Consider the following 57,671-nt stretch of genomic DNA (forward strand, 5'->3'; position numbering starts at 1 on the left):
AGTGCATTGGCACCACATAATCAGGGTTTATCCTTTTCATTTCTTTTATTGTTGGTTCAACTATTGGCTCAAATATAGGTCCTGTGAGGTGAAAACCCCCTAGTACTGCATGAACTTTGTCGTTTTTGGTAATTTTCCGTGCATAATCTACTGTGTTAATTATTCCTGCATGGGCACAACCACTGATAACCACCAATCCTTTATCTTTCAGGTTGACAACTAAGCCTTGATCATCATTAAATGGATCAACCACCCATTTGTCATTAATTTTCACCTCTGCCCATGGAAACCCATTTTCAAATGTTGTAGTTCTTTCCACTTCACCTGTCATTAACATAAGTTCTGAGGCCAATGTAGAAGGCTCTCTACATTTAATGATTTCAGCTCCTGCTTGTTTCAAATCTTCTTCATTTAATCCGGGTATAGGAACAGGGGCACTTGCAGCAGGGTTGTTAATACGTCGCTCAAGAAATGCTTCAGGATGAAGAGCTAAAGGAATTTCTCCAGAAACACGGTTCATGAAATTCAACAGTCCACCGATGTGATCAAAATGGCCGTGGCTCAAGACTACTGTTTCTACCCTATTTAAATCAATATTTAATGCATTTGCATTTTGAAATAGACATTCTGTAGATATTCCCGTGTCCATGAGTATCACATGTTCTTCTGAACCTGCAAAAATTTTTATAAAACATGATAACCCATGTTCAGCAAGAACAGGTTTTTCAGGGGCAAATGGTGGTCGCACATCAATTTTTGAGCTCTGTTCCATGAACATATCGGTGAAATTATCAACCAGAACCGTTACTTCCAATCTATCTGCTTCTCTTAAGTTTAATTCATTCATAACTGATAACAGTTCAGGATAGTTTATATATTCTTGGTGTTGGATCTCAACAAGGGACCTTTTTTAAAAGCGTTAATAACTGAGTTAATAAATAAAACAAATTTAGAACTGATAAAAGAAAATTATATACTCCTTCAAAACAGATCTATACTAGAACACAAACTAAAGGTTTGTCTATTTTTTACATTTAATCCTTTAACACCATAAATTGCATTGTATGGGACTATAAACTCGTTAATACCCGTGCACAAAAGAAACTTAATGGAGATGTTATAATTGTTAAAGAATGAGTTAAAACAATTAAATAAAAATCTAATTTTAAAGGTTCGAGAGGGTAAATGTGGAAATATCACAATTTATGAAATGTTAAAGGCTGTTACAGTGCTCGATAATAATAAAGGAGGACAGGACTATTTACTTGATCATTGTACAGATGAAAAGATGGATGAGCTTCTGAAAATGATTAATGACATCGTGAATGATATGAGAGCGGGGCAAATGAATATTCCAGATCTTACGGCTAAATACCTCGATAGGATACCGCAGAGTTAGTGAGTTATACCCATAGTCAAGTCCATTTATGTAATTTAATTTTTTTAAACCGTAGAAACTTTTTATTAATCAATTCCCTTTAAATTGCTTTTGCGAACTGGTATCGATCGATCAATTTGTTTATCAAACTCTGGTGATACATAAAAATTTTTTGGGATAAATTTTCCATCCACTTCTTCAGCATAACCCAAATTCAATAAAACTTCTTTTAATTGGCTATTTGGAGATAATTCAATACCAAATTTTCCGTCAGCTTTTTTTGCATAATTTTCAGCCCAAAATTTAAGGGCTTTGCTACCATTACCTTTTCTTCTTTCTTCTTCGAGAATATAAATCTGGAATAATAAATCACTATTCATGTAGTCATTTCCATATTCTCCATCATAGGTTGTCCAGTCTAAAAATCCGATGTATTTTTCATTTTTATTATCAAATAACAAAAGAATATCCATTTCGTCTTTTTCATCCGCATCAATAATGTCAAGGGGGTTTCCTATGCTTTTATCATTAGCTGCGATGTAATTTAAAGCCATAAAAGTTTCCCAATCTTGACTACTGGATCCTAACGCAGAGTATAAGGTTCCATTTATCTTATTTGCTCTTTTTAGAAGTGTTGGATTCCATTCCAAGTTTAATAATTCCTCAGCATCATATGTGCGTCCTTCAAATTCAATAGCAAGTTTATTCTTACAAATAGGACAGAAATAGCCTGATCCAAACCAATCCTTAGTCTCATCATTTAATTTTACATCCTTTCCACAAGTATTACACGTTGAAACTAGATTATTCCCCTCTTTTCTTATATATCCTCCAAGTTTCATTATTTTTGCCTCCGGTTTACTTGTTTTTTTACCTATTTCAAAATAGATATGCAAGAAGTATTAAAAATAAAAAAATCGGATTTAGATGCAGAATTTCTGTTATCAAATCTCAGGGAGTATTCCCCATAAACCCATATAAACATGACTTTTGCCCCCAATTTGAACTCTGCAGTCGTCACATATTTATTTTAGACAAATTATAATGGTTTCTTTCAGAAGGCTGCCTCCTATTTCATTAAAAAACCTTCTAGTTTCCATCAAGATAACGACCGACACCAACTTGGATATGTATATTAATTTATGATTCACATTATTAATAATATTATAGGACAAGTAAATCACAAAACTTATATTGAGATTCAAATTTGGGATTAAGTGATTAAACAATCATTAATAACACTTTTATTAAAAAACTTATTAATCTCTGATCTCAAAAACAGACAATGACATTTAAAATTGAAAAGTCCACTTTAAAGTGGTATCGGTGAAAAATAACATGCTAAGGATCCGTTAATTACCCACTAAAAGTGGTAATGATTAATAAAAATAATAACTAATAAAAAAATATTAATATATGGACCATTATACCATATTATACTCAAATCGTTGAACATTCATCTTGCATAAACTCAATAATTTTATTCATATTTTCAATAAAAAAATAAAAAAATGAACAAGCCCATTTATTGGGTTTAATCTTGAAGTTTAGGTTTAAATTAGTTATATCTCTTTTAAAACAAAAAAGAGAAGATAAAAAAAACATACTTCGAATTCAAAAAAGGTGATGAAATGTTAAAGTATGAGGGTACAAAAAAAGAACCATATGGTAAAGAAATGCCCGCTGCGACTACTTTTCAAATAGAATTTGATGATGATAACCCATTAACAGAAAGAGAATTTTTAAAACTAAAAGGATTTATGAACAATTATCGTAGTTCATCACGCCCTGAAACACCAATTACATGGAATTTAAAGTATAATCATGATTCAAGTGTAAAAATCCAATTAAAACTCCATTATCTGGACATTGAATGGCCAAATGATAAATGTGCACAGGAAAAAATTATGATGACGTTGACAGAAGAATTTGAAGAAGCTTATAAAAAAGAATTTTTCGAATCTTAATCCTGTTTAATGTAAAAAAAATGTGGAGCGATGCAATTTAGACTTAATAGACATGATTTTAAAAAGATTTCATGCTTTTTTTATTAATCTGATCCATATCTTCTTTTTATCATCCATCCAATTTTTTTTACAACTCTTCTTGCATATATTTTGGAAAATTCCAAAAAACCCGTGACTAAATTTTTTGTAAAATCTATCAAAACATTTCTGACCCTTTTAAATGTTTACTATCTAAAGGGGTTAATTCCTAGTTTGAATAAGTAGATAATTGAAAAAAATAATACTAATTTTCAGTTAACAATATTCAGTTAACAATTTCTTATGCAAGCTCATTTAATTTATTCTGACATCGATAACACAGTAGGTAATCAACAATTATACACCACAAACTATATATGGTATAAAAATCTATATATAATAGTGTGTAGAAACCTTATATTTGTTTTATTTTTTGCATTAACTAATTAACCATTATATTATTAAGGATTATTTCATCCAGGATACCTGAATAAATGATAATTCAGGAAAAAATGATTTAGTGTTATTTGAATGAGTTAAAACATCAAAACTAGATCATAATACTGTATGTTCATTTGATTTAACCCCAAACTTCAATAAATGTCAAAGGAGGAATTTGGAATGCCCAATACCAATAGTTCGACTATTCCGGATTTAGATACACCACATGATAAAGGAGGGGTAGAAATGCTTAGTGATCCTGTAGTTCAAGAAATTTTAATGGATATTACCAATGATGAAAAAACTCTTTCAATCATTGAATGTATTTTGAATGGTAAAACACGTGAGGAAGAAATTGCAGAAGAACTTGGAATAAAGTTAAACCTCGTAAGAAAGGTGCTATACAAATTATATGATGCGGGAGTAGCAACTTACAGAAGAAGCAAGGACCCTGAAACACAATGGTTCACTTATAGTTGGAAATTTGATGAAGAAAAGGTACACCAGATAATAACCAAAAAATATGAAAAGTTCTCAAGGGAAATTGAAGAATCCCTGGAGTACGAAGAAGGGAACATGTTCTTTTTGTGCCGTGCCAACGGCCATAGATACAACTTTGAAGAAGCATCAAAAAACAACTTCAAATGTCCAAAATGTGGAGGTACACTTGAGTATCAGGACAACTCCACCATAATACTGGAACTGAAACAGATGATGGAAAAAAATCAGGTAGCTTAATTTTTTTTAAGCTGAGTTGATTTTAGAATATAAAATTAGTTGATTAAAATAAACATCAACCCATAACGCGTCGCGCAAGAAGTTACGAAAATTTTCATATAAAATGAAATCCATACCCAGATCCATATCTCCAATTCAAGGGTATTGACTTTCCTGAACCATAATATCACTTGATATTACAATCATTATCTTCTGCAATATTGTCCGCAATAGTTTAGTTAACCTTTCCTTAAACCATATATAAAGTCTTAAATAAACGTTTTACTCTAAATTTCTCTTGTTTTCCAGGATCCATGAGTTATAATTAACCATGAGTTCTGTTAACATAACTTTTAACCACCCTGGGCTTTTTTTTAAGCAGTTCTCTTAAAACAACTGCGTTATTGTGTTCTTCGTCCTTGGCGGAGTATATCAAAGTCAAAGTCCCATTAAACTTTTCCATAATCTTTAACCGGCCAATAAGTTCCTTTTTATCCTCAAGCTCGCCCAGATATTTATTTCTGAACTCATCCCATCTTTCAGGGTCATGAGCAAACCACTTCCTCAGTTCGCTGCTGGGTGCTATCTCTTTCATCAATGAATCCAGTTTTAAATCTTTTTTAGACACTCCACGAGGCCAAATTCTATCCACCAGGATTCTAAGGCCGTCACCTTCTTCAGGGGGCAGATACGATCTTTTGATATTGATCATATTATTTATTATTTTGAGAATGTTATTTCAATTTTTAGATCATATTATCAATTCTCTATAAAGTTATGAGATGTGATGAGATGTGCACTTGAAAGTAAAAAAATAGTCATGATATAAAAAAATCAGGTAAAATAAATAAAAATCTAAAATAAAATAGTAATTCATCCAATTGACAGAGATATTTTTAATTTAATTGATTTATATTAGATGATTTTGTAATTAAGATAAAAACAGATTAAATTTTCATGTGGGAATAATCAAAATGATAAAATCAAAATATGTTCATAATATTCCTTTTTTAAGAGTTGCTAACCATATAAGTACTTCGTCCGCGATAGATTCAGAAATATCTTCAATCCAATCTTTTTCACTCCATTTACATATTTCTCCTTCATCAATATCACCAACCACGTCTTCTATACGGTCTTGATCAGTATAGCCCCCCATCTCAGATTCACAGAAACTAAAATTTTTATCATGATTCTCAAACAGAACATCCCATGATTGCGAATCTCTAAGCTCCCAGTACCAATAATAATTTTTAATGTTTTCTTCTTCAACTTCGGGTTTATCATAGACCTCTTCTTCTTTATAACCAACGATCAGCACATTATCCTTATTTAAATAAATATATTTTTCCCAGATATCCTTAATTCCTTGTACCTTCTCTAATTCTGTTTTTTCTATACTATCTACAAGTTCTTTTTTGCTAATCATTTCTAATTACCCCCATCTCGCCAGAACACACTTCTTGATACTATAATTTAGTTATTATCATTAATTAAGATTCTCATCATAACTGAACTAACATGAGCATCAGATTTAAGATTTAAACTAAAGATTTTATTCATCATTCCCATCTGAATCTTACCCATACAGGACTTCTTGGCGAACCTTTGATTATTTCCTGTATTTTAATCTCTGCCAATAAAGGTTTGCTTGTAAGCAATACCTCTGATTCAATTTCAGGTGGTAACATTATACCCCGCGGACCCCTATTTTTTTCAAGAATTTTTAATATATCTTTTCTTTGCTGGTCTGTGAAACCTGTGCCTACTTTTCCGAAGTATCTTCCATCTTTTTTAAGAATCAATGCTCCAAATGGTATGCTACCCGTGCTTTTTGTGGCCCCTACCACATACACGTCCACTGTATCCTCTCTTTTGATTTTTATCCATTGGCCTGATCTTTTTCCGGGCTCATATTTAGAAAAAGCATTTTTAATAACAGCTCCCTCAAATCCATCTTTTAGATACTCTAAGAAATGTTTTCTCACAGTTTGATTATCAACCTTTAAAAATGGGACTATGCGCATACGATCATCCATATAAACCGCATCAATCAATACTTTTTTGCGCTCTATCAAAGGCTTTGATATAAGATCTTCCCCTTTCCATTGGATGATGTCAAATATATTGTAGGTGGCTGGGATCTTTTTGGATAAGATATGTATTTTAAATTTGTTCTCTACGTTACGTTTCAAAAGGTCGCGAAATCCTCCATGAACTGTTATTTCACCATCAACGATCCAGTTATCATCGTTCATATTCTTTGTTAAAGCTTGTGTGATCTCAGGGAATTTTTTTGAAACCTGGATATGTCTTCTGGTCCATAAACTTATTTTATCTCCTTTACGCGACGCTATTATTCTTTCCCCATCATATTTAGGCTCGCTTATCCATGTACCTGTTAACTGAACTTCCGGACCTGTGAGCTTACAAAGCATGGGTTCGATCATATTTTTTCCTGTCCAAATCCTTGGATTAATAGAAAAGTGAAGAATGATGCACAAATAAGGGACTAATTAATGTTCCAGCATCTTTGCCAGTTCTTTTTCGATGGATCTTGTTTCAGGGAGTTTGATTTCGGATATTTTTATTTCCTCTCCCAGTGCCTTCTTCTCTAAAAGTTCCCGTACCTGTTTTGTGTAGGTTTCAGAATATTTGCTCCATTCAAAATCAAATGTCATCTTTTCTATGACCTTTACTCCTTTTTCAACCAGATCATCGTCAACTTTGGCCTTAATAACCTCGATTTCATCTGCTGATCTTATCTGGTCTATGTACATGACGAGCTTAAGAAGGAAGCCCTTTTGGTATGGTTCTAACATCCCTATATATTCATTACTTCGCAACAACCATTTTACAATGGCTACTTTATTGCTCTTCTCCATCGCCTCTTTCAGGAGGAGGAAGCTCTGTCCTACTCCACCTTTTTTTGGTGATTCTGTTCCTACGTAATAGGGCTTGCTCAATGCCACAAGGGGTATTTCATCGAAGTTGCAGAACCCTAGAATCTCCATAGTTTTGCTGGAAAAGGGTTTAAGGGCTTTAATTTCTTCATCTGTAAATGTTATGCATTGTCCTGCAATTTCAACTGCTTTTATTATTTCGTCAGCTGTGAGTTCTTTACCATCTTTTTCACATACTTTCTTGTAATGAACCCTACCGCAATCAGTTTTATGTACCTGATGAAAATGTATATGAAGGTCTTCACTCGCGGCATAAGACCTAATCGGGATTAATATAGTCCCAAAAGCTATGTAACCAGACCATATCGAACGCATAAACACATCTCCAATTTTGGTTACTTAAAACCTATGATCTACTAGAAAAGTATAGTATATAATTTGATCAAAAAATATTAAATATTTTGTTTTTTTTGTTCAATTAAAAATGAGGAATTATTATATTTATTATGGAAATGCGAATGGTTTTTAGATAAATGTATAATATTAAAAAAGGGTATGGGGTCCTTTCTATAAATGTTTTTGAAAGGACGTATTTTTATTTTAGTTATTTAGATATTTGGATGTTTTATGCTTTGGTTAGTTGCCAACGTGGGCTGTATTCTTTTTCATAGCCTGATACGCCGTCGTAATCGACACCAGTTACTGAGGATGTTAATTCTCCTCCGTCAGCACCTTTTGGGTTGTATTCAAGTACTCCCCACTGACCGGATGATGGGTCGTAGTTTAACCATGTTACATAATACCATTTGTACGCATATCCCGAGTCAAAAGCGCCTGTAGGCTCAAACCATCCACTGATTGTTTGTTTTGATGTTGTTGATGTTACTTTTGCTTTTGCTGCTGTTATTGTGCTTGCTGTTGTTTTTGTGTTTGCACTGGTTGAAACTGTTGCTGTTGTGTTTTTAGTGGTTGTAGTTGCTTTAGCCGTTGTAGTTGTTGTCTGGTTTGCTGCACTTTTTGTTGTTGTTTTTGTGTTGTTGTTGTTTGTGATGGGGTTTGTTCCGGTTAGTGTTTTCATTGCGTTTTCTGTTTGTGTTGATACCCATCCGTCGATTGTTATGTTAGCATCTGTTTGGAAGAGTTTTACTGCTTGTTGTGTGTATTGGCCGAAGGATCCGTCGATTGCTCCGGTGTAGTATCCTTGGTTTTTGAGCCATTTTTGTAGTTCGATTACTTGGTTTCCAGTTGCACCTATTTTTAGGCCGTTGTCGGTAACCGCGTTTGTTCCGACATTGCTTTGGTTTAAACATGTGTTTACATTATTATTTTGAATATTTTGAGTGTCAGCCGCCCCCGCAAATGGTAAGGCACTGAACAGTACACACAACACTAATGCGGTTGTGTATGTAATTTTTCGATTAATTGTACCGCCTCCACGTCCGAACATTTTTATAAGTTATGTAAGGACTTTCTTTTGGCACTCCCTTTGATAACTTCAACCTCACATATAAAGGCTTTGATCAAATCCTAAAAAAAAGGCACGCAGAGAACTCTTTTTACAATTTAAGACCATATAAACAAGTATTGAAATAGGCTGTTAACAGATTAGTCATCACAGTTTCTATTTTCAATAAAATGACACAGTCCAAACCCCATTCCCCAAAAAAACCACCAAACAAACACTTCTACAATACCCTATAATACCCGAGAACATTCCTCAAGCCCAACCACCAACATCATACCAACCATTAACCCTTGATAATACATTAAATTCAAAACAAACACCAAAAAAATTAATACAAATAAATCAAAACCCACTAAACCCTTTACCCAATTTTCACCTTTTTAGAGAAAAACAAGCCCAACAAACCCCAAATAACATCACACCATAATTAATTTAAATATTATCAGAAGAAAATGTTACTTAAAATATTTGAAGAGACCACTTTAAATAGTATAATACTCCCAAATTTTTATAAAAATGGTTATAAAATGCTTTTTATTAAACCTTTAATAATTTAAGGAGAAATCCTAAGGTACAATAACATAATAAATAAAAATTTTAAAAAAAAGAAGATTTAAAGGATTATTTAAAAACGACAACAATTAATGTATTATATAAAATTTTAAAAAAATTACAATATCTAAGTATGCGTTTAAACACATTTCAGATGCGAAATACTCTTTTCATTTAATTCATTTAAACAGATTTTAGATACACAATACTCTTTTCCCCAATCATGAAGGGCATGTAAAATCGGTAGGACAGATTCACCTTTTTTAGTAAGTGAGTACTCCACCTTAGGCGGTACTTCTGCATAAACTGCATAAACCTTTCTATTAATTAAATTGTCTTTTTCTAATTCACGAAGCTGTTTTGTGAGCATTCGTTGAGTTACTGTAACTAAAATTCTATTAATCTCACTGAACCGTAATTTTCCATCTTTTAATGTCCATAAAATAAGCGGTTTCCATTTTCCACCTATTTCATCCATAGCTGCCCCAACAGGACAGCAGTATTCTTTCTTTGCAGTCATAAAATCACACCCATACTATATTTCCAAGATTTAATTAAATTTAACCCATTAGTCTACAGTGATTTATCGATGTTAGTTACTATACGGCATGTTAGTATATAACAACATCAACTGTACTTGATTTTTATATAATTAATTCCATTTGTATATTAATACAGCATGATGTGGAAAAAAATGTTGAATTTGATATCCAGTACTTCTGTTGCGGTCCAAAAGGCTGTCAAATAAATTGAATACGAAGAAATGAGGGACGTAGAAGATTAAACAAATTTCATTAATTTTATTTTTAAATTTTATATAAATGGCTAAATTGTCATTAGGTGAGGATTATGATCATTACAGGTAAAAGATTATGAAATGTTCACTGATTGCACGGTTTTTGAGCTTGAACATACAATCCCGTAAGGCGATAACTAAAATATAAAATGCTTTTCATGCCACATCTAAAAATGGATAAAAATTAGTAAGTTAACACTTAATAAATTAAACAGGACAATTGGATACACATTAATATTATAATTAACGAAATTAGAGGGAAAAAATGGCGAAACATCATAAAAAAGCTAAGATTAAAATTTCAGGGATGAGCTGTGTTTCATGTGCTAAAACCATTGAAAACTCATTAGAAAATCTTGATGGTGTAACCAAAGCCCAGGTAAATCTTGGATCAGAAGAAGCAGAAGTAGAATATGATTCTACAAAGGTTAATTTTCCCAACCTGGAAAATGCCGTCGAAGATGCAGGTTATAATGTTATAAATGAAAAGGTTATCCTTAAAATTGGCGGAATGACCTGTGCCATGTGTGTAAAAGCAATTGAAGATTCCATAAAAAAACTCGATGGAATAAGCAATATTAACGTTAATTTAAGCTCTGAAAAAGCTTATATAACCTACAATCCAAAAATGGTTACTGTATTTGATATGAAAAAATCTATTGAAGATGCAGGTTACCAATATTTAGGAACAGAAGGTGAAAAAACAGGTGATATTGAAGAAAAGGTTAGAATGAAAGATTTGAAGGATAAAAAGAACAGAACAATCGTAGGATTTGGTGTAGGAATACCTTTAATGGTTTTAATGTATGTAAATATATCTCTACCCATATCCATGCCTTTACTTTCACTTATAGTTTCCTTTATACCATTTATCTACGTAAGTTACCCCATATTCACCGCAGCATATCGTTCCCTCAAGAACAGAAATCTTAACATGGATGTGATGTATTCCATGGGTATAGGTGTTGCTTACGTTGCAAGTATTCTTGGAACCTTCAATATTGTATTAACACCGGAATTCATGTTTTATGAGACGGCCCTTATACTTGCAGCATTCTTAATGTTAGGCAGATACATGGAATCCCGAGCTATTGGAAGAACATCAACTGCAATAAAGAAATTAGTGGGTTTACAACCAAAAACTGCCATTGTTATTCGTGATGATTCGCAAACCGAAATTCCAATTGAGGATGTTCAATTAAATGACATTGTAATGGTCAAACCTGGTGAAAGGATCCCCGTGGATGGTAAAGTGGTCGATGGTGAAAGTTATGTCGATGAATCTGTAATTACCGGCGAACCTATTCCTGCTTTCAAAGATAAAGGTAAAAATGTTGTTGGCGGAACATTTAACAAAAACAGTGTCTTAAAATTTGAAGCCACAAAAATTGGGAAGGACACCATGTTATCCCAAATTATAAGGCTCGTAGAGGATGCTCAGGGCTCAAGACCTCCAGTTCAAAAAATTGCAGATAAAGCTGTAACATTTTTCATACCTACTATACTTACAATAGCCATAGTGGCGTTTATTGTTTGGTATCTAATTTTTGGAAGCACCCTCCTCTTTGCTCTGACTGTGTTGATCTCAATTCTTGTAGTTGCATGCCCATGCGCTCTGGGACTTGCAACACCCACAGCAATCACAGTTGGAATTGGACGTGGAGCAGAGCTGGGTATTCTTGTTAAAAATAGTGATGCCCTTGAAATATCTGAAAAATTAAATACCATCCTATTTGATAAAACAGGGACTCTTACAAAAGGTAAACCCGAAGTAACCGACATTGTCACTGTAAGTATGGAAAAAGCTGAGCTTTTGATGTTTGCCGCCAGTGTGGAAAAAAATTCACAGCATCCCCTTGGGGAAGCCATGGTTAAAAAAGCTAAAAAGGATGGCATCGATCTAAAAGACGTCAAAGAATTTGATACATTTGGAGGAAAAGGTATAACAGCAACTGTAGAAGATAAAAAAATTTTTATTGGAAACAGAGCTTTATTCAATGATAACAACATCGAAATAACCGATGAAATTGATGAAAAAAGGGCTAATCTGGAAAAACAAGGAAAAACAGCCATGTTAATAGCCATTAACCACCAAACATCTGGAATAATTGCTGTAGCAGATACATTAAAGGAAACTACAAAAGATGCGATTGCAGAGCTCAAAAAAATGGGTTTAAAAGTTGTTATGATAACAGGGGATAACGAAAGAACCGCAAATGCAATTGCAAAACAAATTGGAATAGAAAATGTGCTTTCGGAAGTTTTACCAGAAGATAAAGCCATTGAAGTAAAAAGACTTCAGGATAATGGCGAAATTGTGGCATTTGTAGGGGATGGAATCAACGATGCTCCGGCTTTAGCCCAATCAGACGTTGGAATAGCCATAGGAAGCGGTACAGACGTGGCAATAGAAAGTGGAAAAATAGTTCTTATAAAGGACAATCTAATGGATGCTGCTGCAGGAGTACAGTTAAGTAAAAAAGTAATGTCAAGGATAAAGCAGAACCTATTTTGGGCCTTTGCCTACAACGTCGTGCTTATTCCTGTTGCTGCAGGTGTTTTATATCCTGCTTTCGGTATTGTATTCAGGCCGGAATTTGCAGGGCTTGCAATGGCTTTAAGCTCTGTAACTGTGGTTAGTTTATCTTTAATGTTAAAAGGATATGTACCTCCAGCTAAAAAAGAGAATACACATCTAAATAAGATATAAAATAATTAAATTGAAAATATGCATTTAAATGAAGTTAAATTTCAACAATTTAACTTTTTTAAAAAAATAATATAATCGTAGTAGATGAGTGTATATTTTTTTTATAAATATTTATTTAAAAAAAGGATTTAAGATAAATTAGGGGATTTAAGATAAATTAGGGGATTTAAGATAAATTAGGGGATTTAAGATAAATTAGGGGATTTAAGATAAATTAGGGGATTTAAGATAAATTAGGGGATTTAAGATAAATTAGGGGATTTAAGATAAATTAGGGGATTTAAGATAAATTAGGGGATTTAAGATAAATTAGGGGATTTAAGATAAATTAGGGGATTTAAGATAAATTAGGGGATTTAAGATAAATTAGGGGATTTAAGATAAATTAGGGGATTTAAGATAAATTAGGGGATTTAAGATAAATTAGGGGATTTAAGATAAATTAGGGGATTTAAGATAAATTAGGGGATTTAAGATAAATTAGGGGATTTAAGATAAATTAGGGGATTTAAGATAAATTAGGGGATTTAAGATAAATTAGGGGATTTAAGATAAATTAGGGGATTTAAGATAAATTAGGGGATTTAAGATAAATTAGGGGATTTAAGATAAATTAGGGGATTTAAGATAAATTAGGGGATTTAAGATAAATTAGGGGATTTAAGATAAATTAGGGGATTTAAGATAAATTAGGGGATTTAAGATAAATTAGGGGATTTAAGATAAATTAGGGGATTTAAGATAAATTAGGGGATTTAAGATAAATTAGGGGATTTAAGATAAATTAGGGGATTTAAAATAGATTAGGGGATTTAAGAATAATGTATTTAAGATAAAAAACCCCTAAATCATCCACAATTTTTTTTATTGAATCCACAATTTAAATCCTTTTAAGGGTTTCAACTTTACCATCTTTTCCAACAAGAACTTCATCTGCGAGTCCTGTAAACAGACCGTTTTCAACAACACCAGGAATCGAGTTTAGCTCAACTTCAAGGTCCCATGGATTTCCTATCTCTTCAAATGCCACATCCAGTACAAAGTTGCCGTTGTCTGTTATCACAGGGCCGTCCTTACGTTCAGCCATTCTCAGGGCAGGTGCACCGCCAATTATTTCTATATTACGCTGAACAACTCTCATAGCATCCGGAATGACCTCTACAGGTACTGGCATGCTGCCAAGTTGATCTACAATCTTTGAAGAGTCCACGATCACCACAAAACGAACTGCTGAACCATCAACTATTTTTTCCATTGTATGGGCTGCACCACCACCTTTTATAAGGTTAAGGTCAGGATCCACCTCATCAGCACCGTCCACCGCTATATCAATGTCGTGTTCGTTGAGGGTTGTTACAGGGATTCCTGATTCTTTAGCAAGGAAGAAGGACTGGTAAGAAGTTGGTATTCCCATAACTTCTATTTCATCTTTTTTTACCCGTTCTCCAAGTTTCTTTATGAAGTAGTGAGTTGTTGAACCTGTTCCAAGTCCAACTATGTCACCATCTTTCACAAGCTTCGCTGCTTCGTATCCAACTATTCTTTTAAGTTCCATAATTATTCCTCTCAGGGTTAGTAAATCAGAAATTCAGTACCTCAGGAGTACTGTGGTTAAGTCCAAACCCTTTGCACATTCATTATTTACTTTTCCAATTTTTTTAACTATTTTGCATTTATCTTCCAGGTATAAACCTTCTGGAAAACACAGTTCTCGCATTGAACATTCTTCATCACATTCAGGAGGGTTGAACACAATTTTAGATCCTTCAAAAGCTTTTTTAGAGTCTATAACTGTTTTGATATTTGCTTTATCAACTTCAACCACCTTTACCTTTCCCCCTTCATGAAGAAGGCATGGGTGTTCTGTATTTTTTACATCTTTTATCACGTACATTCTCCCAGTTTCAAGGGGATCTATACAAGTATTTTTAAATCTGCACTTTTCACATTCAGAAGAAGCACCGTAGTGCATGAATACAAGTCCTTTCTCTGCAAGATTTTTTCCAATAAGCGTTATCATGTTATCACCGAATAATCAGGTTTTATTCCCATTTAATGTAATAATTTGTTAATATTAAAATAATATTAAGGAATCTATCAAGTATTGAGAATTACTATATATGTCAGATTATATAAACATGATTTAATTTCCACTTTTTTTGGTTTGTAGATACTTGTATTCATTTTCTTTTAGTGTTTTTGTGGATTATATTAATTTATATTCATGTATTCCCCCATTGGGTTCCAATCAGTTTATCATACTATTATGATCAAATTTTCTTAAAAGTTTATTCCTAAAAGTTTAAATAATACTTTAATTTTAATGTTCATAGTGTTTTCAGGTTTAAATATACAATTCAAAACTTCTCAGTACTTCGTTATAGATTTATGTAAGAATACGAGGATATAAAACTAAAAAACAAAAGATTAGAAAATTTTAAATAATAAAAAAAATAAATTAAATATGAGTTATTATTAACTCATACATTGAGAATACTTTGGTAGATAAGCAATCTAGGTAAAAAGGGGGAGGTAGACACCCTAACTCCTTTTTACCATTCATAACTTTCATTCAGCTTTGATTTTTTATTTTTGAGAAAATATCGATATAACTTCTTTAAAGCTTTTTAAGTGCCCCAAAATGTAAATTTGAAGAAATACTAAATTATTAACAATTAGATTCATAATTAGGTTAAGAATGGGGAGTGAAAAAATTGGATCACCACGATTCTAATCATCAGATGAAACATACGGATGAATCTCATGAAAAAAATGGTGAATGTGTTGTATGTGGAGGAAAACTAACTGAAGAACATAGAATGAAAGGAGAACACGTTCATTCTGGCATGATTGATGATTTAAAAAAAAGATTCTTGATATCATTACTCATAACCATACCTATTCTTATTTTATCACCTACAATTCAAGGATTAGTTGGTTTAGGTAACTCATTCAGATTTACAGGAGATTTATACCTTCTTTTTGCATTATCGTCCATAGTCTATTTTTATGGTGGTTATCCATTTTTTAAAGGATTTTTCAACGAAATCAAATTGAGAACACCTGGAATGGATATGTTAATTTCTGTTGCTATTACCAGTGCTTACCTCTACAGCAGTGCAGTTGTTTTTGGTCTCATGGGCGAAGTTTTTTTCTGGGAACTTGCTACACTAATTGATATTATGCTTATTGGGCACTGGTTGGAGATGAAATCCGTGATGGGTGCTTCCAGAGCACTTGAAGAACTTGTAAAACTCATGCCATCAAATGCACATAAAATAATGTTTGATAAGAGCATAATAGACGTTCCTTTAGATGAACTGAGTGTAGAAGACCATGTAGTCATTAAACCGGGAGAAAAGGTTCCAGTTGATGGAGAAATTATCAGAGGGAATACTTCTATCGATGAATCAATGATTACGGGTGAATCAGAACCTGTATTTAAGGAAATTGGTGCCGAAGTCATTGGTGGATCTATTAATGGGGATGGATCCATTACTGTGGAAATTAAAAAAACTGGGAAGGATTCATTCCTTTCAAAAGTTATAACTCTTGTTGAGGAAGCACAGGCAAATAAATCAAAGACACAAAATCTGGCTGACAGTTTTGCAACATGGCTTACGATAATAGCTCTATCTGGTGGATTTATAACCCTCTTAGTATGGTTAGCCGTTACAAATTTGGGATTTGAATTTGCTCTTGAGAGGGCTGTAACTGTAATGGTTATTGCATGTCCACATGCACTTGGACTTGCAGTACCATTGGTTGTTGCAGTTTCAACTTCCCTATCAGCACGAAATGGGCTTTTAATTAGAAATCGTGCTTCTTTTGAAAGATCACGAGACGTTAATGCCATAATATTTGACAAAACAGGCACACTTACACAAGGAAAGTTTGGTGTTACTGATATTATTCCTTTAAGCAGTGAATATAATGAAAATGATGTTTTAAAATATGCAGCTTCACTTGAATCATATTCTGAGCATCCTATTGCTAAAGGAGTTGTAAATTCAGTTAAAGAGACTTTTGACGTTAAAGATTTTAAATCAATCCCTGGAAAGGGTATTCAAGGTAAAATTAATACAAAAAACGTTGAGGTAGTAAGTCCAAGATATTTAAAAGAGCTTAACCTTGATATTTCTAATGAAAAGGTAGATAAACTCTTGTCTGAAGGAAAAACAATTGTTTTTGTAATTATTGAAGCAGAACTTAAAGGTGTAATTGCACTTGCAGATATTATAAGGGAAGAGTCCAGAGAAGCTATTAAAGAATTCAGAGATATGGGAATCCAGTGCATGATGATTACGGGGGATAGAAAAGAGGTTGCAGAATGGGTATCCAAGGAAATTGGACTTGATAAATATTATGCAGGAGTTTTACCACAAGAAAAAGCAGGAAAAGTTCGAGAAATTCAATCTGAAGGTTTAATTGTTGCTATGACTGGTGATGGTATTAATGATGCCCCTGCCCTTGCACAGGCGGATATAGGTATTGCAATCGGTGCAGGTACAGATGTAGCTATTGAAGCTGGTGATGTTGTTTTGGTAAGAAGCAATCCTCTTGATGCTGTTTATATAATAAAGCTTTCTAAATCAACCTACAAAAAAATGGTCCAAAATTTAGCTTGGGGAGCTGGATACAACATTTTTGCCATTCCAATTGCAGCAGGCGTTCTTTATAGTTTTGGAATTCTTTTAACCCCCGCTGCAGGAGTTATATTAATGTCACTTAGCACCATTATTGTGGCTTTTAATTCAAGAACCCTTAAAATTGAGAAGATTGCTAAAACATAATATTTTATGGAAAAATATAGAAATTGCAAGGTGATTAAATGTCAACAGGATTAGCCCATTATCCAATCTTTGGTATAGATTTAGTTGTTTATATAGGTACAACTGCCTTAATCCTCTTAATATTTGTGGCTTCAATTAAAAGCTTAAATAGACTCGTTTTGAAAAAAAGAGGTAAGACTATTTCCCCCAATTGGCATCATTGGCTCGCAATTATTGTAATAATTTTAGTAGTAATACATGTTGCAATACAATATATTTAATATTAAATTAAAGAGGTGATTTAATGGATAGAAACACAATGATAGTGTTAATAGTGTTGATCATTGCAGTAGTCATAGTAGTTATCTTTAGTTGGTTATGGATGTACACTCCTTATATGGGCGGATATCATGGTAACTACGGTAATCATATGGGATCCGGGATGATGCAAGGATATTAAGAAATTAGATTGTGGAATTATCCAGGTTACAAGATTAAAAGCAAATACAATGGTAGAGAGAGTTGACTTGGATCCCCATGAAAATGGGGAATATTAAGAAGCCCATCAATGATCATTGATGGGGAGATAAAATCTAGTGGAAATGTCTTATCAGTTGAAGAATTAAAAAAACTGTTAAAAAGAGAATATGTAAATAAAATTTACCTGAAATTTTTTTATGATATTATTGTGGCTTTTAAAATTCAAGAACCCTTAAAAATTGAGAAGATTGCTAAAACATAATATTTTACGGAAAAATAGGAGAGAGTTAGGAATATTGAAAAGACTAATCTTCTCCCCTATTTAATGGAAGTATATCTATATAACCCCTGTTGTGACTGCCAGTGCTTCTGCTGATTCCTCTGTGAGTCCCCTATCCCCGAGAATTGTGTATCTTTCTTTACGGATCGTATGGGCTTTTGTAAGGGCTTCTATAATGTATTCTGGCTTAATTCCCATTTCATGAGCTGTTGTAGGGGCTTTAATGGTTTTTAATGTGTCCCTAATAAATTTCCAATCCCCTCCATGGAGATACATCATCATTATAGTGCCTAAACCACACTGTTCTCCGTGAAGAGCTGGTTTTGGTGCTACAATATCCAGGGCGTGGCTGAATTTATGTTCAGAACCGCTTGCAGGTCTGCTTGTGCCCGCAATACTTATGGCAATTCCACTGCTTATCAAAGCCTTAACAACAAGGCCCGCACTCTCCGCAAGTCCTTCTTTTATGGCATCGGCAGATTTCATTGTCATTTTTGCTGTCATAAGAGACAAAGCTGATGCAGAATCGCTGTAATACTCGTTCAATAACCTGTGAGACAGTTGCCAGTCCAGTATCGCTGTGTAGTTTGATATTATATCACCACACCCTGCTGCAAGTAACCTGAAAGGTGCTTTGCTTATGATTGATGTATCCGCAATAATTCCAAGGGGAGGTTTTGCCTTAAGCGAAACACTTCCTCCTTCATTTTTTATTGAAGCTCGCGGTGATGCTATTCCATCGTGGGATGCTGCAGTTGGCACGCTTATAAAGTGAATTCCAGATCTGGTGGATGCAAGCTTTGCAACATCTATAACCTTTCCCCCTCCAACACCTAAAACAATGGAAGCACTTCCAATCCCATCTTGAACTTCTATAACCGCATCTTTTGATGCTTTTTCGATTGTGATATTTTCAACTTCAAATCCTTCATCCTGAAGGCTTTTGATTGCTTTTTCTCCTGCAACTTTAAGGGTGTGATGTCCTGTTACAACCAGAACTTTACCACTGATCCTCAAATCCTTACAGATAGCACCGGTTTCCTCAATCACTCCTTCACCAGTGTGTATTTCCCGAGGGAGCTGAATCTTTTGAAAATCCATTTTATCGTACCTTTTGTATCAGTAATATAACACCATTTAATAAAATAATTTTTGATTTCTCTTAAAATTTCTCTTTAAATCTATTAAGATCTCTCTTTTAATTTACCGGATCAAATTGTAAAAATCAAATTGTAAAAAATTTTATTCAACTTGATCTAAATGAGAATAATGGAATTTTTACTCTTTTGATACTTTTAACTTATAGTTTAATCTATAATCAATATGTATGGAATTCCCCTATTCAAATAGTTATTATTTAAAAATTTAAAAGCTCCAATGATTATATAAAACAATAGAATAGATAAAATTATAAAATAAAACTAGAACTTTTGAAGCAATATAGTTCAAAATAAGAATATTTCAAATAATCCTTAAAAAATTAAAAAAGATTAAAATTAATAAAAATCCAGATCCAACAGATTTAATAAAAGATTTGTTGATAAGGATTTGATAAAAATAAAGATTGTTGATAAAAGATTTGATGAAAATAGTTAGTAAATTAAATTTGATAAAAAGATTGATAAATTTAAATTTTATCCGTAATTAAATCAAATAATTTTAATAAAAATATTGATAATGGTGAATAAATGACTGATTTCAGCGAATGGTTCCACAATATCCTAGAAGAAGCAGAAATAATCGATACACGTTACCCTATAAAAGGAATGCACGTCTGGCTCCCTCAGGGCTTCAAAATAAGAAAGTACACACTGAAAATTTTAAAGGAAATCCTCGACGAAGACCATGAAGAAGTACTGTTCCCCCTATTGATACCAGAAAATGAACTTGCAAAGGAAGCAATACACGTCAAAGGATTTGAAACTGAAGTTTACTGGGTAACACACGGCGGTCTCACAGAACTCAATGAAAAACTTGCTTTGAGACCTACAAGTGAAACAGCCATGTATCCTATGTTCTCGCTATGGGTCCGCTCCCACACAGACCTCCCCATGAAATTTTATCAGGTGGTTAATACTTTCAGATACGAAACCAGACACACAAGGCCCCTTATAAGGGTTCGGGAGATTACAACCTTTGAAGAGGCACACACAGCGCACGCCTCAAGGGAAGACGCAGCAAAACAGGTTGAAAATGCTGTTGAAATTTATAAGACTTTCTTCAACATATTGGGAATACCCTACGTCGTAACAAAAAGGCCTGAGTGGGACAAGTTCCCAGGGGCTGATTACACAATGGCCTTTGATACATTACTACCCGATGGTAAAACCCTCCAGATCGCAACTGTGCACAACTTGGGGCAGACATTTGCAAAAACTTTTGATATAACCTATGAAACAGCTGAAGGCGCACACGAATATGTTTACCAAACATGTTACGGCCTATCTGACCGAGTTATAGCTTCTGTCATTGGTATACATGGTGATGAAGCAGGACTGTTCTTACCTCCAGAGATTGCCCCTTATCAGGTTGTTATAGTTCCTATAATTTTCAAAAAGGGAAGCGAAGAGGTTATGGAATTCTGCAGAAACCTTGAAAAAACTTTAAAATCTAAAGGTATAAGGGTTCATTTTGATGATAGGGACATAAGGGCAGGCAAAAAATATTATGAATGGGAGATGAGGGGAGTACCACTTCGAATTGATGTAGGACCAAGAGATATTGCAAACAAAAAGGTTGTAACCGTTAGAAGGGACGAAAAAGAAAAAGAAATTGTGGACTTCAAACCAGAAAACATTGCAGAAGATGTTAAAAGCATACTGGATGATGTAACAAGGAACATGGGAGATAAATCCTGGAAATCATTTAATAATGAAGTCAGAAGTGTCGAAACTCTTGAGGAAGCCTCAGAAAAAATATCAAAATATAATGGTATAATCTCCTTTGGCTGGTGTGGAGATGAGGCCTGTGGAAAAGAACTTGAAGAAAAAATAAACGTTGATATCCTTGGAATTCAGGGGGAAATTGAGGATGGTAACGTATGTATAAATTGCGGTAAACCTGCAAAACATGTTGCACTCATAGCAAAAACATATTAAAAAAGATCTGAGGGGATGGAATGAATCTAAGAGTAATTCTTCTTGTATTTGTAATTTTCATCTTTGCGGTTGGGTTTGGAGTTATGAGCTACTCTGAATCATTGGGAATACCATTGAAACAAGCGTATGACAATGGAAAAGTAACTGTTGTGCAGAACACAACAGCTGGGACTATCCCGCATGTGATTACAATAAAGAATAACGATACAAAACCTGTGAAAGTTCAAAAAGGAGATATACTCAAAAGTAATTCTTCTCAGGACCTCGTAATTGCAGAAAACAGTAACATACCAAAAAATTCAACAGAAAACATTAATGCCTACTGTTTTGAACCAACACAACAAGCAGTAGCCGGGGCAAAACTTCAACCATCGACCAACACAGCATCATCCCAAATAAAACAGATTATAACTGATTCAAATCCCTCAGATATTCAAAATGCCACTTCAGCCCAGCTTCAAATATGGACAGTTGTATCTGGAGGAAATTTAACTATTTACAGCGGAGAACCAGCTGCACTGGTGGATAAACGGGGAATAACATTTTCTAAACTTCGTCAGGAATTAACAGATGCTAAATCTTCTGTGATGAGCATGTTCAACGTCACATCTGACGGATTGAATAATCTAGCACAGAACAACACTACAACATCCTCAGGAGACATTCAAAGTTTATTCAATGGCTTTATAGATTGGGTAAAAGGTTCTTTAGGAATATAAACTGAGGATATAAATTAAAACATGAATCAGTTTAATCAATGAATAGTAAATTTTGGATACAATATCCGGAATTAGGAAATAGTCTGTAATTAGACCAATGTAAGATGAAACAGTGAATAGTGAATAATCAATAAGGGTTAATAAGTTACTGAGTAGGAAATTATACAAAATCTATTAAATGGAAAGGGTTCATTGATGAGTAAAACATTTGCAGTAATCCCAGTATCAAGATTTACAGACGCAAAAACAAGATTGTCACCAACTTTAACGGCTTTAGAACGGGAAAATCTTTTAAAATCCATGTTAAAAGATGTCATCAACGTTTTAGATAATGTTGTTAATAAAGTGGTTGTTATAAGCTCTGATAAGGATGTTTTAACGTTCGTAAAAGAGATAGGTGCTTTACCCATTGAAGAGGAAGGTACAACAGATTTGAATGGCGCTCTGATGCAGGCCATCAAGTGGTGCTCCCAATCATGTGACAAGGTACTTGTAGTACCTTCAGATGTGCCTCTTATCCGGAAAAGTCACGTCGAAGAAATATTAAAGATGGGTGAAAACTTTGGAATGGTAATAGCCCCTGCAAAGGGAGGAGGAACCAACGCACTACTTTGCCCAACCTCAAAAATAGAGATGAAATTTGGGGAATGCAGTTTCTTCGAGCACATAAAGGAAGCAGAATCAAACAACATATCCTATGGAATCTATGATTCATTTTACATGTCCCTGGATGTAAATACTGCAGAGGATCTAGGAGAAATAATGATACACGGCTCCGGGACTGAAACAAAGAGTTTTCTAAAAAGATCCGGACTCAACGTGAGATCAAATCATGGCTCTGAGAGGCTGCACGTGAATAGAGGGAAAAAAACATGACCTGCACAGAATCAATCGCCATGACAATAGCTGGTTTTGACCCATCAGGCGGTGCAGGAATTTTAAACGATGTTAAAACTTTTGAAGCTCTTGGAGTTTATGGAACAGCAGTCATAACAACATTAACAGCACAAAACGTTCAGAGAGTTGAAGGTTTGATGCCTGTTGATACTGAATTCATTGAAAAACAGATCGATACGGTTCTTGAAGGGGAAAAAATAGAGTACGCAAAAACGGGAATGCTTTTTTCGGATGAAATAATAAAAACTGTGGCTTCTAAGGTCAAAGAACACAATTTAAAAGCTGTGGTCGATCCTGTAATGGTTGCTGGGTCTGGCGGTTTTCTATCGGAGGAAGGTTTTGCAGATTCATTAAAAAAACATCTTCTACCCATTGCACTACTTACAACTCCAAACATCTTTGAAGCACAGGCTATTTCAGGAATTGAGATCAAAAATGAGGACGATGCCATAAAAGCGGCAATTGAGATTGGAAAATTTTGCAACGTTGTTGTGACGGGCGGACATCTTAACGGCTCAGATATATTTTACAACGGTTCAATTAAGGTTTTTGAAGGCGAACTTGTGGAAAGCACAAACCTCCATGGAACTGGTTGTACCTATTCAGCTGCAATCACAGCATTGCTCTCAAAGGGGTGCGATGTTGAAACTTCGCTACAAAAGGCAGGTAAATTTGTGAGTGAAAGTATCAAATGGGGTAGGAGAGGTACCTTAAATCAGTTCGGGAAATTCAATGATTCCAGAATATAAAAGTTAGAGTTGATTATTTAATAAGGGATGTGGTTGATGTGGTTTCAAATAAAGAGATAAAACAAATGCTTGAGGCAAAAAGAAGGGGGATAGATCTTAAAAGGGAAAACTTAAACTCGGAAAATTTTAAGATCTGCCCATCTTGCAAAGCCAAAAACCATGAAAGAGCTTTATTCTGTGTTAAATGCGGACATAAACTAGATAAAATTACTAAAAACAATAAGATATGTCCATCCTGCAACGCTGAAAACTTAGCTAAAGCTAAATTCTGCACCAACTGTGGGAACAAGCTACAAAGTATGGAAGAAGAATTTGATAAAATTTCAGATGTATCTTCAAAAGAAACTCAAACCCTTCACAAAGAACCAAAAATAGATAAAAAAGAATTTAAAGACATTGAAGAACCTGAAATCATTAAAACATCAGTTCCAAATAAAGAATTAGTAAATAAAAAAATATGTCCAGCCTGTAAATCTAAAAACCTCAAAAATGCGAAATTCTGTGTTGTCTGCGGAAAGAATTTTGAGGGAAATGATCTTAAAGATGAAGATTTAAACAAAGAGAGAACAGAACTGGCTTTCATAGAAACGAAAAATGAACCATCACTTCTTGATAAGGTTGGTAAATATTCGCAAGAAGAAAAGATATTTGATCTTAAGATTCAGACAGAAATCAATGTCCCTGAAGATATTAATAAGATCAACGACGGATCAAAACTTGAAACAGAAACAAAACCATTAATATCCAAAGATTTGAAAGAAAATGGGAAAGTTGAAGGATTTGGGGATATGGAATCTGAGGATGTAAAATCTGAGGATATAAAGTCTGAAGATATAAAGTCTGGAAATGTAAAATCTGAGGATACAAAATCTGAATCAGAGACTCCTAAAAAAGAAGGAAATGTAGATCCAATTGAAAAAATAAAAAAGGCAAAGGAACTCCTTGATATTGGTGCAATAACCTCCGAAGAGTTCAATGCAATCAAAAATAAATACCTTGAGAAAATTTAGATTTCTCTTAGATTCTCTTATTCTCTATCTAATAAAATAAAAAAGAAGTAAAAAAAGTGAAGATGTCAAATTTAAAGGCTGTAAACTTCTTCAGGTGAGAGCATAGGCACTCCACCTTCTTCAAGGGCTTTTATACCTGCATCAATATCTTCCGTACGCAGTACGACTATTGCTTTCTCACATTTTTTCTCTGCAAATGCATATAAATACTCCACATTAATATCTGCACCGTTCAGAATCGTAAGGATATCATCAAGCCCACCGGGTTCATCTGAAACACCAACAGCTATGACATCGTTCACTTTAACCACAAAATCACTCTCTTCAAGTATTTTTTTGGCTTCAGCGGGTTCTGGAACTATCATTCTTAAAATACCAAATTCAGATGTGTCTGCAATTGAAAGGGCTCTGATGTTGATCTTGGCATTTGAAAGTATGTTAACTGCTTTCCATAACCTGCCTTTCCTATTTTCCAGAAATATGGATATTTGTTTTAACTTCATTTTATCCCTTCTTTACTTTTATATACCTTCAATTCACATATTTCTTTTATCAATCACTCTTACAGCTTTTCCTTCACTTCTTGGAAGACTTTTTGGTTCAACAAGGTTTACATTAACACGCAACCCAATTTCACTATGTATACGACTTTCAATATCCCTTTTAACGTCTTCTATATGTCGGACTTCATCTGAAAAGAGTGCAGGTGAAGTTTCAACCTGAACCTCTAGTTCATCAAGCTGCTGTGGCCTTGTGACTATGATCTGATAATTGGGCTCAAGTCCCTCTATTTTCATGAGTGCCTTCTCAATCTGGGATGGGAACACGATTACTCCTCTAATTTTGAGCATATCATCTGAACGTCCGGTGATCCTGTCCATTTTAACCTGAGTTCTTCCACAGGAACATTTTCCTCTCCTGAGGGCTGTTATGTCCTTTGTACGGAACCTTATAACTGGCATTCCTTCACGTGTAAGGGTTGTAAGTACGAGCTCTCCTTTTTCTCCCTCTGGAACTGTTTTAAGTGAATCAGGGTTTATGATCTCTGGGTAGAAATGGTCTTCAAAGATGTGAAGTCCATTTTTAGCCTCACATTCCATTGCGACACCAGGACCTATGATTTCAGTTAAACCGTAGATATTATGTGCTGATATGTGCAACCTTTTTTCGAGTTGGTCTCTCATTTCTTCTGTCCACATCTCAGCTCCAAAGCATCCGGCCCGGAGTTTGAGTTTTTCTGTATCTATACCATCATTTGCAGCCACTTCTGCAAGGTAAAGTCCATAGGACGGTGTGCAGCTGATTATATCTGTTTCAAAGTCCTGCATGATTTCAATCTGTCTTTTGGTGTTACCTGCAGATATTGGGATCAGGGTTGCACCAATTTTCTGAGCACCATAATGAATACCCATACCACCAGTAAAAAGACCGTAACCGTAACTGTTCTGGATTTTATCTTTTTTACGGGCACCCGTCATTGTAAGGGCTCTTGCTATAACCTCACCCCATAGATCAAGGTCTCCTCTGGTATATCCTGAAACCGTTGGTTTTCCTGTGGTTCCTGATGTTGTGTGAACCTCAACAATATCTTCAATCGGAACTGCAAACATTCCAAATGGATAAGCAGCCCTGAGATCTGTTTTTGTGGTGAAAGGAAGTTTTTCAATATCTTCCAGGGTTTCAATATCTTCGGGTTTTATATTAAGTTCGTCGAATCGTTTTTTATAGTAGGGCACATTTTCATAGGCCCGCTTTACAACTGCCTGTAATCTCTGAAGCTGCAGTTCTTTTATTTCTTCTGCAGACATACACTCTGCTTCTTTATTCCAGATCATGAATATCTCCTGTCTATAAAATCATTAATTTTAAATTTGATGTATCATTGTTCGTTGATAGTATAAGATAACTTTTTCTCTCAACAGAGATATGTTGGAATTCCTTATTAATTAAATTTTCAAAAAAAGTCGGATTATTAATTGATCTTGAGATCGAAGCTCACTGAATTTTGGTATATGCAGTATATACAGCTTCCAAGATACCATTGGTTTTTACTTATTTATTATTTAATTTATTAATATGGGTTATTTTTCAAATTTCGGTCCTATTCAAAATTTTGATTCTAAATGAATGACTAAATGAATAATTTTAGTGAATAAAATAACAACTCTTAAATAATCGCTTGAAAATATAGTTCAAAGCATGTAAAATATGTAGGAGTTTATCAAATGCATAAAAAATTGATTGGCGGAGTAGTTGTTTTGATAGTTTTATTGTTAGTTATTGTCGCAGCCAATTCAGGTTCTTCATCTACAGAACCCGTACTTAATGTTTCAAACATTAAAGCAAGCAATGTAGGTTACGGGATGTATGAGATAAGAACTAATGTAACACCTTTAAAAGATTTTGATTATCTTGAAATGGCAACAACCTACTATGACAAAAATGGTTCAGTTATTGACAAAAACTCATCAGCATGGAACATTAACCATACTAAGGCAAATCATGTTTTGAAAGTTTCCAATATGAAATCATTTTATAAAAAAGGAAAACCCGCCAAAGTTGAAGTTCAGTTCTTTGATTCACCACACCATGGTGGAGGTAAATCTTCAGCAATTTATTGCAGGAATGTGACTCTTTAACCGTTTAGTTAATTTCTTCTTTTTTCTTTTTTTTGTTTGAGGATCTCAAGCGTAGTCTTTAAAACCTTTGCTAAGTAAATTATCATGATGTTTGGATACTACTCATTTTCAAAGTTTCAATAATTTCATCGAAACCCTCTTAGAATTATATTAAAGATTCTAAAAATTAAAAATTAAATTTTGATGAATCTTTCGCTTTTTTATAAAAATTTAGCCCGGGTTTCTCAGCATCTTATCTTATTTCAATTTCTTTAGAAACAGTAAACCTCAAAAAAACATTAAAATGCATATTTATACTATTTTTAAATATTTAAAGCATTACTATCCTCGACACAAACAATTTAACCTTTAAATTCTCCAATTTCATGTAAAAGAGCATATTTGTATTACTAAAACTATATAACTTTATATAGTTGTCTCGATAATAGTTAAGCATTGAATATTAGATTATTTACCAATATTTAGGAGGAAAAGAGATGGAAAATAAACAAATAGATTTTTTATTGTATATTTTGGGTTTTGTAGGACTTATAGTCCTTCTTGGTGGAGTATTTAATTTATATGAGTTTAAGTATGGTCTTTTTGGTGCTATTATAATATGGTTTATAGCTGGAGCATCTAGAAAATATTATGGCATACCTAAATAACAACAATAAACACAGTTTAAGTTTGTTTATGCATATATAATCTTTGTTTTGTTATAATTTTAATCTTCAGGTATTCCTTTTTTTGATCATATAATTTTTACAATTTTTTGATCATACAAAATTTGAAAAAGTGTATTATATTATATTCACTATTTTTAATTAGATTTGATTTACTGACATACCCCTTGAATTTGAGAGCTGATCTAAAATTCAAGTTGTTTTTGTTAGTTTCAATTAATTTGGCGAACTTCTTTTAAAATTTTCTTCCATTATTATTTTAGGGCTTTTTAGGCAAACACTAAAGCATTAAAGCAGTTTAGAACTTATTATATATACATATGAATAATTAATGCAGTTTAAATCTAATTTTAACTATAAATCTACGTCTAATTTAATAAAATTAATTAGAAATATATTAATATGTAATAATTACAATATATCTTTGTTACAAAATATTGAAGAATTTATATAACTATTTAATAATTTTATCAAATTACTCCAATAATGATCATAAAATTGTTCATTAAAATAAAACTTTTAAAAGTGGGGGTAAATCATATGGATATATATAAATGCAGTATATGTGGCTATACTTACGATCCCGAGGTTGGTGACTCCCGGAGGGGAATAAATCCGGGCACTCCCTTTGAAGAACTGCCAGATAACTGGTCCTGTCCTCATTGTGGTGCTGGTAAAATTAGATTCAGAAAACCAAGCATATATGGGTAAAAACTGGCTAAAATGATAACATTGTATTAAACATTATCAAAAAATTATTGAAAATTAATTGAGTTAATTTTCTCATTGAGTTTAGTCACTTATTTTAAGGAAAATTTAATAGAAAAAAAATAAAAAATAAAGGTTTAAAGTGACGAATCAAGCCAAGCCTCTACTCTTTTGTTCACTTCATCCCAGTTCACAATGTTCCAAAATGCATCCACAAATTCAGGACGTCTGTTTTGATAGTCGAGATAGTAGGCATGCTCCCAGACATCAAGGACCATCATTATCCTGAAGCCTGGAATCAGGTTCACGTTGTGTTTTTCAATTTGCATAATGAATATTCTATCTGTTCTTTTGCAGAGAGTCAGTGCAGCCCATCCAGAGCCTTCAGCCCCTACCGCAGTCTGTGTGAACTCTTTTTTAAACCTTTCAAAACTTCCATAGTCTTTTTTTATGTATTCTGCTATCTTTCCTGTGGGTTCGCCTCCACATTTTTCTGCAGGTCCCATATTTCTCCAGAAGAGTTTGTGGAGCACGAAACCTCCAACATGGAATGACAATTCCTTTGCAACTGCTTTAACGTCAAATTCTTCCGAATCTCTGGAGTCGAATTTTTTAAGCAGGGCATTTGCACCGTCTACGTATGCTTGATGGTGTTTGTCATGGTGTATTTTAAGCTGTTCCTCTGAAATATAGGGTTCCAGATCCTTATAGCCATAAGGGAGTGCTGGCAGTTCATAAAACTTTTTTTCCATATTTTATTCCTCCTTTTACACCTTTTCATTTCCTTAATCTTATTGAACGATTTCAGAAACCTATTTAAATGATTTCAGAAACCTCTAAAGTTTAATCACCAGTTTAATATCCCAATTATCGTAACATCACCATTTATAAAAACTTCTGTAGCAAAGCCACCAATCAAAGTTTTCATATTCTGAGGGGTTCTTTTTAACAGCTTCAACATCAGCTGCAGGTGGAATAATCAAACCTTTTCCAATAAGTTCATTTTCAGGCCAGTTTGCAGGAATTGCAACTCCTTTTTCCTCAACTTGCTGGAATCCCTCAATCATACGGATTATTTCATCTATGTTTCTTCCAAGTTCCTGGGGATAATACAGTATTGCCCTTATTACTCCTTCTGGATCAACTATAAATACAGCTCGAACAGTATTTGTGGCTTTTGCAGGGTGTATAAGTCCTAATTGTTCTGCTACTTTACCTGTGTCCGCAATTACTGGAAATTCTATTTCAAGGTCCAGATTATCCTTTATCCATTCTATCCATTTGAGGTGTGAGAAAACCTGGTCAACACTCAACCCTATTAACTCGCAGTTAAGTTCTTTGAACTTATCATACCTTTTCTGGAATGCATAGAATTCCGTTGTGCATACCGGTGTGAAATCAGCAGGATGGCTAAAAAATACAAACCATTTACCATTAAATACCTTTGGAAGCTTCATCATACCTTGCGTTGTTTGAACCTTCATTTTAGGGAATTTATCCCCTATAAGGGGCATTCCTCTACCTTCTTTCTTCATGCATTTTACTTCGTATACTTTTTCTCCCATAACAGATCCTCCGTAGATAATCCGGTTACTCTTGTGTTTAATATAATAATGTTCATCTGTATTATTTATTTCGATTTTAACCCCATCAAACTCCCCTTGTTATTAATACTTAATAAAAATTGGAGAAATACGATGTAAGATCATTAAATTTCCATTAATTTATCAAAAACATTATAAACAATATTATAAACAATTTTGAAAATTTATTAGAAAACATCTAAAAATTAAAAGAAATAAAAGAAATATTCAATTTAAAAAAGAATTGAAGATATAACAAATAAATAAAAATAGAAAATAAATCAAATCATTTTGTCTGTGTTGGTGGAGTAAAAACCCTTTTTGCAAGTTCACTGTCGAGCATGAACATTCCACCGGGAGCATCACCCATTAATTTAATTTTTTGAAGCACTCCGCTTGATGACTCCTCTTCTTCCACCTGTTCTGCAACGTACCATTGCAAGAAATTGTTGGTGGCATGGTCTGAGAGGGCCACGGCAAGGTTAACGAGCTGGTTTATGAGGTCTGTTACCATTTTTTCGTGTTCGTATACGTGTTCAAAGACTGCCAGTATAGAATCCCAATCATGTGGTGGCGCATTTATCTGAGTTAAGGTAACCTTTCCACCCCTTTGTGCTATGTAATCGTAGAATTTCGTTGCATGGGCAAGCTCTTCTTGAACCTGGACTCTCATCCAGTTAGCAAAGCCCTTTAGATCCTTTGAATCAAAGTATGCTTCCATAGAAAGGTAGAGATATGCGGAATAAAGTTCAGCATTGAGTTGGCTATTTAAAGCATCCTGCATTTTTTCATCCATTAATTATACCTCCTTTAAAGACATTTAAAGAATTTAATCTTCTTAAAACCTTAAAATCTTAAAAAAATATTAATTTTAAAAAATCAATCATATTTTAGGTATTAATCTAACTCTTCAAATTTATCTTTTCCTACTCCACATAAAGGACAGCACCAATCATCCGGCAGTTTCTCAAAGGGTGTACCAGCTTCAATTCCAGAATTTGGGTCGCCCTCGTCAGGGTCATAGACGTATCCGCATACTGTGCATATAAACTTTTTCATATTAGTCCTCCTGGTTTAGTTTACAGAAATGAACCTATTTATACCAGCACCACACTGGGGACAATGCCAATCCTCAGGCAGTTCTTCAAAAGAAGTACCTGGTTTTGTTTCTCTTCTGGGTTCGCCCACTTCAGGGTCATAGATGTATCCGCAGACCTTGCACTTATACCTTTTCATCTTCATTCAGTTAGCCCCGCTTAATTTGTAGAACAATTTTTAAATAATTTTTTTTGAAACAAATTCCTATTTTTAGAATTACAGGTCTTGTCCTATAATAACTTAGTACGTTTAATTTAATATTTTTTTGTTTTTAAAAGGATGAAATCACTTTTTTTTTGTTTTATTCAAAAAAACGATCAGAGTTTATTAGTTAGGAACTATTTTAAAAAAAATGATTTTAAAGAATGAAAATATAATGAAGAACTGTTTTAATGTCAATTATAGAAAAATAAAAGAATTAAAAGTAATAATGGTTAGTGCACCAATTCCCATGGTTCTACATCACCTTCAACAACCTTAAAAATAGGATTAATCAATGGAATATCTAAATTTTCAAGCTCCAGGTATCTTACGTGATCCCTAACATCTAATTTTCTTTTAAGATGTTCAAGTTCGTATAAGATCTGTCCACGGGTTACTTCAATCTTGTAATTTGTAAATTTGTCCCCAATTTTACCCCTATTAAATTTATAACCCCTTAATTGTGATTCTTTGTAGACATTCAGGAGATAGGTATCGATAGCAACTACGGGATCTGGCTGGTTTTTGAACCTTTCAAGCTGAGGGTGATTCCTGTAACCACGGGTTTCACCTTTAAGTACGGTTCTTGCAAGCAATCCCTCTCTCCAGAGGGCAACAAGACCTTTACAATCAAGGTACTTTGGATGAAGACTCCACAACCTCATAAAAATCTCCGTTTACCATTTAATAGCTTTACAAATAAAAAAAATTAAGGAAAATTAAAAAAAATTATAGTATGTTTATAAATCAAAGAACCCCCTAAACTTAAGATTTTTTCAAAAGTAATACAGGGACTTTAACTGTTTTTAATGTACTTTCAGCCACGCTTCCCATGATCAATTTCTCAAGACCCGTTTTTCCATGGGTACCGATGACAATAATGTCCGCTCCAACTTTTTCAGCTATTTTTTTCATGTCCCGAGTAGGATTTCCCACTAAGAGAACCTCATCAACCTTCACACTATTTTTTTCCCCTTTTTCTTGTACCTTCTTTAGTATGGATTTTCCTTCCTCTTCGAGAACTTCAAATGGGTATATGAGTTTATCATCGATTATATGAACTGCCACAACCTTTGAATCAAATTTTTTTGCCATTTCAATTGCAACATCTTCTGCTTTTGATGCAAATTCTGAGCCGTCAGTTGGAACCATTATATTTTTAAACATTTAATCACCGTTTAGAATTTATTTATTTAATTAAGTCATTATTAACATTTTATTAAAAATACTAAGTTTCCTTAGTTTTTAAGTTTCCTTAGTTTAGCCAGGGATAGGATTATCCTGAATTTCATTCAAATCCAAACCATTAACTTCCTTATCATTCAACTTTCCTTAAATGATCACCGACAACGAAGTTTACACCACCCAGATGCAGAACAGGTTTTACATTTTCCACATCAAGAAGACCATCCTTTAAAGCTTTAGAATCTGTGTCAACATACACAACTTCACCAACTACAAGTTTATGATCCCCCAGTTCTATGATCTCGTGTACTTTACACTCAATATGGGCAATACATTCCCCTATTTTAGGAGGTGAAACTTTTGAAGATTTTATCTGGGTTAAATCTGCTTTTTCTATCTCGCTTACACCGTAAGGAAATTTTTCTCCCGTAATCCATAATTTCTCAAGAATTGCCTCGTTTGGTATGTTCACAACAAATTCGCCTGTTTCTTCTACGTTTTTATAGGTGTGGTGGCTTGGTACCGATGCAAATGCAACAAGCGGAGGTTTTGTGGAAACGGGCATTGTAAAAGAAAATGGAGCCGCATTCACTTCACCTTTAAAGTTCATTGTTGTCACTATTATGGCCGGCCTGGGGGCTAGTACCCTGTAGGCGTTTTCAACTTCCAAAGATTTAAAATCCATTTAAACACCTGCCATCTGTTTTTTAAGATCATCAAAATCTTTGAGGTAATCTGCATGACACCTTTCTATGAATGTATCGCAGAGTTTGTGGGGATTTCCATCCATGACAAGATTTCCATCTTCCATCATAATTGCTCTGGTTGTAACTTCTTCAATGAAGTCAACATGATGACTCACCATCAATATGGTTGTGTTAAATTTTTTGTTTATCTTTTTAAGTGAATTTGAAACTATTCGGAGGGTTATGGGGTCCAGATCTCCAAATGGTTCATCCAGTACCAAAAGTTCAGGCTGTGATGCTAAAACCAGAGCAAGTGTGGCTCTAACTTTCTGTCCCCCTGATAGTTCATAGGATCTTCTATCAAGAATTTTCATAGGTAAATCCAGGGCTTCAAAAATTGGTTCCGCGTATTTTTTAACCTCTGTATCTGGGAAACTTGGGAACAGTTCTTTAAGGATATCTGAGGAGAGACCTATTTTTTCAAGCTGATGTTTTGCTTCGGTTTCAGGGAGGTCTGTAAGCTGGTATAATATGTCCAGAACTTTCTCACTTATTCCCAGTTCTTCAGCTTTCTTTTTAGCTTCTCCAACCACATTTTCTCCTTTAATACCAAGTCTTGAGGCTATCTGACTTCTGATGGTTGCATGGTGTACAAGGGAAAATTCCTGGTGCATGAATCCCATTTTACGCCTTACATCCATCCTCATGATTCCAGGCTGGTGCATGTCAACCCATTCATCGTTCAATTTGAAATAAACATTTCCTGCATCAGGAAAATCAATACCTGCAATCATTCTAAGTAAAACAGTTTTTCCAGCACCACTAGGGCCCATAAGGGATATTATCTCACCTTTTTTGACGTCAAAATTAATATTTTCAACTTCAAGAACATTTCCCCCCTTAATAAGGAAGAATTTCTTCTCTAAATCCTTTACTTCTATTACAGGTTCGCCCACATCTGCTGGATCTCGGGAAGGTTCGGGTAAATCCATTCCTTTGACAAATTTTTGAATTATATCATCAGGAGAACCTTCATCAACTATGTTTCCATCTTCCATAAGCATGACACGTTCTGAAAGATATTTGTGAACTTCTGGAAGATGAGATACCACGATAACTGTGACTCCCAGTTTTTCGTTGATGTTTTTTATGGCATCGAGTATTTCCTGTTTGGTTCTTGGACACGACATTGTTGCAGGTTCATCAAGAAGCATTACTTCAGGTTTTTTTGCAAGCTGCCTTGCCATTATCAGTCTCTGTTTTTCTCCACCGCTTAAAACCGGGGCAAAATGATACGCTTTGTGGCCAAGGCCCACAACATTAAGTATTTCCAATGCTTCACTCTCAAATTCATCAAAAGCAAATTCAAAGTCAGTTTGTGCTTCATCACCATATTTGGCACCGTATAATTTTCTTATAACGTTTTGTATGGCTGTTTCAGGCCACAAACCAAAGGACCTCTGGAGGTGTATCGCAGTTGCATGGCGGAGTTTTCTGGAATAGTAAGGCGTTGAATCGTATGAAACCTTCACACCATCCATAATTATATCCCCACTATCAAAAGATTCTGCACCCCTTAAAATTCGCAACAATGTAGTCTTTCCAGACCCGCTCATCCCAATAATCCCAACGATCTCTCCCTTTTCAACATTAAAATTTATATCATCCAAAGCCTTGATCTCTGCACCATCTTTCATTTTATAAGTCTTAGACACATTTTGAACACTTATCATTGAGTACCACCGTTGATCTTAAAAATATAAAGCTTTATTATCTTGATTTGTGTTTAATGAATTACTCTGATCTTTCATAATATTTTGCTAATCATTTAATAGATTTTCTATGTCAAGGTTAATAAAATATGTTTTTCATGGAATTCATAATGATAAACAGCGGTGCATAAAATTTTAAAATGAATTTTTAACGCTTTAAATATTCTAAATTAAAAATTTAGTCCATAAAACTTATTTTTTTAAAGTTTAACATGAAAAATGAGTTCAAATATTAGATAAAATATAGTTAACATAAAAAAAATAAAAAAAGGGGAAAATTGGGTTTATTTTTTACGTGGTGTTAATATTCCGCCAAGAACAGCTAGAATTGCTAGTATTAATCCTGTTATTGGCACGCCCGTAGTTTGCATGGCTATTCCTGTTTGTGTTGCTGCGTTCACGATGTTTGTGGATTTATTTCCTGTGATGTTTCCTGTTGAAACACCACCCTCATTACCACCGTTACCCTCATTACCACCATTACCACCGTTACCCTCATTACCACCATTACCACCATGGTTTTGTGGTTTTACCTTGATGGTTATTGTTGTTGAGTTATTGTTCTGGTTGTATTCGTTTTGAGCTATTTTGGCAATGTTAGTCACAGTTGTTCCTGCTAATGAAGCTTTAGGTGTAACAAATAGTTTTAATGTTGCACTGGTACCGTTAGCAAGGGTTCCAACGTCCCATACTCCAGTAACGCTGTTGTAGGTACCCTGACTTGCTGTGTAACTGTTAAAGATCAAACCAGCAGGTATAACATCAGTCACCTGAACACCCGTAGCTGTATCCGGACCATTATTCGTTACTGTTACGGTGTAATTGAACTGCTGCCCAACATTAGGATTAGTATTGCTTGTGGTTTTGGTTAACTTTACATTGGCCTCAGGCACATGTACGGTTGCATTGACTGTTTGACCTGTGTTTACTAGTGTTGCATTATTAGTCACATTTGTTCCAGCTAATAAAGCTGTAGGTGTAACAAATAGTTTTAATGTTGCACTAGCACCACTAGCCAAAGTTCCAACATCCCATAATCCAGTAACACTGTTATAGGTACCCTGACTTGCTGTGTAACTGTTAAAGGTTAAACCAGCAGGTATAACATCAGTCACATGAACACCATTAACAGTACTTGAACCATTATTCGTTACTGTTACGGTGTAATTGAACTGTTGACCTACATTAGGTGCATTGTTGCTTGCGGTTTTGTTTAACGTTACATTAGGCACATGAGGCACAACTACAGTTACACTGACTATTTGACCAAGTGATGTTGCGGTGTTAATTACACTTGTACCAGCTACAGAAGCTGTAGGAGTAACAAAAAGCAATAATGTTGCACTGGCACCACTATCTAAAGTTCCAACATCCCATATTCCAGTAACACTGTTGTAGGTACCCTGAGTTGCTGTGTAACTGTTAAAGGTTAAACCAGCAGGTATAACATCAGTCACCTGAACACCCGTAGCACTACCTGAACCATTGTTAGTCGCGATTACAGTATAACTGAACTGCTGACCCACATTAGGTACAAGATTACTGGTGATTTTAGTCAAAGTTACATTAGACACAGGAGCCGTAGGCACAACTACAGTTGCAGTGACTATTTGACCCAACGTTGTTGCGGTGTTAATTACACTTGTACCGGCTGCAGAAGCCGTAGGTGTAACAAACAATTGTAACACTGCACTGGCACCACTGGCAAGGGTTCCAACATCCCATATTCCAGTAACACTGTTGTAGGTACCCTGAGTTGCTGTATAACTGTTAAAGGTTAAACCAGCAGGTATAACATCAGTCACCTGAACAGCAGTAGCACTACCTGAACCATTGTTAGTCGCAGTTACGGTATAACTGAACTGCTGACCCACATTAGGTACAAGATTACTGGCAGTTTTGGTTAATGTAACATTAGACACAGGAGCCGTAGGCACAGCTACAGTTGCGCTAGCTATCTGACCGGGTGTTGTTGCGGTGTTAATTACACTTGTACCAGCTACAGAAGCTGTAGGAGTAACAAACAATTGTAACACTGCACTGGCACCACTAGCAAGGGTTCCAACATCCCATATTCCAGTAACACTATTGTAGGTACCCTGACTTGCCGTGTAACTGTTAAATGTCAAACCAGCAGGTATAACATCAGTCACCTGAACACCAGTAGCAGCACCTGAACCATTGTTAGTCGCAGTTACGGTATAACTGAACTGCTGACCCACATTAGGTACAAGATTACTGGCAGTTTTGGTTAATGTAACATTAGACACAACTGTGGGCACAGCTACAGTTGCACTGGCTGTTTGACCCGGTATTGTTGCATTGTTAACTACGGTTGTACCAGCTACAGAAGCAGTAGGTGTAACAAAGAGCAGTAATGTTGCACTGGTACCATTAACAAGGGTTCCAACATCCCATATTCCAGTAACACTATTGTAGGTACCCTGACTTGCCGTGTAACTGTTAAAGGTTAAACCAGCAGGTATAACATCAGTCACCTGAACACCAGGAGCATCGGCTGCACCACTGTTAGTTGCGATTATGGTGTAATAAAACTGCTGACCTACATTAGGTAAGCTATTACTGGCGGTTTTGGTTAATGTTACATTAGAGACAGGAGCCGTAGGCACAAATACAGTTGCATTACCTGTTTGGTTTGTGTTTATTAGTGTTGCAATTTTAGTCACGTTTGTTCCGGCTACAGAAGCCGTAGGTGTAACAAACAATTGTAACACTGCACTGGCACCACTAGCAAGGGTTCCAACATTCCATATTTCAGTAGCATGGTTGTAGGTACCCTGACTTGCTGTGTAACCATTAAATGTTAAACCTGTAGGTATACCATCAGTCACCTGAACATCGGTAGCGTTGTCTGGACCATTATTAGTCACGGTTATGGTGTAACTGAACTGTTGACCCACATTAGGTGAGCTATTACTGGCAGTAACGACCATATTCATAGTGTAATTCAAAAAGTTTGATGTGTCCACTGTTCCAACTACATCTCCAGGCGCTGGGCCAGTGACAAATCCCCACCAATTACGTCTAGCATCTACTGTTCCAGTATTATTTATGAAACTTACGGTTATTACGTTTCCGCTTTGGGTTGCTACTACATTATTGACGATGTCTCTACCTGTTGTTGCGTGGTTGTCCACAAGTGCATTGTCGGTTACTGTTGCTGTAGCGGCATTGTTTAATGTGGTACGTGTGAGTGTATTGTCGGTTACAGTTGATGTTGCATCGTTGTAGACAGCTCCTCCATTTAATGCAGAGTTGCCTGCCATTGTGTTGAATTGTGCTGTTATTGTTGCATCATTATTTATGGTGTAGTCTGTGAATGTACTGGTAGTAGTTACAGATGTTATTGCGCCGTTGTAGATGGCTCCACCATTTATATTCGCGGTGTTGCCTATTAGGGCGCTGTTAGTTACTGTTACTGTTCCACTATTAAGTGCTGTTGTACCTGTTGTGGCAGTTCCAGTAAGTGTGCTTTGAGATATATTTAAAGTTGCAAGGTTACTAATGGCTCCACCATTATTTGCCGTGTTATTCATAAATGTGCTGTCTGATATTGTTGCTGTTCCACCATTTTGTGTTATAACCGTACGTGTGAGTGTGCTAAATCCTACTACGTTAAATGTTGCATCGTTTGCGATAGCTCCACCATTACCTGTTGCAGTGTTACCCGTGAATGTACTGTTGATTACAGTTAATGTTCCACCATTCTGTGTTATGGTGTAATCCGTGAGTGTAGTGCTGGTGGTTATGTTTATGGTTCCAGCGTTGTAGATAGCTCCACCATTCTGTGCACTGTTGTTTGTGAATGTGCTGTTGATTACAGTCAATGTTCCACCATTCTGTGTTATGGTCTCGCTTGTATGTGTGGTTGAAACATAGTTTAATGTTCCGTCATTGTAGATGGCTCCACCATTGCCTGTTGCAACGTTGTTTATGAATGTGCTGTTTGTTACTGTTAGTGTTCCATTATTGTAAATGGCTCCACCATCACCTGTTGCAGTATTACCCGTCAATGTGATGCCATTTATTGCCAAGATTCCATTATTGTTAATGGCTCCATCATTCTGACTGCTTCCGTTGGTTAGTGTTAAATTGAGAATATTGGCAGTCACTCCGGGTGCAATGTAAAATATAGTTCCAGCATTGTTTCCATCGACTATTGTGTTCTGCTGGCTTTCGCCTATGATCGTCATGTTGTTGTTGATAGTTATGTTATTTTCATTGTAGGTTCCATTGGATATATGAAGAGTTCCAGCCGTTGTAAACGTACCTGTGGCATTTGTTATGGTTTCTTTTGGCCCGCTTGTACCATTCCATACAGCAGATTGTCCGTCCCAACTGTTGTTTCCAGCTGTGCTTACATAGAGCTGTGATGAGTCAGCTGCAACAGCGCCAATCCCAAAAGAGAACAGAACCATAACTCCCAAAAGTATTAAAGGAACCTTCAGAATCATTTGTCTATTTTTTTCTATTTCCATTGGTCTTTTTCACCTCTTTTATGCTTGTTTTTGGATATAGAAAGATCTAATAAAAATAATAAAATATCCCATATCCATATAAAATTAATACCCTATAATTAATACATTTTTCGATTATTTTATTCAGAACACGGATAATTACAACGAACAGAACAATCGAAAAAAGAATATGATCCCATACTAAGAATAAATCATAATTAAACATTTTCTCAATGTATGAACCATATTAAATAACAAAAACACCATTTTTACATACATAAATAGATCATATAAATATTAAATATACAATAATTATCAAAATTGTTCAATCACAAAAAAGAGCAGTCAAATGACTTTTCTACATCTTTCAATAATCTTAATTTTTGTCTGATCATTGAATCAAATGCGTGAGCAAAAATTATATAAATTGTGATCAATAAAAATATTATACTATTTCTTTGTTTAATTAACATGATATTTCAGCCACATAATTAATGATCAGTATATAATTAAAATTTAAACTTATTTTAGGTATTTTTACTTAATTAAACCAATCTGCAACTTTACTTTAATCTAATTTCATCGCTAAACTCGCTAAGAATAGTAGACATAAATTAATCGAACACATAAAAGGAAAGATTGAGGAAATGAGGGATATATTAAAGAATAGGTAGCTTATTAAAATTTAGAACAGGTAGCTTATTAAAATCTGAGCCGCAAGCTATGCAAGATTAAATTAATAACTCATTAATGAAGATTTCTGAAATTAAGAGATTAGAAAACAAAGAAAAAAACAAAAGACTTGATTTATTATTTTTTCCAACCAGGTATTTCCACACCCTTAAATTTTTCTGAAGCGGGTACTCCACCTATACCCCAATGAGATTGAGGTACTTCATGTATTAAGATTTCAACAGCTTCTGCCGGAATATCCAAATCAACAAAGACTTTAGTCAAGTTTTCAATTAAATAATTTATTTTTTCTTGCTCAAAACCTTTCCATACATTCACATGAACCACAGGCATCTTATCACACTCCAATATTTAATATTGTTATCTATTAAAACTAAAATAAATATAACATTACCAATTAAATAATTACAAATCAAAAGAAAATAGAGATTAAAAGATATTTTGCATGAATCAGTTCACATAAACTAATGTTTACATGGAAGTCCAATTTTATTCTTTAAACTCAAATTAATTAATTTGATAACTTTATTTTTAAAATTAACTATCTAAAAAAAATAAAGAAGAATTTAAGGAAAAAGTAACTCTTTAATAAAGATTTAAGGTAAAATAAGTTCTGGATGACCCAAAAAAATATTTAAGGATTTTTTAATTAATATATCATCCTAAAATATTTTTTATATCTTGTTCAGGGTTGCCTATTGGTTTTATATCGTAGTTTTCCACCAGAACATTTAGTATATCATCATTAACCCATCCCGGCATTATAGGGCCGAGGTATATTCCTTTAATACCTAATGAGAGAAGACTCCAAAGTATTGATACTGCTTTCTGTTCCATCCAGCTTAAAACAAATGTAAGAGGTAGATCATTTATTTCTAAGCCGAAAAGTTCTGATAGAGCTGCTACAATATCTATTCCAACAATTGCATCATTACATTGGCCTAAATCTATAAGACGTGGCACTCCCTCAATATCTCCAAGCTGCAGGTCGTTGAACCTGTATTTTCCACATGCAATCGTTAAAACAACGGTATCTCCGGGTAGTTTCTGCACAAATTCCCTGTAATATTTGGCCTGTGGTTTTGGTGAGTCGCATCCTCCAACAACAAAGAAATGTTTTATTTTACCTGCTTCAACAAGTTCTTTTATTTTGTCTGCAAGTGATAGGACTGTTGATCCTCCAAATCCTGTTGTGAAAACTGTTTCTCGTGGTTCGTCCTCAAGTTCTGGTAACGATTTGGCTTTTTCAATCAGTGGTGTGAAGTCATAGCCATCAATGTGTTTAACCCCTGGAAGTTGTGCAACACCTAATGTGAATATTCTGTCTTTATAATCTGCAGTAGGTACAAGGACACAGTTTGAAGTCCCAAGTACTGCGACAGGATATTTTTTGAAAGTTGTTCTCTGATCGAACCATGGACCTCCAAGCTGACCCACAAGATGGTCGTACTTTCGAAGTTCAGGGTATCCATGGGCTGGAAGAAGTTCAGAATGAGTGTAAACATTAATTCCAGTTCCTTCAGTCTGTTTTAGAAGTTCTGCAAGTGCTTTAAGACTGTGGCCTGTTGCTAAAATACCTGGCCCTTTAACAGATCCCACAGGAACTTCTGTTGGTGTTGGTTCACCGTAGTTGTCTATATTAGCTTTCTTCAAAAGCTGCATTGTTTTTATATTCATCTGACCTGCTTCAAGTGCCAGTTTGACAAACTCTCCCACATCAAAATTCACGTTGGTTAAGGTGGAGTAAAAACTTCTCTCTAAAAATGCATCAACCTCAGGGTCTGTGTATCCAAGCTCCCTTGCATGATAAAGGTATGCTGATATTCCCTTAATTGCAAAAAGCAAATTATCCTGAAGCCTTGCAACTGTAGACTCCTTACCACAAACACCTTTCACAGTACAACCGGTTTCCCCTGCTGTCTGTGAGCACTGGTAACAGAACATGTCTAATTTTTCTTGCATATTCATTTCCTCCATTAAATTATACCAATATTCATCTATGAAACACCAATATTCATTCAAATAAATTTTTTCAAGAATTTTTCTCTACAAAATTTTATAAATATTTGTTCGTCAGATAACGAATGTTCCATGGTATACTAACAGCAGTATATAAAAGTTGCGATTTTGTTCGCCAAACAGCGAATGTTCTGAATTATACGAACATCATTCAGAAGCTGATGAAAAAGAAGATAGTTCTGTTCAATAGATTGTACTTATGATAAGAGACATATTAATGAAATGGAACAAAAAATACGATAAAACCTATAAAAATGATTCTTAAACTAATAAAAAATAAACCTAATAAAATTAAAATTAATTTAGTTCATTATAAATTATTATTCGGAGGTATTTTTTTATGAAAATATTAGTAGCTTTTTATTCGAGATCAGGAAATACAAAGAGGATTGCAGAATCAATATCAGAATCTTTAAATTGTGACATTGAGGAAATTGTGGATACTGAAAAGAGAGGAGGTGTCATTGGTTATATTAAATCAGGATATGAGGCTTTTAGAGGTAAGTCATCTAAGATAGAAGATACTAAAAATGATGTATCTCAATATGATCTAGTTATTATAGGCACTCCTGTCTGGGCAGGAAAAATGGCAGTTCCTATCAGGACGTATATCACTCAGAATCATGCTAAATTTAATAACATGGCTTTTTTCAGCACAGCTGGTGGAACTAACTTTGATAGTACCTTCAGTGATATGAAAGAAGTTAGCGGAGCATCCCCAATAGCTGAAATAGGAGTAAGAGCAAAAGAAGTACAGGATGGAAGTTATAAACCTAAAATAGCTGAATTCTTAACTAAAATCCAACAATCTGATAAATAAAAAATTTAAAACCTTTGGCAATGAATTTATAGATTCTGAGAAGGAATCCAGAACCTATTTACTTTTTTTAGGAGTCCTGATAACTCTAACAGCAATACACCCCAAATTTTTTTAATATAAAAAAACTTACAAAGTTATTCACTAATTTCACACAATTACTCTAATAAAGGAAAAGGAAACGATGACAAAAGAAGAAACAAGTTTACCTTGTAACCATAATTCCAACTATGGAAACATTATACTAAAAGATGAAGGAGTTTCCATCAGTTTAAGAAGTAGTAATCCCTTTTCAGATACTGTAAAGATTGAACTAATTAAATATCAGGATATACTAAGGGTTCACTATGATAAAGGGTTTTTATCCAAATGGCCCAAACTATACATCGAAACTACCACAACTTCTAAAAAAATTGAAATAAATGTTGCTGACCTAAATATTTTACAAAAGTTTGTAGACAAGTTAAATTCTCGTATTTTTGAAGTTAAAAACAAAGAAAACACACCTAAACAAAGTTCAGCAGACAAATTAAAAGAAGCTAAAGAACTCTTGGACATAGGAGCTCTCAATCAGGATGAGTTCGATGAAATTAAACAGAAATACTTAAAAGAATTTTAAAATTAAGGCTCCATATCTTAAACAGGTCTTAACTATATAATTTTAAAATGTAAAATGGTCTTAACACTACCAAAAACCACTAGTTTCCACGTGTTTTCACAAAATTCAACTAATTAATACAGAAATGGTTAGGAACTAAGGGAATTTGTGTGGAAAGATTTAAGGCAGTGTTCTGGTGCATATTTTTAAGTTGACCTGATGGCTGAGAAATTGTTAATTAAGGGTTATACTTAAAAGTTTATTTATATCCAATAAAGAACAGCCTTTCAAATGGAAACAGTACTTCCCCATCCTTTTGTACGGGGTATACCTTTTTAATTTCCTTTAAAACATCTTTTTCAAACTCAATCTTTTCTTCTTTAGTATCTAACATATTTAGAAATTCTTTCATGCCTGTGCTTTTAATCATTTCAACAATATTCTGGTGAGAATGCATGATATGGAAGTAGGATGTTTTCCACATGTTGATGGATTCTACTTGATCTGACAGGATATCATAGTAATAATCACTGGAGTGGAATGTAAAAGCATCATTGGCTCCGTTTGTTTGTTTTCTCCATCTTTTAGTTAATGAAACACTTTCTATGACTTTACTTACTGGCATGCTCTGGTATAATGGAACCTGTACCGCAAGAGCCCCCTTATCTTTCAACATTTTAACCAGGTTTTTTATTAATTTTTCCTGGCTTTTAATCCATTGGATTGTGGCATTTGAAAATATGATATCATACTTTTCTTTAGTTTTCATTTTAGTGATATCTTCAATTTTCCATTCCATATCAGGATAGTTATTCTTGGCCGATTCTATCATTGAAGCTGAATTATCTATTCCAATTATTTTACTTTCAGGCCATTTACTGGAAATGACATTTGTACTATTTCCAGGTCCACAACCTACATCAATTATTTTTTCAGGATTCTCCATTTTGATGCGTGCTGCAAGATCTATTGATGGTTGAGTTCGTTCTTCACCGTACTTTAAATAAAGTTCTGGGTTCCAATTTTCATTAGTTGTCATACAGATTCTCCTCAGTATCTATTAATTAGTTTTATCTAACTAACTATTATATAAAGATATCATGAGGATGATTAATTACCTTTAATGGGTAATTTTTAAATATTACTATTGGAATGTTCTTAAAGATTTAAAACTAAATTCAATATATTTATATAGCTTATAGAGCTTAATGTTGAAAATAGAATTTAAGCAATGTTAATATTAAACAAATCAACAATCAAGGTTACCTGTGATTAATAATCAGGTTTGCTGGAATCTTTTGCATGAGGAGTATATCTTTATTTTATTAATACAAATAGATATTTAATACATAATATTTACAATAGGATAATAAAAGGAGGAGCCAAATTGATGAGAATAAGTATGTCACTACCTAAAAAAATTTTAAATGAGTTTGATGATGTTTTGAAAGATAGAGGGTACCAGTCAAGGTCAAAAGGTATTAGGGATGCCTTACAGGATTATATATTACGCTACCAATGGATGAATGAAATGGAAGGTGAGCGTGTTGGTATAATTACAGCTATTTACGATCATCATTACACAGGAGTCATGGAAGACTTAACTGAGATTCAACACAATTACAAGGACTATGTTAACTCAACTATGCACGTGCACATGACTGAAAAGTACTGCCTTGAAGTTATAATAGTCAAGGGAGATGTGAAATACATCCGTGAATTAACAGAGAAAATTATGCGGCTTAAAGGAGTTGAGCATGTTAAACTCACAAGCAGCAAAATTGAATAAAAGAACAGTACAATAATTATTCTTAGTATACAGAGCATACTTGGGCACCCAATAAGAAATGATGCCCAAGAAAATTTGTGTTCATGTGTAAGTTTGTAGTAAATTGACTATTTTTTTGTTAAATGTTTGAAACAAATTAATATAAAAAAAAGTTTCTAATCTTTTATAAATTTACTCACAATATCCCTTAGTATTCAATAATCCTCATTTTCATTTACAACCCTATCAAACACTGCAAAGGTTCTTTATCCATATCTGGAATCTTTTCACGTGTTTTAATTTCCTGTTTTTGAGTTTCAAACGATTCCAATGTTGTTTGAACCTCAAAGTCTACTAAAAATTCTAATTCCTTTTCTAATAGTTCCAGATGGGGTTGCATATCCCTGATGACTTTAGGTGGTTTTTTATCTTCAGGGCATTCTCTATGAATGATATTCTTGATACATTGTAATCGTTTTTCTATTTCATCATGAAATTTGCAAACTCCATGTATGGGAAAACAATGAGATCTTCATGTTTCTCAAAGACCCCTAGATTATAAAAGACTTGCTCATCTTCACCCATCTCAATAACACTTAACCTCATAAATATCAAACCTCCCTTCAAGGAGGTTAGTATGTTGCTACCTTTAATATTCAATTGAGGAGGAGAGCATCAGAGAACTAGTTATAATACATAAATAGGAAATTTATTAATAATTAAGGGATGTATTAAACAGTTTTAAAAAAGTAATTATATTAAATGTATATTAAAGATAAACAGAACCAATAGTAAATTTATTTTTTTGGGGGAGGGGTTTAAATGAGCTATAAAGAACAGGCGGATGTTTTTAAAAAGACCTTTGAATTAAAATACGAGCCTATGGCTATTTCATTTACGAATGAAGAAATTTCAAGTGGTAGATATGAAAAAACTCAAATTTGTAGAGCATTGAAACTTGCAGCTGAAGGAGAAAGCTTTATAATTGATGAAGAAGTTTCTACATGCCCCGGCGGCAGCCAATTTTGTGGTTTCATCGAACCTCATACCGGAAAACAAAAAAGAAGGTTACAAAAGTTCCTAACTAAAGGTGAGAAACTTACAAGCTCAATTGTTAGTTTTGAGAGAATGAGAAAATTAGCAGTACCACCAGCCACTGATTTAGCTGATAGAATTGTAATATGCCCCTTAGATAAAGCAGAAATACGTCCAGACATGATTTTATTTTTATGCAATGCTGAACAAGCCTGCCGCCTTATAACACTAGACACATACTGGGATGGAATATCACCAAAACAGCAAATTATAGGTGCATTATGTTATTCAGCAATAGTATATACTACAATGAGTGGAAATACAAACATGACCATGGGAGATTGGACTGCAAGAAGTCATCAGGGGTTTGAACCGGATGTTATCTTCCTATCCGTACCCTATGAACGTATACATAATTTAATAGCAGCTATACCTCATTGTTCTGCAGGAGATGCTGAAGCACATATACCTAAAGAATTCCAAGCAGATTAAATTTCTAAAGATTACTGAGGGTGCAAGTTAACATTTCTTTATTTTCCCACTATGCTAGTGGATATGAACTATTCAATATAACTAAGGAGAAAATGGAGAAGTAGAATATAAAAAATCTAATTTATCAGATTATGAAAAAGTTTAGCACTTTTGGTAAAATCTTCAAATAAAGATATTTCACCACATACAAAGGCTAGAGTATATCGCACTTGGTGAAATATCTTATAATTATGATAAAACAGATGAAACCCTAAAAAACTTTGAGAAAGCCATTTATTATGATCCTAAAGTTGGTATAAAATGATTATATGATAAATTAAATAAGATAAATTCTTAATCTTAAATCTCTATTGAGCAAATTATTATTTTTTAAATTACTATCCCAAAACATCGATTTTCAGCATCAAAATTCATTAATCCCTTTTTGTATTTCGTCTGCTATATTTTGTTTATTTTCTTTTATTAATTTATTTTTTATCGTTTCAAGAGAATTCAGAGCTTTTTTTCATGTTAATCTATTTTATTTTGCTTTTTCCCATTACAGCAACTATTTATAATTTAAAAGCAATTTTAAAAATATGAAAAAAGGTATTAAGAATATCGAGTTAATATCTACTCTCAAATCTTTAGAAATCATTGAAAAACAGATAGAAACACCAAAAAATGTTTTAAAAGATTTTAAAGAAGACATTTACAGTTATATTGGACAAGATTCAGAAACAATAAGAAAAAGAATGGATGGTCTTAAAAAAGAGGATGAATTTTTACTTTTTTCTTTAATGCTTGGAAATATTTTACAGGTAACCCGATTAGAACAAAAGAGATATATTGAAAATAAATTAATAATTCCTGACTTTCTTTTTGCTGTAAAAATGCCTGAACAAGTGGATAACAAAAAACCCTTAATGGCTCTAAGATTTTTTGTCGAAGTCAAAAAGATGAGAAAAGGTGAAGATGAATTTATTATATCTTTAAAATATTATGAAAAAATTAAAGCTTACGCTGAATTATATAGTTTACCTTTATATTTTGCGATAAAAATGGATAACGAACACCCTGCATGGTTTTTGGTATTATCTGAATCATTTGAAGAATATGGGAAAATTCAAAAGAGAAAAGTAAACGGCCGTATTGATAAATGCTTTGTTATTAAGGGAGTAGAGCTACTTAATTATGATTATTCAGGAATTTTATTGTCAAACTACCTCACTTTAATTCCGGCAGGCTTAAAAATTGATATGGAATATGATAATATATCTAAAAAAGGGTATGGTGAAGTAATTAGTGTAAAATCCACATATGAAAATGACTTTAAAAAAGTCAAGTTTAATGATAAAAATAAAGTACTTGATAGTATCTTTTTGAAAATTTGTAATTATTTAAAAGCATGTAATCACATAAAAGGAGGATATGCAGAAATAATTGATGAAAACGAAAAAAATACCAAATGGCAGAATAATATTGATTTTTGGATTTTACATTATCATTTGATTTTATCATGCTATTTATACCTCAGAAATCAATGTGAAAAGGATAAAAATCCTGAAAATATAAACAATATTTCCTATTACCTCGAAACTTTCTCTAAATTTGATAGTACCCTTGTACTTATGATAAGAGACATTATTAATGAAATGGAACAAAAAAATATGATAAAACCTATAAAAATGATTCCTAAAGTAATTAAAAAATAAACACTTCCAATTATGTATCAATCCCATATTTGGTTATCATCTAATGCTTTCCATTGATTACTTTCATATTTATACCAATTAATAAATTTTGATCTTCTACCCGTTTCGGGACCAATTTTTAGATCAGTTATTAACATTAACTCGCCTTTAACTTCATATAAGTTATATTTAACTCCTTTTTTAGGTCTCATACCCCAATTTATATTTTTTTCAATACGATGAATATGTTCATAACCAATAATTGCTGTTCCACCACCACCGTTTCTAGTTCCCCATTTAGTTTTATATGCGTTGGTTTGTAGCATAAATGCATATTCCCTTGATCCATCATCTTTATCTATTATGATATCTGCTTTTTTGTGAAATCTATGTTCTTTATCAATATCTAACCGTGGATTAATAACAAAATCTAAGTTTAAATCATTTATGTGTGGGAAGAAATATCGATCAAAGTCTATACAAATAAAAACTACTATCTTTCCGTATTTTGTTTGGAATATATTAATTGTATTACCTGATTCCATACCAGTTCCATTTTTTTCTTCCATTATGGCAGGATTACACTTTGCAATTGGATATTCCTTTCCATCAATAATTATTTTGCAAATATTACGATTATTTTCATCATAAAAACTACCACATACGACCATGCCGTCATTATATTCTTTTTTAACAATTTCAACCCATTCATCACAGAAACTAAGCTCTGGGAAGCATAGTATATCTACTTCACATTCTTTAGCCGTTTTAAGTGCACTAAATATTTTTTCTTTAATTTTATTTTCGTCTTCAATAACATATGGAAATTTATCTGTTAAAGAAAAATCCAATTGAACGAGTGCAACTCTTACACTTTCTTTTTGTGTTTCATCTATATTTATATATTCAAATGTAGCAGTTTTTTTATCTATTTTTTCCATTAAATGAGGCTTTTGAATAGTTTTACCTTTGATTTTAGTTTCTATACCTTCAATTATTTTATCTTGGAAGAATTGTAAATTTGATGAAAATATTGAATCTAAACTGATACCTTTTAAAGGAATTAATATTTTTAATAAATTTTTTTCATCATTTAAAGTTATATCTTCAGAATTGTAAGTACTCAAAAAACGAATAAATGTATCGATATAATTTACAGTAATAACAGAATAGATATTCCAATTTTCAAATACCATTTTAGTATTATATAATCTTTCTAAATCAACTCTCTTGAAACTTAAAGCGTCTAAAAGAAATTGAAAACAGATTTTCTTATTAACCAGAAATTCATTTAGGTCTTTGGGTATTTCAACTTTTTCGGATTTATTAAGTAGAGCATTAATTCCTTTAAAAACGTTGAATACATCCTTTCTAAAATCATCTAAATTTTCGAAATGTAAACAACTTATAAATTCCATTTCTAACTTTTCTAATTCTGAAATCAAATTAGAAGAATTAACTGTTAGTAATTTATAATTATAAGCTTCTTTCGCTTGCTTTAATTCATTTTTTTCATTAAATATGTTTTCAGCGATTTTTAACTCATATTTGGCATCATTATATTTATGTAAGGTTAAAAATATGATACCTTTACCCATATATGCTTCTGCAAAATCTGATTGGATTTTTAGGGCGTTATTACATGATTCAATTCCTCTTTCATATTTTCCAATCTTAGCTAATACCAATCCTTTGTTAACATGCGTTATAAAAAGAGTGGAATCTAGTTCCAAGGCTTTATCAAAACATTTTATTGCATGATTAAACTTTCCAAGATTTTCGAAAGATACTCCTTTATTATTGTATACTTCTCCATAATTGGGGTTTATTTCAATAGATTGGTTAAAACAGTTTATAGATTCATTATATTTACCTAAATTGCTTAATGCTGACCCTTTATTATACCATGCTTCGAATATATATTGATTAAGTTCTAAAGCTTTATCGTAGCATTCGATTTCTTCATTATATTCTTCCATATTTCCTAATGCTGAACCTTTATTTACATATACCTCTGTGAAATAGGGATTTATTCTTAAAGCCTCATTAAAACATTCAAGAGCCTTTTCATATTGCCCTAACGCTAAATGAGATATACCCTTATTATTAAAAGCTGTTTCAAGAGTTGAATCAATATTCAAAGCCCTATTAAAACATTTAATTGCTTCATTGAATTTGTCAAGATGGTTTAATGAGAATCCTTTACTATTATAAGCTAAAGCAAATTTATGATTTAAAGTTACAGCTTCATTAAAGCATCTGATTGATTCTTCATATCTTTTAAGGTCTATTAATGATAATCCTTTATTAAACCATAGTTCTGGACTATTTGGGTTAAACTCTATTGCTGTATTAATGCAATTTAGAGCATCTTCATTTTTTCTGAGATTTCTTAATGATGCACATTTAGCACTATAAGCGTCAGAAAAATTGGGATTTATATTCAAAGCTTTATCAAATGGATTTATTGATTCCTCAAACCTTCCCAGATCTGAAAGAGAAAGTCCTTTACTAAACCAAAATTCAGCATTTTTAGAGTCTAATGCAATAGATTTATCTTGATATTTAATTGCTTCTTCGTACTTACCGAGAATTCTCAATATTTCACTTATTCTATGATAAGATAATGCAAGATCTGGAGCTATTTCTAATGCTTTTTCGTAGTATTCAATAGCTTCATCATATTTGCCTAATGTCTCAAAAATGACACCTTTATTAAACCATGCCTCAGCATTTTCAGAATTTAATTCAATAGATTTATCTAAATATTTTATTGCCTCTTCGTATCTCTCTAGATTTCCTAAAGATAGACCTTTGTTACTATACACGATATGAATAAAAGGAGAATTTGGATTTAATTCAATTAATTTATCAAAATACTCAATAGATTCATCATACTTTTCTAAATGTGCTAGAGATATACCTTTATTAAGAATTGCATCAAAAAAATCATTTTTAATGTTTATTATCCTATCATATGACTCAATTGCCTCTTCATATCTCTTTAAATTTCTTAATAATTCTCCTTTATTATATAAAAATATAATATTTTTGGGTTCATAATTTATAGCTTTGTTAAACGATTTAATTGCTTCTTCATATCTGCCTAGATATCCTAATGCTAAACCTTTATTATTATGTACTTCCGCATAATCAGGATCTATTTTTAAGGCTTTATCAAAACATTTAATAGCTTTATCATATTCTGAAATTTTTGTTAATAAAGTTCCTTTGTTATTTAAAGCCTTGGAATAGTTAGGATCAGTTTTTATAGCATTATCATAACATTTAATGGCTTCATCTATTTTTTTTAAGTTTTGTAATGCTAAACCTTTATAGAACCATGCTTTAGGATCTTGAGTCAATTGGATTATTTTATCAAAAACATCTATTGCACGTTTATAATCCTTATTTTCCCCATAATAATGTCCTAATTCAAATAAGTGGGATATATCTTTGAAATTCTTTAAAATGTTCCTATTTGACATCATCATCAACATCATATACATTAATTCAGGATCCATAAATCCAACCCCTATTAGAACAACTTAATTATTTCATTATATACGAAATACATCACGGTTTAGTTATATTACTGTACTAGCATTGAACTATTTAATTGAAATCCCGTTCTAACGAAATTAGACCAGAAATTTCACTTAGATTATTTTTAGTTAGGTTTTATATCCTTATTCTAATTTAAAATAAATTTCTTTGAGTATTTCTAATTTTTTTTGTTGTTTAGTTAAATAATAGTATATTACTAAATTTGATAATATATATAAAATAATTTTATTTTGGAGATTAGCTCTAAGTCCAACCAAAAAGAGACTTTTTTAGTATTCATTGCAATCTATCTCTTTTTTATTTTTTTCAGCTTCATATATTGAAGTATTCTATAATGTGGCATTTACTGCCTCTTTTTTTATCAGGTTTTAAATAGAATAATAAAAGAATTATTATGTTGAACATTTTAGGAAAAAAAGATAATTATCTCAAAATGAACGTTTCTGTTTAATATTTAATATTTTATAATAATATTTATAATAGATACCATACTATTTTCAGGAAGATAAAAGAGATATGGTTTTAGAAGATAGGTTGACCAAAAATAAGTGGAAAACAAATAAAATAAATAAAAAATAAAAGAACAATAAATAAAAAATAAATCAAGTAATTGTAAAGAAATTAAATAATAAAATAAGTTATAAATATTAATTTTATCCCAAAATACAGATAAAGAGGAACACAATGAATAATATGAACCCCGAAGACCCTCATCAAGATATGAGAATAGAATTATTTGCCACACCTGATAGTGTATATGCAATTGACAGTCCTGTAAGGGTAAAAATATTATCCCTACTCAGGGAAGGAGAATTGAGTTTTGACAAGATAGCAGAATTATCTGGCAAAGCCAAATCAACAGTATCGGTACACCTCAAAAAAATGGCAAAAGAGGGAATAATAGGTTCAAAACAGGACCCTGATGATGCGCGTAAAAAGATATTCTTCATCAAATCAGAATATCTAGGCAAATTATCCAGTAAAAAAATGTTGAAAGACGGCATAGACAAATACGTTTCAAGTTACGTAGAAAGCAATGGTAATCCATTTGAATTTTTCAGGATGATATTCCAAACCATTAGGGTTTCACTCCTCAAACAGGGCATAAATATTGACCCCATACTTTATGAAGCCGGAGAAAAAGTGGGTGAAGCTATTTATAAAGAATTAGCTGATTCAGATATGGATAAATTTGTGGGAAACATTGCAAAATTTTGGGAAACCCATGAGCTGGGACACGTTGAAGTTGGAAACCTCGAACCATTAACAGTTAATGTTTACGACTGTTTTGAGTGTCAGGGCCTGCCATACCTTGGAAGACCTGCATGTGCATTTGATTCAGGAATACTTAAAACAATTTTTTCAGCCCATTTCCAGGATGAACAGGCAGTTAACGAGGTCAAATGTTATGCAACTGGTGACGATTACTGTTCTTTTGTCATTAAAGATTGCAAAAAATAAATAAAACTAATTAAGGGTTTTTAGATATAATTCAAGGATCTAAGAATAAATTTGTTAATGTAAATTAATTAATGAATTGAAACATTAAAATGAATAATTAAAGTGTAATGAAAATTAAATTTAACAGTAAGAAGATTTAGGTGATCTAATGAGAAGTACGAGGGGTTTACTTGTTGGAAGGATGCAGCCAGTTCACAAAGGCCATATAGAAGTTATAAAAAGGATTTTAGAAGATGTTGACGAAGTTATAATAGGAATTGGAAGTGCTCAACTAAGTCACACACTTAGAGACCCATTTACAGCAGGTGAAAGGGTTATGATGCTCACCAAAGCCCTCAGTGAAAATGGAATTTCTCCCTCACATTATTACATCATTCCCATACAGGATGTTGAGTGCAACTCCATCTGGATCGCCCATGTAAAGATGTTAACACCACCATTTAAACACGTTTACTCAGGAAACTCCCTTGTACAGAGGCTCTTTATTGAAGGAGGATATGAAGTCACATCTCCCCCACCATTTAACCGTGAATCATACTCTGGAACCGAAGTCAGGAGAAGAATGCTTGCAGATGAAGATTGGGAATCTTTAGTTCCAAAATGTGTTGTTAAAGTTATAGAAGAGATAGATGGAGTTAATAGGCTTAAACATTTATCAAAAAAGGAAATGAATGAGAATTAATGGATAAATAAGAAAATTAGTGGATAATTAGATTAACATATGTAATAGATTAACATAGTAAATAAATAATTAAAGTTCATGTAAAATTAAGTTCATATGAAGATTGAATAAGTATCATATAACTAAAGATTGAACAACTATCATATAAAGATGGGGAAAACAATATGATTGCCAGGATCTTAAAAAAAGGTGAAGAAACTATCACAATTAACCAGCTCATGGATCAGGTTAAAAAAAATCCACAAATAGCAGAGTGCGGTGCAATATTTTCCTTTGAGGGTATTGTAAGGGGAACAGAAACTGATAAAAACACTGTGAAAATGGACCTCACCACTCCGGACATTGAAAAAACTGAAGGCGAGCTTAAAGAAATTATAAATGATATAAAAAACAAGTATGGCGTGATTGAAATAGCGGTTGTACATTATATCGGTGAATTCCAGCCAGCTGATCCACTCTTCCTTGCTGTGGTTGCAGGAGCCCATAGACAGGAAACCCGCAGCGCACTGAACGATGTTGTAGAAAGAGTCAAATATGAACTTGATTTTAAAAAAGAAGAACATACAGATGGTGGTACTAATATAATAATGTCTGGGGGGTAATTTTGAAATTTATAAGGGATAGTCTCCATGGAAATCTTCAATTAGATGATTTTGAGGTTAAAATAGTTGACACGCCTCAAATACAAAGGTTGAGACGTATAAAACAGTTAGGTTTTACTTATCTTGTGTATCCTGGTGCGAATCATACTCGATTCGAACATTCCATCGGAGCAATGTACCTATCATCTAGACTTGCAAATAACCTGCAACTTGACGACCATAAAAAACAGATGCTACGTGTTTGTGCAATACTCCACGATGCAGGTCACGGTCCCTTTTCTCATGTATCAGAAGGAGTTCTCGGTACATCACATGAGGAACTCACATCTAAATTAATAAAGGAATCCCAACTATCAGATATACTATCTGAAAAATTCAATATCCATGAAATAATAAAAACAATAAATGGTAAAGGTTCCCTTGGACAAGCAATATCAGGTGAGCTTGACGTTGACAGAATGGACTATCTTTTAAGGGATTCTTATTATACGGGAGTTGCATACGGAGTTATCGATGTTGAAAGGCTTATTTACAACATGAAACTTGATGGAAACCTGGTTCTCAAACAAAAGGGTGTTCAGGCCGCAGAATCCATGCTCCTTGCAAGATATTTCATGTATCCCAGTGTTTATCAACACCATACCACACGGATCATCAACTCTATGTTCAGAAGGTGCTTTAAAAATCTTTTAGAAACTGGGGAAGTAGAAGCTGAAAGAATTTATGAGTACGATGATTTAGACATAATCGTAGCAGCAAGGGCTCAAACAGGTTATATAAAGGATATAATCCAAAAATTAGACAACAGAGATCTGTTCAAAACTGTTTTTTCATTGAAACTTGACGAACTGGAAAATCCTGATGCTGTATTCAAGTTAGGAGATGAAGAAATAAGACGAATTGAAACAGAGTTATGTGAAGACCTGAATGTCCCTGAAGGTTACCTTATGGTGGATGTTCCAGAATATCCCTCCTTTGATGAGATGAAAACACAAGTGGCTGTAGAAGATGATATAGTCAAACTTGGAGATATATCCACAATAGTGCGTGCTTTAAGAGATGCACGATTCAACCATGCTGATCTGTGTATTTACATTCCAAAGGAATATGCAAACAAAACAGCAGGATTCCAATTTGAAGATTACATTGAAATACCTGATTAAAAATATTGATTAAAGATTAGATTGATTGATAGATCGGTTACGGATTGAATTAATGAATATCAAATATTCATTTAATTTAGTTATCTGAGATTGAATTTAAGATTAAATTTAATTATCATTACAGTAATAATTAATATAAGCTAATTATTAAAGATAAAAATGGCGTGATGAAATGATAGTGATTGCAATTACAGGTGCAAGTGGCGTTGCTTATGGAGTAAGACTTCTTGAAGTCTTATCTGAAATTGGAGAGGAAACAGCTCTTGTTGTAACAGACCCTGCAAAGATAATTCTTAAATATGAATTGGGAATTGAAGAAGATCAAATTAAGGGACTTGCATCTGAATATTACCAACCCGGTGATCTTACAGCATCTATAAACAGTGGATCGTGCAGATTCAAATCCATGGTAATTGTTCCGTCCACCATGAAAACAATAGCAGCAATAGCGAACGGTTATGCGAACAATGCAGTGACAAGGACAGCTGATGTTGCACTTAAAGAACATAGAAAACTTGTACTGGTACCAAGAGAAACTCCTTTAAGAGCCGTACACCTTGAAAACATGCTTAAAATAGCTAGAGAAGGAGGTATAATACTCCCTGCAATGCCGGCATTTTATAACAAACCAGAAAACATTGATGAGATGATTGATTTCATCACAGGCAAAATCCTCGATGTCCTGGGAATAGATAACGACCTTTTCAAACGATGGCACGGAGAGAAACCATGATACCTGATCGAGAATTTATAAAAACTCCTGAAGTTCCAGGTCCAACAAAGGAAGAAGTCAGATGCATTGTTATGTGCAAATCAAAGATATTAAAAGGGGATGTAGTTGCAGATATAGGGTGTGGAACCGGTGGGATAACCGTTGAATTTGCAAGAAAAGCTAAAGAAGTTTATTCTATTGATAGAAATCCAGATGCCCTTGAAGTCACCGAAAAAAACCTTAAAAAACATGGACTCCTGATCAAAGCCAATCTTCTGGAAGGGGATGCCCTTGAGGTCATGGATGAAATTCCTGATTTAAATGTCCTTATGGTGGGTGGAAGCAACGGAGAACTATCATCAATAATAAAAAAAGGATATAAAAAACTCAAAGATGGTGGCAGAATCATTGTAACATCCATA

At 33.5% G+C, this 57,671-nt stretch carries 56 protein-coding genes (2 of these 56 only partly in view); 27 read left to right on the top strand and 29 right to left on the bottom strand.

The window, feature by feature from the left end; genetic code table 11:
* Positions 1 to 847 carry the 5' portion of an MBL fold metallo-hydrolase gene (locus MSWAN_RS05990; RefSeq protein ID WP_013825721.1) on the bottom strand. 89 nt of this gene lie to the left of the window's left edge, so only the first 847 of its 936 coding nucleotides appear in the window; it begins with the start codon at positions 845 to 847; the stop codon falls past the left edge of the window.
* Between the two features lie 276 nt (positions 848 to 1,123).
* Here MSWAN_RS05990 and MSWAN_RS05995 point away from each other — a divergent pair, with 276 nt between their 5' ends.
* Positions 1,124 to 1,399: a hypothetical protein gene (locus tag MSWAN_RS05995; RefSeq protein ID WP_013825722.1), complete on the top strand. Its 276-nt coding sequence runs from the start codon at positions 1,124 to 1,126 to the stop codon at positions 1,397 to 1,399.
* A 65-nt stretch (positions 1,400 to 1,464) separates the two neighbouring features.
* Here MSWAN_RS05995 and MSWAN_RS06000 read toward each other — a convergent pair whose 3' ends face one another.
* On the bottom strand, positions 1,465 to 2,220 hold the full coding sequence (locus MSWAN_RS06000; protein WP_013825723.1) for an N-acetyltransferase: 756 nt from the start codon (positions 2,218 to 2,220) through the stop codon (positions 1,465 to 1,467).
* A gap of 789 nt (positions 2,221 to 3,009) precedes the next feature.
* Here MSWAN_RS06000 and MSWAN_RS06005 point away from each other — a divergent pair.
* Positions 3,010 to 3,345 (top strand): hypothetical protein, encoded by a 336-nt coding sequence (locus MSWAN_RS06005; protein ID WP_013825724.1) that lies wholly within the window; start codon positions 3,010 to 3,012, stop codon positions 3,343 to 3,345.
* 639 nt (positions 3,346 to 3,984) lie between these two features.
* Positions 3,985 to 4,542 carry a transcription factor E gene (gene tfe, locus MSWAN_RS06010; protein ID WP_013825725.1) on the top strand — a complete coding sequence of 186 codons (558 nt, stop codon included), beginning with the start codon at positions 3,985 to 3,987 and terminating at the stop codon, positions 4,540 to 4,542.
* A gap of 304 nt (positions 4,543 to 4,846) precedes the next feature.
* Here tfe and MSWAN_RS06015 read toward each other — a convergent pair whose 3' ends face one another.
* From MSWAN_RS06015 to MSWAN_RS06040, 6 genes are all read right to left on the bottom strand, one after another.
* Entirely contained in the window at positions 4,847 to 5,233 is a 387-nt protein-coding gene (locus MSWAN_RS06015) for a DUF488 domain-containing protein (protein WP_013825726.1), read from the bottom strand.
* Between the two features lie 282 nt (positions 5,234 to 5,515).
* Positions 5,516 to 5,950: a hypothetical protein gene (locus MSWAN_RS06020; protein WP_013825727.1), complete on the bottom strand. Its 435-nt coding sequence runs from the start codon at positions 5,948 to 5,950 to the stop codon at positions 5,516 to 5,518.
* 133 nt (positions 5,951 to 6,083) lie between these two features.
* Positions 6,084 to 6,971, bottom strand: a complete 888-nt coding sequence (locus MSWAN_RS06025; protein WP_013825728.1) for an ATP-dependent DNA ligase — start codon at positions 6,969 to 6,971, stop codon at positions 6,084 to 6,086.
* Positions 6,972 to 7,037: 66 nt separating this feature from the next.
* Entirely contained in the window at positions 7,038 to 7,799 is a 762-nt protein-coding gene (ku, locus tag MSWAN_RS06030) for a non-homologous end joining protein Ku (RefSeq protein WP_013825729.1), read from the bottom strand.
* A gap of 250 nt (positions 7,800 to 8,049) precedes the next feature.
* Positions 8,050 to 8,871 (bottom strand): peptidoglycan-binding domain-containing protein, encoded by an 822-nt coding sequence (locus MSWAN_RS06035; RefSeq protein WP_013825730.1) that lies wholly within the window; start codon positions 8,869 to 8,871, stop codon positions 8,050 to 8,052.
* Between the two features lie 709 nt (positions 8,872 to 9,580).
* Positions 9,581 to 9,961, bottom strand: a complete 381-nt coding sequence (locus MSWAN_RS06040; RefSeq protein WP_013825731.1) for a winged helix-turn-helix transcriptional regulator — start codon at positions 9,959 to 9,961, stop codon at positions 9,581 to 9,583.
* 541 nt (positions 9,962 to 10,502) lie between these two features.
* On the opposite strand from MSWAN_RS06040, the gene MSWAN_RS06045 reads away from it, so the two are divergent.
* Positions 10,503 to 12,947, top strand: a complete 2,445-nt coding sequence (locus tag MSWAN_RS06045) for a heavy metal translocating P-type ATPase (protein WP_013825732.1) — start codon at positions 10,503 to 10,505, stop codon at positions 12,945 to 12,947.
* Between the two features lie 880 nt (positions 12,948 to 13,827).
* Here the strand turns inward: MSWAN_RS06045 and rpiA are convergent.
* Together rpiA and MSWAN_RS06055 are read right to left on the bottom strand one after the other, a co-directional pair.
* Complete coding sequence (rpiA, locus tag MSWAN_RS06050) at positions 13,828 to 14,502, bottom strand: ribose-5-phosphate isomerase RpiA (protein WP_013825733.1); 675 nt, start codon at positions 14,500 to 14,502, stop codon at positions 13,828 to 13,830.
* Between the two features lie 33 nt (positions 14,503 to 14,535).
* Complete coding sequence (locus tag MSWAN_RS06055; RefSeq protein WP_013825734.1) at positions 14,536 to 14,967, bottom strand: UPF0179 family protein; 432 nt, start codon at positions 14,965 to 14,967, stop codon at positions 14,536 to 14,538.
* A gap of 685 nt (positions 14,968 to 15,652) precedes the next feature.
* On the opposite strand from MSWAN_RS06055, the gene MSWAN_RS06060 reads away from it, so the two are divergent.
* From MSWAN_RS06060 to MSWAN_RS12620, 4 genes are all read left to right on the top strand, one after another.
* Positions 15,653 to 17,740, top strand: a complete 2,088-nt coding sequence (locus tag MSWAN_RS06060) for a copper-translocating P-type ATPase (RefSeq protein WP_394295787.1) — start codon at positions 15,653 to 15,655, stop codon at positions 17,738 to 17,740.
* Positions 17,741 to 17,778: 38 nt separating this feature from the next.
* Complete coding sequence (locus MSWAN_RS06065) at positions 17,779 to 18,000, top strand: hypothetical protein (protein WP_013825736.1); 222 nt, start codon at positions 17,779 to 17,781, stop codon at positions 17,998 to 18,000.
* A gap of 23 nt (positions 18,001 to 18,023) precedes the next feature.
* Positions 18,024 to 18,179, top strand: a complete 156-nt coding sequence (locus MSWAN_RS12780) for a hypothetical protein (protein ID WP_013825737.1) — start codon at positions 18,024 to 18,026, stop codon at positions 18,177 to 18,179.
* A gap of 90 nt (positions 18,180 to 18,269) precedes the next feature.
* Complete coding sequence (locus tag MSWAN_RS12620) at positions 18,270 to 18,461, top strand: thioredoxin domain-containing protein (protein WP_320406973.1); 192 nt, start codon at positions 18,270 to 18,272, stop codon at positions 18,459 to 18,461.
* Positions 18,462 to 18,536: 75 nt separating this feature from the next.
* Here the strand turns inward: MSWAN_RS12620 and MSWAN_RS06070 are convergent, their stop codons facing one another.
* Entirely contained in the window at positions 18,537 to 19,580 is a 1,044-nt protein-coding gene (locus tag MSWAN_RS06070; RefSeq protein ID WP_013825739.1) for an NAD(P)-dependent glycerol-1-phosphate dehydrogenase, read from the bottom strand.
* A gap of 587 nt (positions 19,581 to 20,167) precedes the next feature.
* Here MSWAN_RS06070 and proS point away from each other — a divergent pair.
* The 5 genes from proS to MSWAN_RS06095 all read left to right on the top strand — a co-directional run bounded on the left by proS (position 20,168) and on the right by MSWAN_RS06095 (position 24,952).
* Positions 20,168 to 21,577, top strand: a complete 1,410-nt coding sequence (gene proS / locus MSWAN_RS06075; protein ID WP_013825740.1) for a proline--tRNA ligase — start codon at positions 20,168 to 20,170, stop codon at positions 21,575 to 21,577.
* 20 nt (positions 21,578 to 21,597) lie between these two features.
* The gene (locus tag MSWAN_RS06080; protein WP_013825741.1) at positions 21,598 to 22,296 is read left to right on the top strand and encodes an ARPP-1 family domain-containing protein; all 699 of its coding nucleotides are present in this window, start codon (positions 21,598 to 21,600) and stop codon (positions 22,294 to 22,296) included.
* Positions 22,297 to 22,491: 195 nt separating this feature from the next.
* Positions 22,492 to 23,172, top strand: coding sequence for a 2-phospho-L-lactate guanylyltransferase (cofC, locus tag MSWAN_RS06085; protein ID WP_013825742.1), 681 nt, complete (start codon positions 22,492 to 22,494; stop codon positions 23,170 to 23,172).
* Complete coding sequence (gene thiD, locus MSWAN_RS06090) at positions 23,169 to 23,942, top strand: bifunctional hydroxymethylpyrimidine kinase/phosphomethylpyrimidine kinase (protein ID WP_013825743.1); 774 nt, start codon at positions 23,169 to 23,171, stop codon at positions 23,940 to 23,942. Before cofC ends, thiD begins: the two co-directional genes overlap by 4 nt.
* A gap of 65 nt (positions 23,943 to 24,007) precedes the next feature.
* Positions 24,008 to 24,952 carry a zinc ribbon domain-containing protein gene (locus MSWAN_RS06095; RefSeq protein WP_048187960.1) on the top strand — a complete coding sequence of 315 codons (945 nt, stop codon included), beginning with the start codon at positions 24,008 to 24,010 and terminating at the stop codon, positions 24,950 to 24,952.
* Positions 24,953 to 25,023: 71 nt separating this feature from the next.
* Here the strand turns inward: MSWAN_RS06095 and MSWAN_RS06100 are convergent, their stop codons facing one another.
* Positions 25,024 to 25,455, bottom strand: coding sequence for an ACT domain-containing protein (locus MSWAN_RS06100; protein WP_013825745.1), 432 nt, complete (start codon positions 25,453 to 25,455; stop codon positions 25,024 to 25,026).
* A gap of 33 nt (positions 25,456 to 25,488) precedes the next feature.
* Positions 25,489 to 26,787: a phenylacetate--CoA ligase family protein gene (locus MSWAN_RS06105; RefSeq protein WP_013825746.1), complete on the bottom strand. Its 1,299-nt coding sequence runs from the start codon at positions 26,785 to 26,787 to the stop codon at positions 25,489 to 25,491.
* 390 nt (positions 26,788 to 27,177) lie between these two features.
* Between MSWAN_RS06105 and MSWAN_RS06110 the strand changes: the two genes are divergently transcribed.
* From MSWAN_RS06110 to MSWAN_RS06115, 3 genes are all read left to right on the top strand, one after another.
* On the top strand, positions 27,178 to 27,591 hold the full coding sequence (locus tag MSWAN_RS06110) for a hypothetical protein (protein WP_013825747.1): 414 nt from the start codon (positions 27,178 to 27,180) through the stop codon (positions 27,589 to 27,591).
* A 476-nt stretch (positions 27,592 to 28,067) separates the two neighbouring features.
* A complete protein-coding gene (locus MSWAN_RS12950) occupies positions 28,068 to 28,238 on the top strand; it encodes a hypothetical protein (protein ID WP_013825748.1) in 171 nt (56 codons plus the stop codon).
* 558 nt (positions 28,239 to 28,796) lie between these two features.
* The gene (locus MSWAN_RS06115) at positions 28,797 to 28,967 is read left to right on the top strand and encodes a rubredoxin (RefSeq protein ID WP_013825749.1); all 171 of its coding nucleotides are present in this window, start codon (positions 28,797 to 28,799) and stop codon (positions 28,965 to 28,967) included.
* Positions 28,968 to 29,101: 134 nt separating this feature from the next.
* On the opposite strand, the gene MSWAN_RS06120 is transcribed toward MSWAN_RS06115, so the two are convergent.
* The 12 genes from MSWAN_RS06120 to hcp all read right to left on the bottom strand — a co-directional run bounded on the left by MSWAN_RS06120 (position 29,102) and on the right by hcp (position 42,622).
* Complete coding sequence (locus MSWAN_RS06120; protein ID WP_013825750.1) at positions 29,102 to 29,716, bottom strand: superoxide dismutase; 615 nt, start codon at positions 29,714 to 29,716, stop codon at positions 29,102 to 29,104.
* Between the two features lie 126 nt (positions 29,717 to 29,842).
* Positions 29,843 to 30,529, bottom strand: coding sequence for a peroxiredoxin (locus tag MSWAN_RS06125; protein ID WP_013825751.1), 687 nt, complete (start codon positions 30,527 to 30,529; stop codon positions 29,843 to 29,845).
* 304 nt (positions 30,530 to 30,833) lie between these two features.
* On the bottom strand, positions 30,834 to 31,343 hold the full coding sequence (locus MSWAN_RS06130; protein ID WP_013825752.1) for a ferritin: 510 nt from the start codon (positions 31,341 to 31,343) through the stop codon (positions 30,834 to 30,836).
* A gap of 101 nt (positions 31,344 to 31,444) precedes the next feature.
* Positions 31,445 to 31,606: a rubredoxin gene (gene rd / locus MSWAN_RS06135; RefSeq protein ID WP_013825753.1), complete on the bottom strand. Its 162-nt coding sequence runs from the start codon at positions 31,604 to 31,606 to the stop codon at positions 31,445 to 31,447.
* A gap of 15 nt (positions 31,607 to 31,621) precedes the next feature.
* The gene (locus MSWAN_RS06140; protein ID WP_013825754.1) at positions 31,622 to 31,783 is read right to left on the bottom strand and encodes a rubredoxin; all 162 of its coding nucleotides are present in this window, start codon (positions 31,781 to 31,783) and stop codon (positions 31,622 to 31,624) included.
* Between the two features lie 296 nt (positions 31,784 to 32,079).
* Positions 32,080 to 32,511: a pyrimidine dimer DNA glycosylase/endonuclease V gene (locus tag MSWAN_RS06145; RefSeq protein ID WP_013825755.1), complete on the bottom strand. Its 432-nt coding sequence runs from the start codon at positions 32,509 to 32,511 to the stop codon at positions 32,080 to 32,082.
* Between the two features lie 100 nt (positions 32,512 to 32,611).
* On the bottom strand, positions 32,612 to 33,013 hold the full coding sequence (locus MSWAN_RS06150) for a universal stress protein (protein WP_013825756.1): 402 nt from the start codon (positions 33,011 to 33,013) through the stop codon (positions 32,612 to 32,614).
* A 151-nt stretch (positions 33,014 to 33,164) separates the two neighbouring features.
* On the bottom strand, positions 33,165 to 33,716 hold the full coding sequence (locus tag MSWAN_RS06155) for a flavin reductase family protein (protein WP_013825757.1): 552 nt from the start codon (positions 33,714 to 33,716) through the stop codon (positions 33,165 to 33,167).
* Entirely contained in the window at positions 33,717 to 35,450 is a 1,734-nt protein-coding gene (locus MSWAN_RS06160; RefSeq protein ID WP_013825758.1) for an ABC transporter ATP-binding protein, read from the bottom strand.
* A 323-nt stretch (positions 35,451 to 35,773) separates the two neighbouring features.
* A complete protein-coding gene (locus MSWAN_RS06165) occupies positions 35,774 to 39,988 on the bottom strand; it encodes a beta strand repeat-containing protein (RefSeq protein WP_013825759.1) in 4,215 nt (1,404 codons plus the stop codon).
* A gap of 789 nt (positions 39,989 to 40,777) precedes the next feature.
* Positions 40,778 to 40,993, bottom strand: coding sequence for a tautomerase family protein (locus tag MSWAN_RS06170; RefSeq protein WP_013825760.1), 216 nt, complete (start codon positions 40,991 to 40,993; stop codon positions 40,778 to 40,780).
* A 324-nt stretch (positions 40,994 to 41,317) separates the two neighbouring features.
* Positions 41,318 to 42,622, bottom strand: coding sequence for a hydroxylamine reductase (gene hcp / locus MSWAN_RS06175; protein ID WP_013825761.1), 1,305 nt, complete (start codon positions 42,620 to 42,622; stop codon positions 41,318 to 41,320).
* A gap of 397 nt (positions 42,623 to 43,019) precedes the next feature.
* On the opposite strand from hcp, the gene MSWAN_RS06180 reads away from it, so the two are divergent.
* Entirely contained in the window at positions 43,020 to 43,499 is a 480-nt protein-coding gene (locus MSWAN_RS06180; RefSeq protein WP_013825762.1) for a flavodoxin family protein, read from the top strand.
* Between the two features lie 181 nt (positions 43,500 to 43,680).
* The gene (locus tag MSWAN_RS06185) at positions 43,681 to 44,115 is read left to right on the top strand and encodes an SHOCT domain-containing protein (protein ID WP_013825763.1); all 435 of its coding nucleotides are present in this window, start codon (positions 43,681 to 43,683) and stop codon (positions 44,113 to 44,115) included.
* Between the two features lie 238 nt (positions 44,116 to 44,353).
* Here MSWAN_RS06185 and MSWAN_RS06190 read toward each other — a convergent pair whose 3' ends face one another.
* Complete coding sequence (locus MSWAN_RS06190) at positions 44,354 to 45,133, bottom strand: methyltransferase domain-containing protein (RefSeq protein ID WP_013825764.1); 780 nt, start codon at positions 45,131 to 45,133, stop codon at positions 44,354 to 44,356.
* Between the two features lie 351 nt (positions 45,134 to 45,484).
* On the opposite strand from MSWAN_RS06190, the gene nikR reads away from it, so the two are divergent.
* On the top strand, positions 45,485 to 45,883 hold the full coding sequence (gene nikR / locus MSWAN_RS06195; protein WP_013825765.1) for a nickel-responsive transcriptional regulator NikR: 399 nt from the start codon (positions 45,485 to 45,487) through the stop codon (positions 45,881 to 45,883).
* A gap of 214 nt (positions 45,884 to 46,097) precedes the next feature.
* On the opposite strand, the gene MSWAN_RS12785 is transcribed toward nikR, so the two are convergent.
* Both MSWAN_RS12785 and MSWAN_RS13125 read right to left on the bottom strand, forming a co-directional pair.
* Positions 46,098 to 46,262, bottom strand: coding sequence for a hypothetical protein (locus MSWAN_RS12785; RefSeq protein ID WP_154645731.1), 165 nt, complete (start codon positions 46,260 to 46,262; stop codon positions 46,098 to 46,100).
* An 80-nt stretch (positions 46,263 to 46,342) separates the two neighbouring features.
* Positions 46,343 to 46,468, bottom strand: coding sequence for a hypothetical protein (locus MSWAN_RS13125; protein WP_013825766.1), 126 nt, complete (start codon positions 46,466 to 46,468; stop codon positions 46,343 to 46,345).
* Between the two features lie 216 nt (positions 46,469 to 46,684).
* Between MSWAN_RS13125 and MSWAN_RS06200 the strand changes: the two genes are divergently transcribed.
* Together MSWAN_RS06200 and MSWAN_RS06205 are read left to right on the top strand one after the other, a co-directional pair.
* Entirely contained in the window at positions 46,685 to 47,389 is a 705-nt protein-coding gene (locus tag MSWAN_RS06200) for a DUF169 domain-containing protein (protein ID WP_013825767.1), read from the top strand.
* A gap of 578 nt (positions 47,390 to 47,967) precedes the next feature.
* Positions 47,968 to 49,083, top strand: a complete 1,116-nt coding sequence (locus tag MSWAN_RS06205; protein ID WP_013825768.1) for a hypothetical protein — start codon at positions 47,968 to 47,970, stop codon at positions 49,081 to 49,083.
* A 17-nt stretch (positions 49,084 to 49,100) separates the two neighbouring features.
* On the opposite strand, the gene MSWAN_RS06210 is transcribed toward MSWAN_RS06205, so the two are convergent.
* Positions 49,101 to 52,586 carry a tetratricopeptide repeat protein gene (locus tag MSWAN_RS06210; RefSeq protein WP_013825769.1) on the bottom strand — a complete coding sequence of 1,162 codons (3,486 nt, stop codon included), beginning with the start codon at positions 52,584 to 52,586 and terminating at the stop codon, positions 49,101 to 49,103.
* Positions 52,587 to 53,313: 727 nt separating this feature from the next.
* Between MSWAN_RS06210 and MSWAN_RS06215 the strand changes: the two genes are divergently transcribed.
* From MSWAN_RS06215 to cbiT, 6 genes are all read left to right on the top strand, one after another.
* Complete coding sequence (locus MSWAN_RS06215; protein ID WP_013825770.1) at positions 53,314 to 54,090, top strand: V4R domain-containing protein; 777 nt, start codon at positions 53,314 to 53,316, stop codon at positions 54,088 to 54,090.
* 148 nt (positions 54,091 to 54,238) lie between these two features.
* A complete protein-coding gene (locus MSWAN_RS06220; RefSeq protein WP_013825771.1) occupies positions 54,239 to 54,772 on the top strand; it encodes a nicotinamide-nucleotide adenylyltransferase in 534 nt (177 codons plus the stop codon).
* A 164-nt stretch (positions 54,773 to 54,936) separates the two neighbouring features.
* Positions 54,937 to 55,374 (top strand): molybdenum cofactor biosynthesis protein MoaE, encoded by a 438-nt coding sequence (locus MSWAN_RS06225; protein ID WP_013825772.1) that lies wholly within the window; start codon positions 54,937 to 54,939, stop codon positions 55,372 to 55,374.
* 2 nt (positions 55,375 to 55,376) lie between these two features.
* Complete coding sequence (locus tag MSWAN_RS06230; RefSeq protein WP_013825773.1) at positions 55,377 to 56,537, top strand: HD domain-containing protein; 1,161 nt, start codon at positions 55,377 to 55,379, stop codon at positions 56,535 to 56,537.
* A 172-nt stretch (positions 56,538 to 56,709) separates the two neighbouring features.
* Entirely contained in the window at positions 56,710 to 57,270 is a 561-nt protein-coding gene (locus MSWAN_RS06235) for a UbiX family flavin prenyltransferase (RefSeq protein WP_013825774.1), read from the top strand.
* Positions 57,267 to 57,671, top strand: partial view of a precorrin-6Y C5,15-methyltransferase (decarboxylating) subunit CbiT gene (gene cbiT / locus MSWAN_RS06240; protein ID WP_013825775.1) — the 5' portion only. Its footprint extends 159 nt past the window's final position; only the first 405 of its 564 coding nucleotides appear in the window; its start codon is at positions 57,267 to 57,269; the stop codon falls past the right edge of the window. Before MSWAN_RS06235 ends, cbiT begins: the two co-directional genes overlap by 4 nt.

It is taken from the genome of Methanobacterium paludis (assembly GCF_000214725.1).
Lineage (GTDB): Archaea > Methanobacteriota > Methanobacteria > Methanobacteriales > Methanobacteriaceae > Methanobacterium_C > Methanobacterium_C paludis.

Bases quoted from the DNA above. Each gene is read 5' to 3' on its own strand.
- MSWAN_RS06015 (WP_013825726.1), bottom strand. From the start codon at position 5,233: ATGATCAATATCAAAAGATCGTATCTGCCCCCTGAAGAAGGTGACGGC.
- MSWAN_RS06105 (WP_013825746.1), bottom strand. From the start codon at position 26,787: ATGATCTGGAATAAAGAAGCAGAGTGTATGTCTGCAGAAGAAATAAAA.
- nikR (WP_013825765.1), top strand. From the start codon at position 45,485: ATGAGAATAAGTATGTCACTACCTAAAAAAATTTTAAATGAGTTTGAT.
- thiD (WP_013825743.1), top strand. From the start codon at position 23,169: ATGACCTGCACAGAATCAATCGCCATGACAATAGCTGGTTTTGACCCA.
- MSWAN_RS06225 (WP_013825772.1), top strand. From the start codon at position 54,937: ATGATTGCCAGGATCTTAAAAAAAGGTGAAGAAACTATCACAATTAAC.
- cofC (WP_013825742.1), top strand. From the start codon at position 22,492: ATGAGTAAAACATTTGCAGTAATCCCAGTATCAAGATTTACAGACGCA.
- MSWAN_RS06120 (WP_013825750.1), bottom strand. From the start codon at position 29,716: ATGGAAAAAAAGTTTTATGAACTGCCAGCACTCCCTTATGGCTATAAG.
- MSWAN_RS13125 (WP_013825766.1), bottom strand. From the start codon at position 46,468: ATGAGGTTAAGTGTTATTGAGATGGGTGAAGATGAGCAAGTCTTTTAT.
- MSWAN_RS06165 (WP_013825759.1), bottom strand. From the start codon at position 39,988: ATGGAAATAGAAAAAAATAGACAAATGATTCTGAAGGTTCCTTTAATA.
- MSWAN_RS06035 (WP_013825730.1), bottom strand. From the start codon at position 8,871: ATGTTCGGACGTGGAGGCGGTACAATTAATCGAAAAATTACATACACA.
- MSWAN_RS06210 (WP_013825769.1), bottom strand. From the start codon at position 52,586: ATGGATCCTGAATTAATGTATATGATGTTGATGATGATGTCAAATAGG.
- MSWAN_RS06110 (WP_013825747.1), top strand. From the start codon at position 27,178: ATGCATAAAAAATTGATTGGCGGAGTAGTTGTTTTGATAGTTTTATTG.
- MSWAN_RS06130 (WP_013825752.1), bottom strand. From the start codon at position 31,343: ATGGATGAAAAAATGCAGGATGCTTTAAATAGCCAACTCAATGCTGAA.
- MSWAN_RS06170 (WP_013825760.1), bottom strand. From the start codon at position 40,993: ATGCCTGTGGTTCATGTGAATGTATGGAAAGGTTTTGAGCAAGAAAAA.
- MSWAN_RS06040 (WP_013825731.1), bottom strand. From the start codon at position 9,961: ATGACTGCAAAGAAAGAATACTGCTGTCCTGTTGGGGCAGCTATGGAT.
- MSWAN_RS06025 (WP_013825728.1), bottom strand. From the start codon at position 6,971: ATGATCGAACCCATGCTTTGTAAGCTCACAGGTCCGGAAGTTCAGTTA.
- MSWAN_RS06020 (WP_013825727.1), bottom strand. From the start codon at position 5,950: ATGATTAGCAAAAAAGAACTTGTAGATAGTATAGAAAAAACAGAATTA.
- tfe (WP_013825725.1), top strand. From the start codon at position 3,985: ATGCCCAATACCAATAGTTCGACTATTCCGGATTTAGATACACCACAT.
- MSWAN_RS12950 (WP_013825748.1), top strand. From the start codon at position 28,068: ATGGAAAATAAACAAATAGATTTTTTATTGTATATTTTGGGTTTTGTA.
- MSWAN_RS06000 (WP_013825723.1), bottom strand. From the start codon at position 2,220: ATGAAACTTGGAGGATATATAAGAAAAGAGGGGAATAATCTAGTTTCA.
- MSWAN_RS06200 (WP_013825767.1), top strand. From the start codon at position 46,685: ATGAGCTATAAAGAACAGGCGGATGTTTTTAAAAAGACCTTTGAATTA.
- MSWAN_RS06095 (WP_048187960.1), top strand. From the start codon at position 24,008: ATGCTTGAGGCAAAAAGAAGGGGGATAGATCTTAAAAGGGAAAACTTA.
- MSWAN_RS06205 (WP_013825768.1), top strand. From the start codon at position 47,968: ATGAAAAAAGGTATTAAGAATATCGAGTTAATATCTACTCTCAAATCT.
- MSWAN_RS06115 (WP_013825749.1), top strand. From the start codon at position 28,797: ATGGATATATATAAATGCAGTATATGTGGCTATACTTACGATCCCGAG.
- MSWAN_RS12780 (WP_013825737.1), top strand. From the start codon at position 18,024: ATGGATAGAAACACAATGATAGTGTTAATAGTGTTGATCATTGCAGTA.
- MSWAN_RS06180 (WP_013825762.1), top strand. From the start codon at position 43,020: ATGAAAATATTAGTAGCTTTTTATTCGAGATCAGGAAATACAAAGAGG.
- MSWAN_RS06155 (WP_013825757.1), bottom strand. From the start codon at position 33,716: ATGGATTTTAAATCTTTGGAAGTTGAAAACGCCTACAGGGTACTAGCC.
- MSWAN_RS06125 (WP_013825751.1), bottom strand. From the start codon at position 30,529: ATGGGAGAAAAAGTATACGAAGTAAAATGCATGAAGAAAGAAGGTAGA.
- ku (WP_013825729.1), bottom strand. From the start codon at position 7,799: ATGCGTTCGATATGGTCTGGTTACATAGCTTTTGGGACTATATTAATC.
- MSWAN_RS06070 (WP_013825739.1), bottom strand. From the start codon at position 19,580: ATGGATTTTCAAAAGATTCAGCTCCCTCGGGAAATACACACTGGTGAA.
- MSWAN_RS06140 (WP_013825754.1), bottom strand. From the start codon at position 31,783: ATGAAAAGGTATAAGTGCAAGGTCTGCGGATACATCTATGACCCTGAA.
- MSWAN_RS06065 (WP_013825736.1), top strand. From the start codon at position 17,779: ATGTCAACAGGATTAGCCCATTATCCAATCTTTGGTATAGATTTAGTT.
- MSWAN_RS06235 (WP_013825774.1), top strand. From the start codon at position 56,710: ATGATAGTGATTGCAATTACAGGTGCAAGTGGCGTTGCTTATGGAGTA.
- MSWAN_RS06220 (WP_013825771.1), top strand. From the start codon at position 54,239: ATGAGAAGTACGAGGGGTTTACTTGTTGGAAGGATGCAGCCAGTTCAC.
- MSWAN_RS06055 (WP_013825734.1), bottom strand. From the start codon at position 14,967: ATGATAACGCTTATTGGAAAAAATCTTGCAGAGAAAGGACTTGTATTC.
- MSWAN_RS06145 (WP_013825755.1), bottom strand. From the start codon at position 32,511: ATGAGGTTGTGGAGTCTTCATCCAAAGTACCTTGATTGTAAAGGTCTT.
- MSWAN_RS06215 (WP_013825770.1), top strand. From the start codon at position 53,314: ATGAATAATATGAACCCCGAAGACCCTCATCAAGATATGAGAATAGAA.
- MSWAN_RS06190 (WP_013825764.1), bottom strand. From the start codon at position 45,133: ATGACAACTAATGAAAATTGGAACCCAGAACTTTATTTAAAGTACGGT.
- proS (WP_013825740.1), top strand. From the start codon at position 20,168: ATGACTGATTTCAGCGAATGGTTCCACAATATCCTAGAAGAAGCAGAA.
- MSWAN_RS06080 (WP_013825741.1), top strand. From the start codon at position 21,598: ATGAATCTAAGAGTAATTCTTCTTGTATTTGTAATTTTCATCTTTGCG.
- MSWAN_RS06185 (WP_013825763.1), top strand. From the start codon at position 43,681: ATGACAAAAGAAGAAACAAGTTTACCTTGTAACCATAATTCCAACTAT.
- MSWAN_RS06045 (WP_013825732.1), top strand. From the start codon at position 10,503: ATGGCGAAACATCATAAAAAAGCTAAGATTAAAATTTCAGGGATGAGC.
- MSWAN_RS12785 (WP_154645731.1), bottom strand. From the start codon at position 46,262: ATGCAACCCCATCTGGAACTATTAGAAAAGGAATTAGAATTTTTAGTA.
- rpiA (WP_013825733.1), bottom strand. From the start codon at position 14,502: ATGGAACTTAAAAGAATAGTTGGATACGAAGCAGCGAAGCTTGTGAAA.
- MSWAN_RS06100 (WP_013825745.1), bottom strand. From the start codon at position 25,455: ATGAAGTTAAAACAAATATCCATATTTCTGGAAAATAGGAAAGGCAGG.
- rd (WP_013825753.1), bottom strand. From the start codon at position 31,606: ATGAAAAAGTTTATATGCACAGTATGCGGATACGTCTATGACCCTGAC.
- MSWAN_RS06160 (WP_013825758.1), bottom strand. From the start codon at position 35,450: ATGATAAGTGTTCAAAATGTGTCTAAGACTTATAAAATGAAAGATGGT.
- MSWAN_RS06005 (WP_013825724.1), top strand. From the start codon at position 3,010: ATGTTAAAGTATGAGGGTACAAAAAAAGAACCATATGGTAAAGAAATG.
- MSWAN_RS06150 (WP_013825756.1), bottom strand. From the start codon at position 33,013: ATGTTTAAAAATATAATGGTTCCAACTGACGGCTCAGAATTTGCATCA.
- hcp (WP_013825761.1), bottom strand. From the start codon at position 42,622: ATGCAAGAAAAATTAGACATGTTCTGTTACCAGTGCTCACAGACAGCA.